Genomic DNA, 56,973 nt, shown 5'->3' with positions numbered 1-56,973 from the left:
GCGCTTGACGCCGGCGCGGTACTTGACCGCGTCGAACGCCAGGTCGGGCCGCGCCGCCAGCCAGTCGCGCATGATGGCGCGGGTGCGGCGGTTGTTGACGCCCGCCCGCCGCAGGTCGCGGAAGAGCCGGTAGACGCGCTGGGGCGGCAGCAGCACCAGCCGCCGGGCGATCAGGCGGCCCTCGGCGCGCCTGGTCTCGACGTCCACGGCCGCCGCCCCGCGGAGCAGGTTGCGCACGATGAGCGCGGCGTTGTGGTCGTTGATGTCCAGGGCCAGCGCCGCCGCGTACAGCGCCCGGTAGTTCTCCAGCATGTAGGCGTGCAGGAAGCCGAGCGAGAGCCGCTGCTCCCCCTCGTCGTGCCGGAACTCCCGCTGCCCGGTGGACGTGGTCGCCGCGTTCACGAACATCAGCACGTCCTCGCAGGCGATCAGGTCCGCGAACGTCTCGGTCATGGCCTTCCACGGTCCGGGCGGGTGGTGCGGGTGCCGGCCGGGGAATGAGGGCACGAGCTGCGAATGATCGCTTTACAGGCGGTTTCCGGAAGTCGCACCGGAGTCCCGCGGCCGGCGCCACGACGCTAACACCGCGGGCCCCGACTTTCGCCCCGATTTCCGCCGATGGCGATCATGGCCGGTAGGTGCCGAAGTACCAGTCGTTGCCCTCCAGGTCGCGGGCCGCGTAGTCGCGGGAGCCGTAGGGTTTGTCGGCGAGGCCCGCGGTGATCTCGGCCCCGGCCGCCGCGGCCCGGTCGTGATGGGCGTCCGGGTCGTCCACGGCGACGTAGAGCCCGGCGCCGCCGGGCGGCGCCTCCGAGATCATGAAGATGTCGGTGCCGGCGCGCATCTCGATGTGCACGATCCTGCCGTCGTCGTCCTTGGAGATCTGGTGCGGGACGAAGCCGAAGGCGCGTTCCAGCCACGCGATGGCCTTGACGGGGTCGGCGTAGCTGACCAGCGGGTAGACGGTCTGGCGGTGTGTTCCTGTGGTTTCGCTCATGCCCGCATCGTCGCCCCGCGGCGGTCAGGGCGTCTTGGACGAATGTGACCTCGCGGCGTCCCGCTCGTCGGCGAGCCGGCGGGTCTCCTGCGACACCGGCGCGGCCAGGACCGCGGCGACGACGTCGATCAGGTAGCTGGTGAAGAGCCGGTCGTCGGTGTGCGGGCCGGAGCGCGCCCGGCGGGCCAGCTCGATGGAGGCGTACACGATCGCGGTGTAGCGCCGGTGCAGCCGCGCCGCGTCGGCCTCCAGCAGGGGCTCCACGAGCGTGCGCCACCGGCACAGGCTGTCGGCGGGGTCGTCCACCGTCGCCGCCGAGGCGACCGCGCCGGGCCGGTTCATCACGTCCGCCCAGACCTGGAGGAACTCGCGGCCCGGCTGGTCGGCGAGCCGGGCGGCGAGCGGCCTGACGAGCGCCGCCGCCAGGTCGCGGACGCCGCCGCCGGACGCCTCGTGGACGTCGAGCAGCGCGTGCCGCCGCGCGTCCACCTCGGGCACGTGCCGGGCGAAGATCGCCTTGATGATCCCGGCGCGGTCGGCGAAGTGGTACTGCACGGCGGTGGCGTTGCGGGCGCCGGCGGCCTGGTTGATCTCCCGCAGGCTCACCGCGTCGAGGCCGCGCTCGGCGTACAGGCGGAGCGCGGCCTCGACGAGCCTGTCCTTGGTGTCGCTCACTCGTTCCCTAGGGCGTCTTCGAGGGCCTCGGCGTACCGTTCGCGGGCGGCCTCGCGGAGCGTGGGGAGATGGCCGCTGGGCCACAGGCCCTTGACCGGCTCGTAGCCGCGCAGCACCTGCCGGGCCACGGTGATCTTGTGGACCTCGGTCGGGCCGTCGGCGATGGCGAGGGCCTGGGCGCCGAGCATCATGCCCGCGAACGGCATCTCGTTGGAGACGCCGAGCGCGCCGTGCAGGTGCATGGCGCGCTGGACGACGTCGTGGAAGACCTTGGGCATGGCCGCCTTGACCGCGGCGATGTCCTTGCGCACCTTGCGGTAGTCCTGGTGCTTGTCGATCAGCCAGGCGGTGCGCAGCACCAGCAGCCGGAACTGCTCCATCTCGACCCAGCTGTCGGCGATCTTCTCCCGGGTCATCTGCAGCTTGGAGAGCGGGCCCCACCGCGTCTCCCGCGACACCGCCCGCTCGCACATCATGTCGAAGGCCTTGCGCACCTGCGCGATCGTACGCATCGCGTGGTGGATGCGCCCGCCGCCGAGCCGGGTCTGGGCGATGACGAACGCGCCGCCCTCCGCGCCGAGGAGGTTGCCCGCGGGCACCCGGACGTCCTCGTACCGCAGGTAGCCGTGCGAGCCCTCGCGTTCGCCGCCGCCCACGCCGACGTTGCGGACGATGGTCAGGCCGGGCGTCCCGGCGGGGACGATGAACATCGACATGCCCTCGTAGGCGCTCACGTCGGGGTCGGTCACCGCCATGACGATGATGAACGTGGCGTGCCGCGCGTTGGAGGAGAACCACTTCTCGCCGTTGATGACCCAGTCGTCGCCGTCGCGCACCGCGCGGGTGGTGAACAGGGTCGGGTCGGCGCCGCCGTGCGGCTCGGTCATCGAGTACGAGGAGGAGATCTCGCCGTCGAGCAGCGGCCGCAGGTAGCGCTCCTTCTGCTCGGGGGTGCCGAAGTGGGCGAGGATCTCGGCGTTGCCCGAGTCGGGCGCCTGGCAGCCGAAGACCGACGGGGCCCAGCGCGAACGTCCCAGGATCTCGTTGAGCAGGGCGAGCTTGACCTGACCGAATCCCGCGCCGCCGAGCTCGGGACCGAGGTGGCAGGCCCACAGGCCGCGCTCCTTCACCCGCTGCTGGAGGGGCCGCACCAGCTCCCGGTAGCGCGGGTCGTTCTTGTCGTAGGGGTCGCCGAGCACCAGGTCGAGCGGCTCGACCTCGTCGCGGACGAACGCGTCCGCCCAGTCCAGCAGCTCCTGGTACTCGGGATCGGTCTCGAAGTCCCACGCCATCGCCGGCCTCCTCCGCCTCGGGATCGGTGAGGCCGATAATCCATCCCCATTAGGAGTTAATGCAAGTGCTCTAGACCTGCGATCCATCGGCAAAGTGCCACCCGAATACGTACAGTGATGGGGATGCTACGTTGAGCAAGTCCTCCTGCTCCCCCGACCCCCTCAGGAACCAAGGACATGATCACTTATCTGGTGGCCGCCGCCTGCGCGGTCGGCATCGTGTTCCTCGCGGCTCTCATGACCCGCAAGGCCAAGGGCGTCACCGACGACCCCGCCCCCGACGGCCCGACCACCGGTTTCACCGGCGCGATGTTGTCGGCGCTCTTCCTGCTGGCGTTCGCGATCGCCATCGTCGTGCCGTGGACGACCAACGACGCCGCCCGGCTCAACACCTACACCGAGAGCCAGGCGGTCGCCGAGGCCGCCTGGGCGGCCACCGACCTGCCCGACGCCGAGGCCGCCCAGGTCCAGGAGGGGCTGCGCGGCTACGTCGAGTTCGTCCGCGGCACCGAGTGGCGGCTGATGGCCGACGGCAGGCTGAGCCAGGAGGGCTGGACGCGCCTGGAGCAGATCCGGCGCGACGTCTCCGCCTGGCCGGCCAAGACCACCGACGACAAGGACACCCAGGCGGGCGTGCTCGACGAGATCGGCGAGATCACCTCGGCCCGGCGCCAGCGCGCCATGGACGCCCAGGCCGTCCCGCCGTCCGGGCTGCTGGTCGTCACCGGCGTCAGCGGGCTGATCGTGCTGCTCTTCCCGTTCCTCGCCGGGGCACGGCCGCGCGCCATGACCCTGGTCCCGCTGGGCCTCATGGCCGCGCTCCTGGGCATCGGCATGTACCTCACCCTCGACATCTCGCACGCCTTCGCCGGGTCGCTGGCGGTCAGACCCGACGCCTTCACCGGAGTCCTCGAGGAACTCCAGCGCGTCTCCGGGAGCGGCTGAGGTGCGCCCGATCCTGCTGCTCCCCGCGGCGCTGACCGCGGTGGCGCTCGCCGGGCTGGGCGGTTCGGCGGCCGTGGCCGACCCCGACCCCGACTCCGGCGACGAGGTCGCGGTCTGCGTGGGCGGCCAGGTCAGCGTGCACATCGACGACGAGGTCTGCGTGAGCGTCGCCGGGCCGGGCTGTGGCTGCCGCCCCGAGCCCGCGCCTCCGCCTCCTCCGCCGCCCGAGCCCGAGCCCGAGCCGACCAGCGCACCACCCACCCCGGCCCCGCCTCCTCCTCCGCCGCCACCCCCTCCCCCGGCGCCCAAGCCGCGCCCGACCAAGGCGAAGGTGAGGCCGCGGCCGGCACCGCCGCCTCCACCGCCCGCACCGGCCCCGGTACGGGCCGAGCCGAAGCCCCCTCCTCCCAAGGCCAGGGCCAAGCCCAAGCCGCCCCCGCCGGAGCGCCGGAAACGTCCCGAGGCGGCACCACCGGAGCGGCGGCGCAACCCGCTGGCGTCACCGATGATCGTGGTCGTCCTGGTCGTCGCCGTGAGCGCGGGCACCGCCATCGCCTTCGCCCGTTGATCCCGGCGCGGGAGCGCACTGTTACCCTCCGGTAGGACCATTTCACCTCCGGTGGAGCAGCATCGAGGGAGAGTGCCGACCGTGCAGCAGCAGATCGACCCTGCGCTCGTGGACTTCGACGTCCTCGCCGGCTGGATGGACGGTCAGGGCCTGCCCGCAGGTCCCTTCGAGGATGTGACGGCGCTCAGCGGCGGCACCCAGAACACGCTGATCCGCTTCCGCCGGGGCGGCGCGGACTACGTGCTGCGCCGCGGGCCCCGGCACCTGCGGGCCCGCACCAACGACGTGCTCCGGCGGGAGGCCCGGGTGCTGGCCGCGCTGGACGGCACCGGCGTCCCCGCCCCGCGCGTCCTCGCGGCCTGCCCGGACGAGACGGTCATGAACGGCGCGGTCTTCTACCTCATGACCCCGGTCGAGGGGTTCAACGCCTCGGTGTCGCTGCCGGAGCCGCACGCGTCCACGCCCGCGATCCGGCGGGAGATGGGGCTCAACGCCGCCCGCGCGCTCTCCTCCCTCGGCGCCGTCGACCACGTCGCGGCCGGGCTCGGCGACTTCGGCAAGCCCGAGGGCTTCCTGGAGCGCCAGGTCGGCCGCTGGACGTCGGAGCTCGAGTCGTACGGCGACCTGGACGGCTACCCCGGCCCCGACATCCCCGGCCTCGACAAGGTCGCGGGCTGGCTGGACGACAACCGCCCCGCCACGTGGCGGCCGGGCGTCATGCACGGCGACTACCACCTGGCCAACCTCATGTACTCCTTCGACGGGCCGGAGGTGGCGGCGATCGTCGACTGGGAGATGTGCACGATCGGCGACCCGCTGCTCGACCTCGGCTGGCTGCTGGCGACCTGGCCGGGCGAGGACGACGAGAGCACCTCGCTCGCCGGTCCCCTCGGCGCCGCGGGCGCCCTGCCGGCCGGCGCGGAGCTGGTGGCGGCCTACGCCGAGCGGGACGCCGCCACCGCGGGGCGCGACCTGTCGTCCATCACCTGGTACGCCGTGCTGGCCTGCTTCAAGCTCGGCATCGTGCTGGAGGGCACGCACGCCCGCGCGTTCGCCGGCAAGGCGCCCAAGGAGACCGGCGACCTGCTGCACTCGATCACCCTGGGCCTCTTCCGCCGTGCGCAGGGCTTCATCGCCGGCTGACCAGCTCCGCGGCCAGCACGTGCTTGCAGGGGCCGCGCCCGCCGCGGTGCTTGCCCCACCAGGGGCACGTGCAGCGCGTCCCGCCGCCGGTCCGCGTCACGTGATGCTCGGTGCCGCCGCTCGCGACCCGTGCGCCGGTGGGCGTGACGGTGACCGCGCCGGACTCGGCGAGCGCGCGGGCGTCCCGCAGCCGCGGGTGCATGGCCGCGAGCGCGGCCGGATCGTAGGGCAGCTCGCGGTGGAAGTAGCCGCCCTCGGCCAGGTCGTAGCCGACCCGTCCGGCCGCTCCCAGCCGGCCGAGCGCCCGCGTCACCCGCGCGGCGGGCAGGGCCGACTCACATGCGAGCCGGTCCGGATCGACGCGGGGCTCCCAGGCGAGCAGCGCGGCGACGAGGTCCGCGTCCTCCTCGCCCTGGTCGGCGGCCAGGTCACCGAGCACCGCGCCCTCGCCGGAGAAGCCCCGGGCCACCTCCGGGCTCAGCACGACCACGAAGCGCGTGTCGCGGCACACCAGCTCCCAGGCGCTGGCCACCGGCAGCCCGCCGGGGTCGGCCGCCCCGTACACGCGCAGCCCGGTGGCGAAGCGCGCGAGCGGCTCCAGCACCCTGAGCCGGTCGGGACCGGACGCACAGGCCGCTCCCCTCCCCGGGCGCGGCGAGATCCGGAGCGTCCGCCCCGACGGCACGGCCCAGCCCGGGCCGCGCCAGCTCTTGGGCAGCCCCCGCAGGAACGCCTTGGCGGCCGGGCCGCCCAGCTCGGCCAGCGGAGCCATCCCCGCGCACGCCTGCTGCACCTCGGCGAAGCCCTTGAGCCAGCGTTCGGGCAGCGGCACCTTCTTCTCGACGACCGTCCCCTCCATCGTGGAGACGGTCACGTCGTCCAGGCCGACGCTCACGTGCAGCGGATCGAGCCCGCCGACGCGCGCCAGCGCCTCCCGCATCGGCGGGTTGAAGTCGACGTTGGTGGTGCCCGAGCCCATGACGGCGCCGTCGAGCCCGGCGGGCAGCACGTCCAGCCGTGCGTAGACGCCGCAGCACGCCGAGAACGACTCGAACCGCAGCCGGTCGCCGTTGCTCGTCACCACCGGGTCGGCCGCCCGCAGCACCGCCGCCAGCATGCCCGGCGGCACGTAGAACCGCGTCCGGGCCACCCGGCCGCACATCCGGAGGGCGATGGCGATCTGCTCGGCGTTGCCGAGGAAGCCGTCGAAGAAGCGCGGCGCCGCCAGCGCCCCGCCCGGCCCGAGGCCGCCCGAGGTCGCCAGCAGGGCCACCGGGCCGCCCGGCCCGCCGTGCCGGATCTCCGACGCCCTGGAGTAGTGGTAGGTGTGCTCGACCGCCGTCGCCATGCGGGCGACTTTAAGGGATCAGCCCGACATAACGTCGTCGCCGTCTGGCACGCTGGCCCGCGTGGACAGACATCCCCCGTTCGAGCAGGTCGCGGACGTCCCGCGCGCCGCGCTGGTCCAGGCCCTGCACGCGGCCGGCGCCTCCGGTGAGCCGCTGCCCAAGGCTCAGTGGGAGCGCGACGTCAAGGTATGGCGCGCGATCGGCGCCGCCCTGACCGCCGCCGCCGCGCGCCATCGCGTGGCCGAGCCCGCCCCTCCCCGCGCGACCGGCTCTTCCGGTGAGGCGGGCGTGGGTGTTCCGGGGTGGCTCGGGGGGCTGGTGCGGCGGCAGGTCGCGCTGCTGGCCGGGCGCTGGACCATGTACGGCGGTTTCAGCGAGATCCGCACCCTGGAGCGGCTGGGCCTCGTCAACCTGGAGGCCGACGACGACTACGTACTCGCCATGGTGTCCGGCCTGGGCGACCGCTGGGCCGAGTTCTCGCGGGCGTCGGAGATCCGCCGAGATCCCGAGCTCGTCGACCGGGCCCTCTGGCGGATCTTCGAGGTCGAGGGCGGCGGCGAGGTCAGCCTGACCAACATCGACAAGTTCGGGTCCAAGAACACCTGGCGGGACGCGCTCCTGGAGCTGGTGGCCGACGGGACGCTGGCGCGCGGCCGGGTCCTCGACGCCTGCCTGGCCGCGCTGCGGCGGGACTTCTCCTCGTACCGGACCATCTGGTTCCGCGCCATGTACGACGCGCTGTCCCCCACGATCGCCGAGCAGCGGGAACGCCAGGACGTCCACCTCGCGCTGCTCGCCTCCGACATCACCGCGACCGTCACGTTCGCCGCCAGGGCGCTCACCGACCTCGACAAGGCCGGCCTGCTGGACGACGGCGCCTTCCTCGACCGGTGCGGGCCCGCGCTGCCGGGCCGTCCGAAGGCGACCGTGATCCCCCTGCTGACGATCCTCGGCCGCGTCGCCGGCCGGGCGCCGGACCGCGGCGAGGACGTGGCCCGGCATGCGGCGTCGGCGCTCGAGAACGACCATCAGCAGGTCCAGCAGGAGGCGCTGGGGCTGCTTCAGCGGCTGGAGGCCCGCGAACCTGCGCGGGAGCGTCTCGGCCAGCTGCGGCCCTCCGTGCGGCAGACCGCCGCCGCCTGGCTGGGCGTGCCGGAGGACGTCCGGGACGCGCCGCCGGACCTCGCCCCGGCCGCGCCGTCGCCGTTCGACCCGGCCGTGCCTCCGCCCGTCGGCGACGACGCCGACCTAACAAGCCGCCTCGCGGCCGTGCTCGAAGACCCCCGCGACCCGTTCGAGCTGGAGCTCGTGCTGGCCGCGCTCGCCGTCCACGGCGACAAGCCGGCCGTCCTGGCTCCGCTGGTCAAGCGGGCCCGCCGGATCCGGGCCCGCGAGGAGGCGCCCTGGACCGGCTCGCTGCGCCTGTACCTGGCCTGCCTGATCCTGTGCCTCGGGGGCGGCGAGGGCGAGACGATGCCCGCGCCGCACCGCTTCTACGTCCTGCTGTCGGAACGCCTGGCGGAGCTCGCGGCGCGTCCGGACGGCGAGCCGCTGGCCACGCCGACCGGCCCCGGCGGCTGGATCGACCCCAAGACGCTGGTCGAACGGGCGAGGGCGCTGACCGGCGAGCCCCGGCCGCACGACGCCGTCGCCGCCCTCCTGCGCCTGGCCCCGGACGGGCGCGAGCCGGCCGGCGACCTCCCCGGGGAGTTCGGCGCGGCGCTGGGTTACGCGCTCGGCGGCGAGCCCCCGCGCGGGACGGTGTCACCCGCGCTCCTGGTCGCGGCGGCCTGCGCCCGTTCCCCGTTCGCCGACGACGATCCGCACCTGGCGGCGGCCGGGCTGCGGCGGCCGTCGCCCCTCGACCCGCGGTTCGGCGACCTGACGTTCGACGGCGAGATCTGGTGGCGGGCGGACTTCCGCGCGCCCGACATCCTCAACCTCACCGGCCCGCACTCCCCAGCCTCGCCCGACCTGGTCGCGGCGCCGGTGGACGGCTGGACCGGCTGGGCCGCGACGACCTGGCCGCACGACGCCGACCCGTTCTTCGCGCACGGGCTCACCTGCGTGCTGAGCACGGTCTTCATCGACATCCCGTACCGCGAGGCGGGCGTGCTGTTCGACGCCCTCCTCACCCATCCCGGCCGGTTCGGCAAGGTCGCCGCGCTCACGCTCGCGCTGGGCCTGAACGCCCGCGCCCCCGAGCAGGCGGCGACCGCGGCGGAGGCCTTCGCCGTGCTGGTGCCCGCCGGGCGCGTCCCGCCGGAGGCGCTCGCGGACGCGCTCGGCCGCACCGCGCCGCGCGCCACCGCCACCCGGTGGGCGCGCTCGCTCGGCACGGCGGCGGACGCGGGCGCGGGCGCGGCGGACGCGGTCGTCGACACGCTCGTCCACCTCCTGCCCCTGCTTCCGGTGGACCTGCGCGGCCGGCACGCCCTGCTCGGTCTTCTCCACGACCAGGCCGTCCGGACCCGCAGGCCGATCACCGACCCACGGCTGCGCGCCTGGCTGGGCGAGCTGACCGGGTCGTCCGCCGCCGCGCGCACCGCGCGGGCCCTGCTCGCCCACGCCCCGGACGGGAACGCGCCGTGACCTCGGCCCCCGGACGGGCCCGGTATCGCGCTCACCGCCGCGCTCGCCGCGACCACCACCAGCGCGGGCAACGCCGTGCGCCTGCTGGAGGAGCACCGGGTCTGGCCACCGGTCTCGCCGTTCGGTTCGGGCCGCCCGGCGGCCTGCCCGAGCCGACGGCACGGCCCGGCCGGGCGCGGCTGGTCACCGAGGCGCGGCGTCTCCGGGACGCGGCTCGTCCGGCGTGAGGCGCCAGTAGCCGAAGGGGTTGGCGAAGAGGTCGTCCTCGTACCGGTCGCACGGGTGATGGCGCAGGATCCAGCGAGGCGCGTCCTCGGCGAGGCGGAACCCCTCGCCCTCCTCGACCTCGGCGCCGCGCTCCTCGGTGAGCAGGTAGAGCGCCAGGGCGTCGATCAGGCCGGCGACCTCGTCCGGCTCCGGCTCGGACCCGTCCGGCCACTCGACCTCGACGTCGGGCAGGCCGAGCAGGTGCATGCCGCAGCTGTAGTAGAGCTCGCCATCGAAGATCGTTCGCTTCACGAAGGCGTGGTAGAGGTGGACGGCCCTCTCGTCCTCGTCGTCGGCGCCAGCGGCGGCGTCGGCCAGCTCCAGCCACCGGTCCCGGCCGTGCGTGAGCCCGTTGCTCTCGTCCTTGGCCGCGGTGGCGCCGGCGCGCAGCAGCCGCGCCGTCAGCTCCAGGACGAGCCCGGAGACCAGCGGCCCCGTGCCGGGGAGGGTCGGGCGGGCCAGCACGTAGGCGACCGTGTCGTGCGACTCGACGGCGTCCCAGTCGGCCTCGGTGAAGGACGCCTCGGCCGCCGAGGCCCTGAAGGCGCGGGGCATCCGCGGGTCGGCCCCGGTCTCGGAGTACTCGTGGTCGAGCTCGAATCCGGTGTTCTTGGCGGCGCGCTCGACCTCGTCGAGGTCGAGGCCGGTGCCGAGCACGCAGAGGATGTGGCGGGGGGTGATCATCCGGCGACCCTAGCCGAGCCCGGAGGGGGTGATCACTCGATACGAAAATCTAGGTCTTGTAGTACTACACACTGTCGTACTACGTTCGGTCGTATCGGCGACGACTCACCCGGGGGTGAGGGGCATGTCAGCGACCGGACGCGCCGCGGAGGCGCTCGACGAACGACTCGGCGGCGCGGCCTTCGCCCGGCGCGGGATGCGCAAGGCCTTCCCCGACCACTGGTCGTTCATGCTGGGCGAGATCGCGCTCTACTCGTTCGTCGTCCTGCTCCTGTCAGGGGTGTTCCTGACGTTCTTCTTCAAGCCGTCCATGGCCGAGGTCGTCTACGACGGCTCGTACGCGCCGCTGCGGGGCACGACGATGAGCGAGGCGTACGCGTCGACGCTGCACATCAGCCTGGACGTGCGCGGCGGGCTGCTGATGCGGCAGGTCCACCACTGGTCCGCGATCCTCTTCGTCGCCGCGATCGTCGCCCACATGTTGCGGGTGTTCTTCACCGGGGCGTTCCGCAAGCCGCGCGAGCTCAACTGGCTGTTCGGCTTCACGCTCTTCACGCTGGCCATGGTGAACGGCTTCACCGGCTACTCGCTGCCCGACGACCTGCTGTCGGGGACCGGGCTGCGGCTGATCATCGGCTCGGTCCAGTCGATCCCGGTCGTCGGCGTCTATCTGAGCTTCTTCATCCTGGGCGGCGAGTTCCCCGGCACCGACATGATCCCGCGCTTCTACATCCTGCACGTGCTGCTCGTGCCCGGGCTGATGCTGGCGCTGGTGCCGGTGCACGCGATCATCCTGCCGTGGGTGCAGAAGCACACCGACTTCCGGCGCGGGCGGAGCACCGAGAAGGCCGTCGAGGGCAAGCCGTTCTACCCGGTCTTCATGGCCAAGACCGGAGCGTTCTTCCTGTTCACCGCCGGGGTGACCGTCCTGATGGCGACGTTCTTCCAGGTCAACCCGGTCTGGCAGTACGGCGCGTACTCCCCCACCGCCATCAGCGCCGGCACCCAGCCCGACTGGTACCTGGCGTTCGGCGACGGCGCGCTGCGCCTGATGCCCGGGTGGGACGTGACCGTGGCGGGGCACACCATCGCGCTGGGCGTCCTGGTGCCGCTCCTGGTCATCACGGTGTTCTTCACCGGGCTGGCCCTCTACCCGTTCCTGGAGGCCCGGTTCACCGGCGACCGCGCGATGCACCACGTCCTCGACCGGCCGCGCGACGCCGCGACGCGGACCGGCATCGGCGCGGGCGGCATCGTCTTCTACGCCGTCCTGTGGGCCGCCGCGGGCAACGACATCATCGCCGAGACGTTCCATCTCTCGCTGTTCGCGACCACCTGGCTGTTCCGTGCGCTGCTGTTCACCGGGCCGGTCATCGCGTTCGTGGTCACCCGCCGGTTGTGCCTCGGACTCCAGCGGCGCGACATGCTGCTGCTCAAGCACGGCATCGAGACCGGGATCATCGTCCGCGAGATGTCCGGCCGCTACGTCGAGCGCACGCGCCCGCTCCCGGAGGAGGCTCAGGTGGAGCTGTCGGCCACGCCGTCGTCCAAGTCCCTCACGTCCGGCTAGCTCAGCCGGCCGCGACGCGGGCGTCCGGCCCCGGGCGGTCGACGCGCACCTTCTGGAGGTTGCGGCGCGATCGGATGCCGAGGGCGGCCAGCCTGCGGTGCACGTCCCGCATCAGCTCGCGGGTCTCGGGCTTGAACGCGCGTCCGCGGATCTCGGCGGGCACGGCCAGGACGGCGAACCGGTTGAGCTTCAGGCCCAGAGTGACCAGGGGCTGGACGCCGGGGATCTCGGGCAGGGACCCGTACAGGTCCCGCGCCCACTTCGGCAGCGTGTAGTAGGCCATCGCGCCGATCGGGAACCACACGAAGGTGAACGGCGCGAGGAAGCGGAGCTTGCGCGGCATCTTCGGCCAGAGCAGGAACCGCACGGTCGCGCGGGACTCGGGGATGACGCGCAGCTCCGTGCGGAACGCCTCGAAGTAGGCGGCCATCGCGGCGGCGTCGCCCGGCACGTCCTCGGCGTGCAGGCCCACGTACGTCGCGGTGTGCCGCTGCTCGTCGTAGTAGCGGTCGATCTCCTCGGGGGTCAGCCTGAGCCCCCGCCTGGTGATGACCTCCAGGTACGAGGCGACCTCGGCGCAGTGCACCCAGCGCAGCAGTTCGGGGTCGTCGACGTGGTGCGTGCGGCCGGTGTCGGGATCCTTGATGCGCAGCCTCTTGTGCACGGCGCGCACCCGGGCGCCGAGCTCGTCCGCCTGCTCGGGCGTGCCGACGGTGGTGACGGCCACGAAGTTGGCGGTGTTGAAGAGGCGGTCGAGCGGCTCCTCCAGGAAATTGGAGTTCTGCCACACGCCCCGCATCGTCGTCGGGTGCAGGGCCTGCAGCATGAGGGCCCGCACCCCGGCGACCACCATCAGGGGGTCCAGCACGACCCGCCACGACACGGTCTCGGGCCCATGAACGATCAGCTCTCGCGTGCTCACCATAGTAAGTACATGGTTACCGCAGAGCGGGCCGCCCGGAGAAGTCCCCGCGCCGAACGTGACGTCGCTTTCCTGCCAGCCCCGGGGCCCGTCGCGGACGCAGACTGCGGGTATGAGCAGCACTGAGCAGCGACTTTTCCGTTTCGGCGTGGTGGGCGAGTCGATCCGCACGGTGGACGGGCTGACCGCGACGGCACGCTCCGCCGAGTCGCTCGGATACTCCACCCTGACCTTGCGCGACCACTTCGTGGCGGAGCCCTTCGGCGACCAGCTCGCCCCCATGGTGGCGCTCACCGCCGCCGCGTCCGCCACGACGACGCTCCGGCTCGGCACGCTCGTCCTCGCCAACGACTACCGCCACCCGGTCCTGCTGGCCAAGGAGGCGGCGACGCTGGACCACGTGTCCGGCGGGCGGTTCGAGCTGGGCGTGGGAGCGGGCTGGTTGCGCGACGAGTACGAGCGGGCGGGCCTGGCGTTCGACGCGGCGGGCGTCAGGGTGGACCGGCTGGAGGAGTCTCTGCGGATCCTGGCCGGGCTGCTGGGCGGCGAGAAGACCACGGTGGCGGGCGAGCACTACCGGGTGCGCGACCTGACGGTGTTCCCGCGGCCCGAGCGGCGGCCGCCGCTGCTGGTGGGCGCGGGCAGCAGGCGCATGCTGGGCGTCGCCGGCCGGTACGCCGACATCGCGGGGATCCTGCCTCGCGCGCTGCCGAACGGGACGATCTCCGACGAGATGTCCGAACGTCTGCCGGACACGATCGCCCGGAAGGTCGGCTGGGTCCGGGAGACCGCCGCGGGGCGGGACGTGGAGCTCAGCATGCTCGTGTCGCCCACGTTCGGCGCCGACCCGCGGGCCGCGGCGGCGCGGGTGGCGGTGCTGCGCGGCTGGGGAGCCTCGTCCACCGACCTGGTGCTGGAGATGCCGAGCCAGTTCGTCGGGCCGCCCGAGCACATCGCCGAGCAGATGATCGCGCGGCGCGAGCGGTACGGCTTCTCCTACTACCTGGTCGGGGACGGTCCGGCGATGGAGGAGTTCGCACCGGTCGTCGACCTGCTCGCAGGACGCTGATCGCCCGGGGCGGACGCGCCGGGGCGCGCGGGCCAGGCGCCTGCCACGGGGGGTCAGGCGTCGTCGAGCCGGCCCGCGAGCGAACGTTCGGCGGCGGCCTGGCCGGCGTCCAGGCCCAGGTGGCCGTCGCCCAGGTCCTGCCGGGCCTGCTCGTCGATCCAGCGGTTGTGGGTCTCCCAGGCGGTCTGCTTGCTGGTGCCGAGAGCCAGGCCGATCTGCGACCAGGAGGCGCCCGCCTTGCGGGCCGAACGTACTCCGAGCTGGCGGCCGTAGCGGGCCTTGCGCGCGATGACCTCGCCCAGCGCCAGTAGTTCGAGCGCCTCGGCCCGGGTGAGCGCGGTGGTCTCGGGGTCTCCCTCGGCGAAGGAGTCGCGGGTCCGGAGCTCGTCGTAGCGCGCGACGGCGCCCCGCAAGGTCAGGGTCGTGTCGAGTTCGTCCGGATTCGATGTCATGCCCTCAGCATCGCGTCAGGCCGTCCTGACGTCAAGATGATCTGACGAAAATGGGCCTGCCGGTTCGCCGGGACAGATGTCAGCATGGAAGGGTCCGGCGGGGACAGGGCAGACAGTAACGCCCCTACCTGGAGATATGAGCCAGGAACCGCGCCGTCGCCCTGCCCCACCGGGCGATTCCCCGGCGCCGTGCCCGGCGAGCGATGAATCGCGGCCCTCCACCGGATCTGTATTCGGTGACGGCGTCACGCCGTCCTCGGATCCGGACCGCAGGAGGCGCACACCGCATGGAACCCCTTTCCGACACTCCGCCCGCGCGGTCATCGCCGGTGGCGCGCGCCGACCGGGGCGAATCGCTCAGCGAGGACTTCGTCAGCCTGACGAGCCCCTACCGGCGGGAGCTGCTGGCGCACTGCTACCGGATCCTCGGCTCGGCCCGCGACGCGGAGGACCTCGTCCAGGAGACCTATGTGAACGCCTGGCGGGCGTTCGACCGGTTCGAGGGACGGTCCTCGGTCCGCACCTGGCTGTACCGGATCGCGACGCGGGCTTGCCTGAAGGCGCTCGAACGCGGCGACCGGCGCTCGCTGCCGTCCGGGCTGGGCGCCGCGAGCCACGACCCCGAGGGGCCGCTCACCGCCCGGATCCCGGAGCCGAGCTGGCTGGAGCCGTTGCCGGACGCGCTGTTCATGGACCGCCCGGCCGACCCGGCGGAGATCATCGAGGCACGCCAGAGCACCCGGCTGGCGCTCGTCGCGGCGTTGCAGCTGCTGCCGCCGCGCCAGCGGGCGGTGCTGATCCTGCGGGACGTCCTGCAGTGGCGGGCGAACGAGGTGGCCGAGCTGCTCGGGACCACACGGCCCGCGGTCAACAGCGCGCTGCAGCGGGCCAGGGCCGTCCTGGAGCGTGCCGCCCCGGCCGAGGACGATCTCGATCTGGTGGAGCCGGGCGATCCCGCCCTGCGGCGACTGCTGGACCGCTACGTCGCCGCGTTCGAGAACACCGACGTGGACGGGCTGACGAAGGTGCTGACCGAGGACGCCCGCTTCGAGATGCCGCCGATCCCCGCCTGGTTCGAGGGGCGGGAGGCGATCGGCCGGCTGCTCGCGGCCCGTTTCAGGATCCACGGCGGCTTCCGGCTCGTTCCGGCGAGCGCCAACGCCCAGCCCGCGTTCGCGCTCTACCTGGACGAGGACGGCGCCACCCGGGCGCACGCCCTCCAGGTCCTGACGGTCACCGGCACGGGGATCTCCCACATCGTCCAGTTCACCGGCACCGGCGCGTTCGCCGGGCTCGGCCTGCCCGAAGTCCTCCCTCCGGGGCGGTAGGGACGGCGCATGCGAAAAGGGATGTCCCGGCGGCCCTGACGGCCACCGGGACATCCCCGGACGCGGATCGGAGAACGCCGAACGCGTCGTCGCGACGTTGCCGGCGCGGTTTATCCGAACGGCTGCGGAGCGCCCTTCTTGCCCGGGCCGTCGCCCCACTCGATCACCTCGTACTTGAGGCCCTTGATGTGCCCCTCGCCGGTGCCGGAGTTGTACTTGCTGGCGGGCTTCTTGCCGTCGAGCAGGTAGCGGAAGGTGTAGGTGTCGAGGTCGAGCATGATGCCGTTGTGCGACGGAATGCCCGGGCCCCGGTCGCCGACGAAGCCGGTGACGCTGCGGCCGTTGTAGGAGACCTTCACCTTGGTGTGCAGCGGCCAGCTCGGGCTGGCGAACAGGCCCTTCTGCATCGGCTTTCCACCGGCGGGGGCGCCGGTGTCGCCGTTGATGCCGGAACCGTCGTCCCAGAAGTAGGACGCGGTGGTCTTGCCGGTGTAGAGCGCCTTCGGCGCCGCCTTCTTCTTGGCCGCGGCCTTCTTCTTGGCCTCGGCCGCCTTCGCCTGCTCCGCCTTCTTCGCGGCGGCCTTCTGGTCGGCCTGCTCCTGCTGGGCCACCATGGACAGCTCGGTGGGGGTCTTCTGCTGCTTGGGAGCGCTGTCGTCGCCGGCCATGGCCACACCGGCCACCAGGATGCCGGCGAGGGTGGTGCCGGTCACCGCGGTCAGCACGACGTTCGTCGCTCGCTTCTGCATGAGAATCCTTTGTTTCGGCGTACAGGACTGCCGTTTCACGCCGGAACAAAGCCCGGACGGACAGGGGAAACGGCGCCGGGGCATGGGCACCCGGCGTAGGCCGTCGCGTGAGAGAAACCCGTGCGGGAGGGGTCTGAATGGCAGGGGACCCCGGTCCGCGCGCACCACAGGGCAGGCCGCATGGCGGCACGGTTAATGCGGTGACGCGGACTCTTTGAGACGGGAGAATGCCGATCGGGGGCGCTGCGGCCCTGGGCTCCATCTGGCCCGGCACAAACGACCGTTGCATGGACGGCCGCTGATCGGCGGAGGGAGATCCCGCCTGGCAGGCGGGACACGACGGCTATGCGATTGTCAGGGTCAACGGTTCTTTGACCTTGACCTGGGATGGAGCATATACGGCATTACCATGCTTGTGCCAAATCCCGGGCGACTTTACCTTTTGAAAGGTAGATCTTTTTCTCGGCCGTTGATCGAAATTGTGGGCGGCGAGCGCGCGAAAGGCTTATGGCAGAGGGGATTCAGACGGGTTCGGCCCGTCTGGCACGATGGCGTGCATGGACCAAGGATTCGACGGCAAAGTCAAAGCAACCCCATGAGCCGGGCACTGGTTCTGGGCGGTGGCGGCCTCACCGGCATCAGCTGGGAGTGGGGCATCCTGTCCGGCCTCGCCGCGGCGGGCGTCGACCTCAGCGACGCCGATCTGGTGGTGGGCACCTCGGCCGGGTCGATGGTCGGCGCGCAGGTGGCCTCCGGGCTGGACTTCCAGGAACGGTTCCGGGCCCAGTTCGTGCCGCTGCCCCCCGGCCCACCGACGCGGCTGGCCCGCCGGGACCTGGCCAGATCGGCCTGGGCGGTGCTCAGCTCGCGGGCCTCCGACGGGGTGGGGGCGCGGCTGGGGCGGATCGCGCTCGGCGCCGAGACCCCGTCCGAGGACGAGCACGCGCGGCTCATCAGGTCCCGGCTGCCAGTGCGGGAGTGGCCGGACCGCCCGCTCATGATCACTGCGGTGGACGCCGGGACGGGAACGTTCACCGTCTTCGACCGGTCGAGCGGCGCCACGCTGCTGGAGGCGGTCGGCGCGAGCTGCGCGGTGCCGGGCGTCTACCCCCCGGTGACCATCGGCGGCCGCCGCTACATCGACGGCGGGGCGCGGTCGTCCACCAACGCCGACCTGGCGGCCGGGTACCGCTCCGTCGTCGTGATCGCCCCCAACACCCAGGGCTTCCGGGCCATCGAGAGCGTGGCCGGGCACGTGCGGGCGCTGCGCCGGGCCGGGTCAGAGGTGGCGCTGATCTCCCCGGACGCGCGTTCCCGCCGGGTCTTCGGCCGCGACTCCCTCGACTCCGCGCGGCGCCCGCCCGCCGCCGGCGCGGGCCGCCGCCAGGCCGCCTCGATCGCCGATACGGTGGCCGCCGTATGGGAGGCCCGATGATTCCGCAGAAGCTCGCCGAGGTCCCGCACGCCGAGTGGCTCACCGACCACGACGGCGTCTGGTCACCGGACGGCGACCACGACACCGTCCTCTTCCAGGGCCTCGACCTGTCCGGCGTCCAGGCCGGCGGCTCGCGCTTCATGGAATGCGCGTTCACCGGCGTCTCGCTGGAGGGAGGCGGCCTGCGCGCGGCACGTTTCCTGGACGTCTGGGCGCACGAGCTGCGGTTCGTCGGCACCGACCTGACCGAGACCGAATGGCAGGACGCCGCCCTCATCGGCTCGATCCTCGCCGGCACCCGCGCGCCGGGGGCCCGGCTGGCCCGCGTCGTCTTCCAGGGGTGCAAGCTCGACTCGGTCAACTTCCGCGACGCCACCCTGACCGACGTGACGTTCCGCGACTGCCTGCTGCGCGACGTCGACTTCGGCGCGGCGAGACTGACCCGGACGTGCTTCCCCGGCTCACGGCTCGACAAGACGGTGCTCGCCGGGGCGACCCTCGACCAGGTCGATCTGCGGGGCGCCGATCACCTGGGCATCACCGTTGATCCCCGCACGATCCGCGGCGCCATCGTGAGCCCCGCACAACTGCTCGACCTGGCCCCTCTCCTCGCCGACGCGCTGGGCATCACGGTCGAGGAGCCGCCCGTGGCCTGATGCGGACACGGTGGCCGGATCCGGCCGCCGTACCGTCCGTCAGGCCCGGAAAGGGGGCTCAGCGCCCCGGAAAGCTCGTGGGCAGCAAGGGTTGCGCCACCTGCGCCATGGGCGCCATCGGGGCTCCGGCCACCGCCGGGGCGGGCGGCGGCACGTGCGAGCCGTCGGCACGCCGTGGCTCCGGCGGCCCCAGATGCGGCTCGCCCCGGCGTTCGCCGAGGAGTGCCATCAGGGCGCGCGCGGTGTCGGCGTCCATTCTCATCAGCACGCTGGGCCTGCCCGATGGATCCACGAAGGGCGATACGGCTGGGGCACCGGCGCCATATTGCGCTAGCGCCAGCCGCATCTCTTCGCGGAGGTCGTGGGCAAGCCGCAGCGCCTGTCGGTCGCTGTCGCTCAAATGTGCGGTCATCGCGATCTCCGGGGAGTTCACGTGCGGGGGTCCGGGGGCAATCCTGCTAGGAAATAGCGTGCAGGTGCAAGGGCCGATGCACGTGCAGATCGAGAAAGATCGTGCGTAACCGAAGGGCCCCCCGATCGTTGTTCATGGCCCCGGAGCACTGCGCCGCAGGTAGGGGCCGTGCAGCCCGGTTCCGGGCCCGTTCACGCCGGATCGGCCCTCAGTCCATGCCGCGTTTGCCCGGCGCCCAGAACGGCTTCACGAGGACCGACCGCCGCGGCCAGCCCCGTTCGCCGACCAGAATTGCGATATATCTCGTTTCGGATCGCAGGCACGCCATATCGCGGATCGTCGCGAGGGGACCCCGGCGACCCGGTAAAGAAGAGGCGGTGGGCGGGGCTGTGGGGGGCGGGGGTACGGTCGGGGCGCAGAACGTGGTTCGGGTCTTGGGGGGTCGATGATCGAGGGGACGTGCGACTCCCGGTTCGCGGCGGTCCGGGAGGCGTTCGCGGCGAACTTCGCGGAGCGGGGCGAACGCGGCGCCGCGGTGACCGTCGTCGTGGACGGCCGCACGGTCGCCGACCTGTGGGGCGGCGAGGCCGCCGCCGGGCGGCCGTGGTCGTCGCCGGACACGCTGGTGAACGTGTTCTCGGTCGGCAAGGGCCTGACCGGGCTGCTGGCCGCCCGGCTCGCTGGCCAGGGCAGGCTGGACGTGGACGCTCCGGTCGTCCGGTACTGGCCCGAGTTCGGCGCGGGCGGCAAGGAGGAGGTGACCGTCCGGCACCTGCTCTCCCATCAGGCGGGGCTTCCCTCGCTGCGGCGCCGGCTGCCGCCCGGGGCGATGCTGGACTGGCCCGCCATGACCTCCGCGCTGGCCGGGCAGGAGCCGTGGTGGCGGCCCGGCAAGGGGCACGGCTACCACGTCAACACGTTCGGCTTCCTGGTGGGCGAGGTGATGCGCCGGGTCACCGGCCGCACGGTCGGCGAGCTGCTGCGGGACGAGATCGCCGGACCGCTCGGCGCGGACGTCCACATCGGGCTGCCCGCCGCCGAGCACCACCGCGTGGCCGACTTCGCCTGGCAGGAGCCGCCGTCCGAGGAGGACAGGGCGGGCGACCTGCCGGACGACCGGCTCATGGAGTACAACGCCTATTTCAACCCGGCCGGGATGTCGGGCATGGGCGTCATCAACTCCGCCGCGTGGCGTACCGCGGAGATCCCGTCCACGAACGCGCACGGCACCGCCCGCGGCGTCGCCCGCGTCTACGGCGCGCTCGCGGCGGGCGGGGCGGCCGACGGCGTGCGGCTCGTGGACGCGGACGCGCTCGCGGCGGCGGTGACCGAGCAGGCCTCCGGCGAGGACCTCGTGCTGCGGCGGCGGACGCGGTTCGGGCTGGGCTTCCAGCTGACCCAGCCGGAACGCCCTCTCGGGCCCAACCCGCGCGCGTTCGGGCACTTCGGGGCGGGCGGCTCGCTCGGCTTCTGCGACCCCGACACCGGCCTGGCGTTCGGGTACGTGATGAACGAGATGGGCCCGCGCTGGCAGAACCCGCGCAACAAGGCGCTGGTGGAGGCCGTCTACGCGAGCCTGTGACCTCGCGGTCACCCATGGTGATCGGTCGGTGACCGTCGTCGTACGATGCTCGCATGACCGAGCGGCAGGCCGTCACCGCCCAGCCCTGGCTCCGGCGCATGGGCCCGCGCGACCCCGCGGAGTCGCACCGGGCCGCCACCCCGCTGGAGCTGTTCTACGACCTGTGCTTCGTGGTCGCGGTCGGCGCGAACTCCAAGAGCCTGGAGCACGCGCTGGCCGAAGGGCACTACGCGAGCGGCGTGCTGAGCTTCCTGCTGGTGTTCTTCGCGATCTGGTGGGCCTGGATGAACTACTCCTGGTTCGCCTCCGCGTACGACCCCGACGACGCCCCGTACCGCGTCGCGACCATGGTGATCATGGCCGGGGTGCTCATCCTCGCGGCGGGTGTGCCGAGCGCGTTCGACGACCGCGCGTTCGGGCTGGTCTTCCTCGGCTACCTGGTGATGAGGGTCGGGCTGGAGTCGCAGCGGCTGCGCGCCGCCCGTTCCGACCCGGCGCGCCGTGCCACCCTGCTGCGGTACGCGGCGGGCGAGACGTTCTGCATGGTCCTGTGGGCACTGGCGATCTTCGTGGTGCCGCGCGCCTGGATGGTGCCGGTCTGGCTGCTGGCCGCGGCGTGCGAGCTGATGGTGCCGCCGTGGGCCGAACGCCTCGTGTCCATCCCGTGGCATCCGCACCACATCGCCGAACGGTACGGGCTGTTCACCATCATCGTGCTGGGCGAGTCGATCCTGTCGGCCGCCAACACCATCCGGGACGGCATCGGCGACGCCCACGTCACCGACCTGGCGCTGGTGGCCGCGGGCGGGCTCGTGACGGTGTTCGGCATGTGGTGGGTCTACTTCTCCCTGTCGTCGGCGGGCCTGCTCGAAGGCAGGCGCATGGCGGTGTTGTGGGGGTACGGGCACTACGTGATCTTCGCGTCCGGCGCCGCGGTCGGCGCCGGCATCGCGGTGAACGCCGCCAAGGCCACCGGGCACGCCCACGTGTCCACCATGGCCGCGGGGTTCGCGGTCGCCGTGCCGGTGTTCCTCTACCTGCTGGTCGTCTGGTGGCTCGTCGTCCGCCCGCACGGCCCGAACGCCCCGTTCGCGTGGGCCATGCCGCTGATCGGCCTGCTCGCGCTCGCCGCCTGCTTCACCGGCGCGCCCCTTCCGGTCATCGGCCTGCTGATGGCCGCGCAGGTCGGGCTGAGCATCCTCGCCCACGGCACCAAGGGCGCGCGGGCCGCCGCGGACTACGATCTCGAGCCATGACCGGCACGCTCTCCCTCCGCGCCCTCAACCGGGCCACCCTCGCCCGGCAGATGTTGCTCGCGCGCGAGGAGGTGCCCGTGGCCGAGGCCGTGGAGCGGCTGGCCGGCATGCAGGCGCAGGAGCCGAAGCCGCCGTTCCTGGGTCTCTGGACGCGCGTCGCCGGATTCGAGGCCTCGCACCTGCACGAGGCGCTGCGGGACCGTTCGGTCGTACGGGCGACGATGATGCGCGGCACCCTGCACCTGATGTCAGGGCGCGACTACCTGGCCCTGCGCACCTCGATGCAGCCGATGCTGGACGCGGGGATGCGCGTCCTGGGGGCACGGGCCAAGGGCCTGGATCTGGACGAGGTGCTCCCCGCCGCCCGCCTCCTCCTGAGCGAGCGGCCGCGCACCTTCAACGAGGTGCGCGCGGCGTTGCAGGAGGAGTTCCCCGACGTCAACGACCGCGCGCTGGGATACGCCGTGCGAATGTGCCTGCCGCTGACGATGGTGCCGACCGAGGACCGGTGGGCGTTCCCCCGTACGTCGGAGTTCACGCTGGCCGAGACCTGGCTCGGCGGCGCTCCCGCCGGCGACGCCTCGCCCGACGGGCTGGTGCTGCGCCACCTCGCCGCGTTCGGCCCGGCGACCGCGGCGGACGCGCAGGAGTGGTCGGGGCTGGGGAGGCTGGGCGAGGTGTTCGAACGCCTGCGGCCTGAGCTGCGCACGTTCACCGACGAGAAGGGGCGGGAGCTGTTCGACCTGCCGGACGCGCCGCGGCCGGGCGAGGACGCCCCCGCCGAGCCCAGGTTCCTGCCGGAGTTCGACAACCTCGTCCTCGCGCACGCCGACCGCACGCGGGTGATCGCCGACGCGCACCGGCCGTCGCTGACCACCAAGAACCTCCGCGTGCGGGCCACGTTCCTGTGGGACGGCTTCGCCGCCGGGCTCTGGGAGACCGAGCGCAGGCGCAAGGTGGCCACCCTGCGCCTGCGCCCGTTCGGCACCCTGCCCAGGAAGGCGCTGAACGCGCTCACCGCCGAGGGCGAACGGCTCCTCGCGTTCACCGAGCCCGACGCCACCGACCACCAGGTGACCCTCGCCGAAGCCTGACCCGGGGCCGAGCGGGGCCGAGCGGGGCCGAGCGGGGTCAGCCGATGGTGCGGCCGAGGCCTTGCCAGTACGGGGCGCGCAGGTCCTTCTTGAGGATCTTTCCGCTGGGGTTGCGCGGCAGGGCGTCCACGAAGTCGACCGAGCGGGGACGCTTGAAGCCCGCCAGGCGCTCCTTGGCGTACCCGAGGACGTCGTCGGCGGAGAGCGCGGCGCCCGGGCGGGGCACCACGACCGCCTTGACGGTCTCGCCCCAGCGTTCGTCGGGGACGCCGATGACCGCCACGTCGGCGATGTCGGGATGGCCCGCCAGGACCTCCTCGACCTCGATCGGGTAGACGTTCTCCGCCCCGGTCACGATCATGTCCTTGATCCGGTCGGTGAGGAACAGGTAGCCCTCGGCGTCGACGTACCCGGCGTCGCCGGTGCGCAGCCAGCCGCCGTCCGCCAGCAGCCGGGCGGTCTCCTCGGGGCGCTTCCAGTAGCCGGGGGTGTTCTGGGACGAGCGGATCCACACCTCGCCGACCTCGCCGGGCGCGCGCTCGGCGTCCGTGGCGGGGTCGACGACCCTGATCTCGACCCAGTCGTACGGGCGGCCGACCGAGCGCATGAGGTGGGCGCGCGGGCCGCCGGGATCGTGGTCGTCCGGTTCGAGCTGGACGATCGCGCCGGTCGTCTCGGTCATCCCGTACAGCTGGAACAGCGGCGCGCGGAACGTCTCCAGGGACCGGCGCAGCACCTCGGAGGTGATCGGCGAGGCGCCGTAGGTGATGGCCCGCAGCGCCGAGAAGTCGCGGTCGGCCGCGCCCGGCACCTGGCACATGAACTGCAGCACGGCCGGGACGATGAACGCGTTGGTGATCCGCTCGCGTTCGAAGGTGTCGACCAGCGCGACCGGGTCGATGTCGCGGACGAGCACCAGGCGGCATCCCGCGTACAGCCCCGCCAGCGCCCAGCCCGAGCCGCCGATGTGGAACAGCGGCATCGGCACCGCGGTCACCGACGTCTCGTCCAGCCGCCAGCGGTGCGCCATGCGCTCGCCGACCGCGAAGTTGACGTTGCTGAGCTGGACGCCCTTGGGGAGCCCGGTCGTCCCGGAGGTGTAGAGCTGCACGACGATGTCGCCGGGCTCGCCGGTGAAGCCGGGGTCGTCGGCGGGCCGGGCCGCCACCCACTGCTCGTAGTCGGCGCCGGTCACGACCACCTGGCCGGGCAACTCGGCGGCGACGTCCGCGAACTCGGCGTCGACGACGGTCACGGCTGCCTCGGCGTCGGCCACGATCGCGGCGATCTCCGGGCCGGTCAGCCGCCAGTTGACCGGCGCGACCACCGCGCCGATCTTGGTGGCGCCGAAGAGGACCTCGAAGAACTCCGGCGCGTTCTTGCCCACGTAGCCGACGCGCGAGCCGGCCGCCAGCCCGGCGCCGAGCAGCGCCTGGGCGATCCGGCTCGACCGTTCGTCGAGTTCGGCGTAGGTGAGCGTCCGCCCGTCGCCGGTGATGGCGGGCTCGCCGCCGCGCGCACGAGCGTGGTCACGGACGATCGACACGACCCGGTAGTCCACCCACAACCTCCCGAATATGGTTCGGTATCTGATCCCGCGACCTTACCGAGCACTTCCCCGGCGGGAAAGGGTGGCCGTCATGACCCTTCGCGAGTGCTCGGCTTCGAATGGTGATCAATCCGATATCCATATTGATTGAATCTTTCACCGATTCGGCGCAAGCTATCCCCCGTACCCCGGAAGCCCCGCGAACACCCAGGAACCACCCCACCCCGCCGACAGGACGCGACGACGATGTTCGAGATCTGGGAGACGAGCGAGCCTGCCAGGCTCATCAGTGACGCCGGCAGCCTCAAGGTCGCACTGGAGAAGGTCGACACCATGTGCAGGCTGCGCCACGACCAGGCCCTGGCACACGTCGGCTCGACGGGCGAGGGATATCACTTCGAGATCCGCGACGACGACGGCAAGGCGCTGGCCCGCCTGACCTACGTCCCCGACACCACCCGCGCCTACAAGAGCGTGGTGGTGGACGAGCTCCGCGGCGACAACGAGCACCCCGCCGGCTGACCGGCAAGCTGTCCGACCCTGGCCATCCAGCCCCCGGCGGCCACCAGCGCCCTTCGGCATCGCCGCAGGCCGTGGACTTTCCACCGGGCGTTCGTCCTGTTCGTAACTTGTTGACCCCTCGCTCCTCCACACCTAGTTTGACAAGCGTGCGCAGCGCGCGGTCAACGAGGAGTCGCGCCCCGCACCGCAACGTGACGCCGGAAGCACACGTATCCCCTTGAGGCGCGGAACGCGAAGGGAAACGGACATGCCCCGAGCACAGGTCATCGACATCGAAGAGGCCCGGAACCGCGACGCCGAGGACGCTCAGTACGAGAAGACCCTGAGACGCCTCTCGAAGGCCTCGGTGGACAAACACTGGGAGCCGTACACCGACATCCCCTGGGACGACCCCGAGTTCGAGATCGACCCCGACGACCCGCGCTGGATCCTGCCCGAGCTGGACCCGCTCGGCGCCCACCCCTGGTACCTGGCCCAGCCCGAGCACGTCCAGGCGAGGATCGGGCTGTGGCGGCAGGCGCAGGTCTGCAAGGTCGGCATGCAGTTCGAGAACGTGCTGAAGCGCGGGCTGCTCACCTACGCGTTCCGGCTCCCCAACGACTCGGCCGAGTTCCGGTACGTCTACCACGAGACGATCGAAGAGGGACATCACGGGATGATGTTCCAGGAGTTCGTCAACCGCAGTGACTCCCCGGTCGACGGGATGCCCCGGGCCGTGCGCGTGATGGCCGAGATCGTGCCGCCGCTCAGCCTCGTCGCGCCCTCGCTCTTCTTCTTCTGGGTGCTCGCCGGCGAGGAGCCCATCGACTACGTCCAGCGCCGCATGCTGCGCGACGGCTCCGCCCGGCACCCCCTCCTCAACAAGATCATCTCGATCCACGTGGCTGAGGAGGCCCGGCACATCTCGTTCGCCCGCCAGTTCCTGCGCCACCGCGTGCCGCGCATGCCCGGCCCGCAGCGGTTCGTCCTCAGCCTGCTGGTGCCGCCGTCGATGAAGCTCGGCGTGCTGCTCATCCTCACCCCGCCGATCGCCATGGCGCGCCAGTTCGAGATCCCCGAGCACGTCATGCGCGAGACCTACTGGGGCACCGAGCACTCGCAGAACCTCATCTCCAAGACCGTCGCCAACGTCCGCGGGCTGTGCTCGGACATCGGCCTGATCAACCCGGTCAGCAAGCAGGTCTGGCGCCTCCTCAACATCTGGGAGGACGACGGATCCTGACCCCGAGTCGTCCGCCGGGCCGCTGCAGCCGGCAGGACGCGGAAACGGGGCCTGCCGGCGTTCCTGCCGGCCTGGGACGAGCCGGGGTCTCGTCCAGAGCCCCCACGGCCGCCTGACCGTGCGAACGCCGTGTCCGCGACGCCAAAGGCCGGTGCCCGGCGGACCCCACCGCCTCACCCGTCCCCATCCCACTTCCGGGGACGGGTGAGGCGCGCACCGCGTGGACGGTGTGGAGCGAGGAACTGCGCAACACGACGGCGCAGGTCTGCGAAGCCAAATGGCCATACGGCTGAGCCGAAGGCGCGGGTGCGCCGCTGAGGTACTGCAGAGCGGGGTGAGGGGCGGATGGACCGGCGCGGTGGCAACGACGAGACCTGGGGGTGTCGGTGAGTTGCCATGGTGGCGTTCGGTGGCGTGGGAGGATGCGAGGCGTTGTGAGCGGCGAGCCTGGAGGGATCTGTGAGAGCGGCGTGGCGACGGCCTGGTCAGGCCCGGTCGGCCCCGGACGGCACCTCCGCTCCCCCGCGTACGAGAGACGAGGCCGAAGGGCTGGTCCGGCTGGCGGTCCAGGGCCTCCAGCGCGGTGACCAGGAAGTTCTGCGGCGGACCGCGGTGGAGCTGAGCGGCGAGGCGGACGACGAGCCGTGGCGGACGCTGGTCGACCGGGTCATGCTGGCCCGGCTGGAAGAGGCGGTGACCACGGCCTGGCAACGGGGCTGGCAGCCCGCCGACCTGGCCCGGTTCACCGGACGGCGCCTGGGGCGCCGCCACCAGCGGATGGCGGTCGACGCCATCGCGGCCGAGATGCGGGCCTACTCGGGCACGACCGTGGACGAGGAGTGGCGCGCGCAGCTGTCCGCGCTCGGCGCCGAGGTGTGGTGGCGCGGCGACGCCACGTTCTTCCAGGCCCGATGCGGCCGGGAGGACACCGACCGGCTGACCGTGCTGACGTCCGCGCTGGAGGTGCTGCGGCTGCTCGGGACACTCCCCCGCCTGGCGCGGATCGGCCCGCCCCCGGGCGCCGCGCCGAACGGGCGGGCGGAGACGACCCAGCGGGCCAGGGAGATCGACCAGCGCATGCTGGGCAAGGTCCGGGCGCTCCTGGCGAAGGCGGAGTCGACCGAGTTCCCGGAGGAGGCCGAGGCGCTGAGCGCCCGGGCCCAGGAGCTCATGGCACGTCACAGCATCGACCACGCGCTGCTCGCGGCCGAATCGGGCACGGGCGGCGAACCCGCCGGACGCCGCGTACCGGTCGACAACCCGTACGACTCACCGAAGGCCGTGCTGCTGACCGTCGTGGCCGAGGCGAACCGCTGCCGCGCCGTGTGGCATCGCGAGCTGGGCTTCTCCACGGTGCTCGGCTTCCCCGCCGACCTGGCCGCGGTCGAGATGTTGTTCACGTCTTTGCTGGTGCAGGCGACGACGGCGATGCTGCACACGGGGTCGCAGAAGGACGCGCTCGGCAGATCCCGGACGCGTTCGTTCCGTCATGCGTTCCTGAACGCCTACGCCGCCCGTATCGGAGAGCGGCTTCGCGGGGCGGCCGGTGAGGCGGCGACCAGGGCGGCCGCGGAGGCAGACGGGAAGGATCTTCTTCCCGTGCTCGCCGCACGCGACCGGGCCGTCGAGGAGGCGGTCGACACGATGTTCCCGAATCTCACCAGGGGCCGCGCCCGGGCGGTGTCCAACCACGAGGGCTGGGTCGCGGGGCGGGCGGCCGCCGATCTGGCCAGCCTGAACGGACGCTCCGAGGTCACCGGAGAATAGCGCCGCCGGCTGGACACCTGGTTTTTCGCCGGGGTCCCCCCGGTGGAGCAAGGGGGACGGCCGGGTCAGTCCTTCTTGCGGCGCGTGTTGCCACCACGGCCGCGCAACGGGACCCCCGCCTCCTTCAGCACGTTGTAGATGAAGCCGTACGAACGGCCGGTCTCGGCGGCCAGGTCACGGATGCTCTCCCCCGCCGCGTAGCGGGGCGCGAGCTCCGCCGCCAGCTTGGTGCGCTCGGCACCCGTCACGCGGGTGCCCCTCGCCATTGTCCGGGTCACGTGTACCTCCAGGATCGGACGTGCACTACGGGCCATTCCCGCAGCTCACAGCCTCATGATCTATCCAACGTACACATTCCCGTCAAAATGCCACCACATGCCACGCGATCGTCATCGGATCGGCCACTGGTGGACTTTTCCGTGGCACACGGCGTGTCGCTACTGGACGAACGGTCTCCACAGGGTCAGTCACCCGTCAAGAATCCCTTGCCCAACCACGAATCGAACACAAATCGAACGCCGAAGAACCACGCCTCACACTCCCATCGAACCACCGTCGAACCAACCCCGAACAACCGCCCCAACAACAACCCGCAACAGCCCGGCCCCCGCAGCACACAGCAAGGCGCAACACCGAGTGCCCCAGTGTGGGAAGACCCAGCAGAGCGCAGGCCCAGCCCGGCAGGACACCGGCTCAGCCCGCACAGCGCAGGGCCCGGCCGACAGAGTGCAGCCCCCAGCCCACGGAGCGCGGGTTCAGGCCGGGGCGAGACCGGCCAACGGGGGGCCGGGGCATCGATCAGGGTCAGGGTCAGGGGTGAGTCTCGCGCAGTCGGAGCGCGCGCTGGAGGTCGTCCAGCTGGTCTGCGAGGGTGCGGCGCAGCGCCACCGCCAGGTCGTCACGTTCAAGACACCGCGCGGCGCGGCCTGCGATGTCCTGGGTGGCGGCGTGGACCGGGAAGAGCTCGCGCCCGAGCGTCATGGCGACCACCTGGCTGCGCCTGCTCGCCGCCGGCACCTCCTCGAAGTAGCGAGCCAGGTAGGGAGCCGTGGTCTCCGGCCGGGCGGGCTGCCAGAACCCCTGGGCGACGGCCGCCAGAAGATGAGGTGACGGACCGTCCTCAGCGAACAGCAGCGTCCACGCCCGTTCCTTGCTGGCAGGGTCGGGCAGAGCAGCCCTGCAGCGCGCCGCGCCCTCCTTCCCGATCCAGCCGGGGTCACGGGCGAGCTCGGCCGCGATCTCGGACTCGCCGCCCTCGCCGAGCGCGGCGAGCTGGTGCAGGATCTGCCAGCGCAACTCCACATCAAGTTCAGGCCCGCCGGGGACCAGACCGCGACGGAGCCACTCCCTCAGGTCGTCCAGTTCGTCAGCGGCATGGGCGCTCGGGATGAGCGTCCGCACGGCGGCCAGCCGCAGGTCGGCAGAGGCATCGGGCCGTCGCAGCAGCGCCCGGCACACGTCCGTGAGAACCCCGAGCGCCTGCGCTCGGTAACCCGGCGGGACGAAGCGGTCCGCGACATGGCGCCGCGCGAACGTGAGTACGCCCTCGGCGATCGCCACCTCGTCCTCTCCCGGCAGCTGGGCCCCCACCAGCGCCAGGTAGTCGACGGCCGGCAAGTCACCGTCTCGCACCATGTCGCGGGCGGTGTTCCAGAGCACGGCCCGGGTCAGCGAGTCCTCAATCGAGGAGAGGCCTCTGGTGACGGCCCGCCAAGACTCCTCGTCCAGCCGCACCTTCGCGTAGGTCAGATCACCGTCGTTCGGCAACAGCAAGGCAGGCCGCCGCTCCACCCCGGTCAGCAAGGTCGCCCCCGAACCCACGCCCGGCGCGAGGTCCACCCCACGCCGTTCGCGCAGAACGAGCCCACGGCCGGGCACCTCGTCGTACAGTCCCACCAGAATCCGATGCGGACGTTCAGCAGCCCCATGCGCCACCGCGACGGCCGCAGTACCCCGCACACCCTCAGCATCACCCGCCGACGTCGCCGTGGCCCCACCCACGACACCCGCAGGACCACCCACCCCGGCCTTGGTCTCACCCGCAGCGGCCGTAGCCTCACAGGCGGCGACGGTGGCGTCGCCCGCGACAACCGTGGCATCTCCCAAGGCGGCCGTACCGTCCCCCGCGACGCCCCTGGCACCGGCAGCAGCGACCGCGGTGTCACCCGTAACGGCCGCCGCGCCACCCGGGGCGTCCACAGCGTCACTCGGCACAACCGCCCCATCACCCGGGGCGGCCGCCGCATCACCCTGAACGGCTGCGGTGTCTCCTATGACGCCGGTGAGCGTGTCCACACCCGTCGTGCGTAGCCAGCGGCGTGCCCACTCGCGGACGTCGCGCCCGGGGGCGGCCTTGCCGATGGCGTCGAGGAGGTCGCCGAGATCGGCGTTGGCGAAGCGATGCTCGGCGAAGTAGTCGTTCACGCCGCGGAAGAACGCGTCCTCGCCGACCCACGCGACGAGCTGCCGCAGCGCAGACGCGCCCTTGGCGTACGCGATCCCGTCGAAGTTCATCAGGGCCGCGGCCACATCGCCCAGGCTCTCGGTCGACACCGGGTGCGTGGTGGGACGCTGATCGGCGTCGTGCCCCCAGGACTTGCGGGCCACCGCGAACGCCGTCCACGGGCTGGTGAAGCGGCTGGCCACCGCGGCGACCTCGTATCCCAGGTACTCGGCGAACGACTCGCTGAGCCACAGGTCGTCCCACCACCGCATCGTCACCAGGTTGCCGAACCACATGTGCGCCATCTCGTGCGCGATGACCATCGCCCGGACCTCGCGCTGCGTGTCTGTGACGGCCGACTGGAACACGAACCGCTCGTTGAACAGCACGCATCCGGGCTTCTCGACCGCGCCCCAGTTCATCTCGGGCACGAACACCTGGTCGTACTTGCCGAACGCGTACCGCTGCTCGAACACCTCGTGATACCGGTCGAACGCGCGCCGCGTGATGCCGAAGACCTCGCCCGCATCAGCCTCCATATAGCGCGCCAGGGAACGACGGCAGTGCAGGCCCAGCCGTATGCCGTCATGCTCATCCCCGATGGAGTGGAACGCCCCTCCGGCAATGGTGACGAGCGACGTGCTGATGCGGGCGGTGGGCTCGAACTCCCAGCGCCCCTCCCCCGAGGCACGCAACGCGCCGTTGCTCAGCACCGTCCAGTGCTCCGGGGCCCGCACGGTCACCTCGAACGCGCCCTTGAGGTCGGGCTGGTCGAAGCAAGGGAACACCGCCGGCGCGTGGTCGGGCCCGCAGTTGGCGTAGACGTACACCTCTCCGTCCACCGGATCGACGAACCGGTGCACACCCTCACCCGTCCGCCCGTACGGCATGTCGGCCTCGACGAGCAGTTCGTTGTCGGCGCCCAAGCCCGTGAGCGCGAGACGCCCGCCGCGGACGACGCCCGCCGCGGACGACGTCCGCCGGGTCGAACGCCCGTCCGTTCAGCTCCACCCGCCGCACGAGGCCCGGGCGGATCTCGGCGAACGAAGCGTCCGCCACGGCGCCGAACCGGAGGACGGTACGGCAGCCGAAGACCTCCTCCCCGCGGGTGAGGTCGAGCTCGATCGAGTACGACCGGACGTCCAGCGAACGGGCCCGTTCACGAGCCTCGGCACGGGTGAGAGCGGAGGTCATGTAGAAGCCCAACGATCACGAAGGGCCCGGGGGTTCCGAGGCGAGGAGGTCCATGAGCAGCCCGTCGCGCCACTCCCCGGTGACCGGGTCGCGTTCGTACTGGCGCATGACCCCGACCGGCCTGAATCCGACCTTCTCGTAACAGCGGATCGCGGCGGCGTTGGCCGCGGAGGGGTCGATGGTCAGCCGGTGATGCCCGCGTTCCTCGATGAGCCAGCGCGCCAGGGTACGGACGGCGTCAGTGCCGAGCCCGCGCCCCTGATGGCGGGCGCTGAGGAAGACGTCGATCGACGCGTGCCGGTAGTCCGGGTCGTTCTCCTCGTCGTACTGGACGGCCCCGGCGATCTCGCCGTCCACAACGATGGCCAGCATCCCGTCGAAGTTCTCCGGGGCCGACCACCATCGCGCCACCTCGGGCTCGCGGACGATCTCACCGAGCGCCTTCACGTCCGCGTCGGCCACCGGACGCAGGACGACCGACGCCCCTCTCAGCTGGTTATCCACAGAATTCCGTTCGGCTTCCGGCGGACTTTCGGATCCTCCATTCTGGCGTGCATCGACGCAGAAAGGAGGAGCCATCCATGCGCTCCACGATCACCTTCCCCGTCCCGTCCACGACCACGTCCCGCTTCGTCGTGGCCGCCGACCAGATGCCGGCCGACGTCCGCCCGCTGGCGTACGGCCACACCTACGAGGCCCATGTCAACGGGCGCCTCGGCACACCGCAGCTGTCCATCGAACGTGCCGGACGGCTGCGCTGGGATCCCAGCCAGATCACGTCCCCTGATCCCCATCTCCGCGAGGCGGAGACCAGGCTCCGCGACGCCGAGCACCTGGCGGTCGTCACCGCCGTCGGCCCCGTCACCGACCAGCCCCGCAGCGTCCAGGTCGCCCGCGCGGCCGCGTTCGCCATCGCCCACGCCACCGGCGGCGTCGCCGCCGACCTCGTCACCGGCCACATCCTGGAGCCTCGCGCCGACGAACGCCCGCGCTTCGTCCTCGCCGACGCCTGGCTCGGCGACGTCCTCCCGCCCCAACGCGCCAACGGCCGCTGCACAGCCCCCGAGCCCGACCACGACCCCGAGGGCGTCAACGGATGCGCCTGCGTCCGCCTGATGACCCGCGGTCTGCGCCGCTTCGGCCTGCCCGAGCTCCAGATCTCCGACATCGCCTGCCCGCACGACCACACCGCGCTCAACGTCCTGCGCGCCACCGCCCGCCGCCTGCTCACCGACCACTGGTCCTGGCTGACCACCGGCCCCGCCGACCGCGCCCGCACGATCGACGCCGACCTCCCCCTCAGCACCGGCGACTACCACGACTTCTGGGGCGACTCCCCCGCCACCACCCCCGAGACCGCCTTCCACGTCCACCTCACTCCCGTCACCCCTCGCCTCATCGCGGTGGGCCCGCCCGAAGACTTCCCCGGCACGTCCAACGACTGGCTCTGGAGCGAAGCCCTCCCCACCGCCCTCCACACCCCCACAACCATCCCCACAGCCGCCTGACGCAAGGCAGACCGCAGCCGCCAAGGTCTGGCCTCCCACCACCTGCCCCACGCCGTCGGGCGGCGTGCGCGCCAGCGGCGTCCTGGACCGGATCTTCGCGCCCGGCCCGGGATCACCCTGCTGCCGGTGCCGTTCCTCCACACCACCGGATGTCACTCGGTCCCGATCACCCAGCTCTGCAGGGCGGCACCGCCGTCCTTGCCTGCGCTCGCTCAGAGGCATCATCACCCGCCGCACCCCATATGCCCCCGTCCCCCACCGGCACATGCCCCCATCGCCGTGTGCCCTCCTCCGCCACCCGTCGTGCCGGTCGCCCATCCGGCCGCAGAGCCTTCAGGAACGTGTCGAGGCGCTCACGGGAGTCGAATCCGAGCACGATCGGCAGCACGTAGGCGTCCCGGCCGTTTCTCGGCCGCCATAAGGTGGTGGAAGAAGACGCCCTCCTGGACCAGGCCAGCGGGTACACGTCCGCGATGTTGGCGGCGCGCCCTCGACGGCGCCAGCCGACCGCTCGATCTCGGCTGCTCCCTCCACTACGACGAGAGCCATGCATCCAGCCTCGGAGAGCCACCTCACCACCCGTCCGCGCCGAGCCCCTAACCACGTATCCGACCGCCCAGACCTTCAACTCCGCCAGACAAGCACTCATCCCCGACCGCGCCCCACCCCACCCAAAGGCCTGCGCACGCCTGCGCTTGCCCGACCACAGAAACGCGACCCACGACCTGTTCGCGCGGCCTCCCGCGACGGAGTTCGTGTCCTCAACGTCAACACGATAGGACCCAATGCGCCCGGAGGCCGTCGGCGCCGAAGCGGCGGCTGGGCGCCCACCAGACCAACCGGTACCCGAGGTGATGATCCCGCTCGGGGTTCGAGCTGTGGGAGCGGCTGGCCAGATCGGAGGCCTGCTGCGAGGCCCGCAACCACACCACATGTCAAACACGGATCGTCGCCTCACGGGAGTCGCCCACGAAACGACCGGTCCCCCTCGCCCGCTCTCCAACCCAGCCTCAGGCCCCGGCAAGGGCCGGACGTTTCACCCGCCATATCAACGCATAAAGCGTCAGCCCGAGAGCGAGGCCGGCGACAGCGCCCTCAACTCCGCTGGCCAGGGTCATGTGCAGGGTGCGTGGAACGTCCGGCTGGTTGATGAGGGTGGCCGCGCCCAGCAGCCCTCCCGCGACACCGAACGCGAACAAAGCACTGACCACGGTCAACGCGAGCCGGGTCGGCAACCGGCCAGGCATCTCCACCACTTCGGCGGCGCGCAACCACCTGACCGTCCACCACAGGACGATCACCGCCCCACCCACCCCGCTGAGGTATTGAAGCCACCGAAACAGCTCCAAACCGGCCCACGAGGTCGTGACCAACCACGGCAGCACGCCCGCGAAGCTGTGATGGCGATGTGTGAACGCGTCCCACAGCACATGAGTACCCGCCCCGATCGCGATCGCCAGCGGCGCCCACATGACCATCGCGCGGGTGAGCCCGCCGGCGGGCGCGGCCAAGCGCCGATGCAGCCACTCCGGGGCGAGTACCAGCACCGGCCGCTTCCAGACCAGGTGAAATACCGCGAATGAGAGGAGTCCCAGCACCACATCGATGGTGACGATCCCGAGCGGCACATGCGTCGCCTCGCGAAGCTCACCCTGCAAGCCGACGAAGTACGGCAGGTCAGGCACCATCGAACCGACCACCAGCGCAGACGGCGCGAGCCGCCCGCGCGCAAGCGGGATGACCGCGGCCGGATGGCTGAACGTGAACGGCATCCGCCATGCCTACGGCATACGAGAGGGAACGATCAAGAGCCCGTCAGCGATCGTCCCTCAGCACCGGCTTCACATCCACGACCGGCGTCCCGTTCACCGCCTCGATGGCCGACACCCGCACCCGCAATCCATCGACCGCGGTGATCGTCACCCGGTGCAGTCCCACCGGGTTCGGCCGGTCCGCCGATCGTGTGCTGAACACCCCCCTGACCGGCCTGCTCACGTCGTCCCGAGGATGAACGGCCAGCACGTCCCGCCGTGCCCGATCGAGCCAGGTGAGCACCAGCACCTCCGAACCCACTTCCAGGTCCGCCAGCCCCGCCGCGACCTCTTCCTCGAACACCAGCCAAGCCTCAGGCGCCCCCTCATCCCCTTGCTTCGGCGCCGCCTCCAGCTCAACCAACCCAGACTCCACCCGCCCAATGGGCCGGATCTCGAACACCTCACCCACCTCCCTCAGATCAACGTTCCTCCGCCACCCACACCACCCAACCCCACCGCCTCTCAACCCCAATCACCCCTCAACTCGCCGCCCCACACCACGCCCGCCCCCACCTCAACAGCACCTTCACCACGCAGCGGCGACCAACTCGCCCGCCCACGCCCCGGCCACGCGCATCGGCGCACCAGAATGCGCCCTTCGGAGAGTGGTCCACCAGCCGGGTAAGGTCCCAGCAGCGCAACGGAAGGCCCGCATCAACGTCCCCCGCGCCGGAGACCCGCACCTCGGCGTAGACATCGCCGACGCTCGAGGCCACACCCCCCAAGCTCACCGGCACCTGCTCGCCCACCGCCCGCCAGCACGTCACCCGAGGCGCGTCACCACAGGCACGGCACCCCGGCGCACAGCCCCGGCGCACGGGGCACGGGGCTCAGGCACGGCGCACGGGCAGGGGGCACGGGCACGGCACACGGGCACGGCACACGGGGCCGGGCACAGCGCACGGGCAGGGGCCGGGCACAGCGCACGGGCAGGGGCCGGGCACGGCGCACGCGGCACGGACGGCGCACGGGGCACGGGGCACGGCGCACGGCGCACGGCGCACGGCGCACGGCGCACGGCGCACGGCGCACGGGGCACGGGGTTCAGGCACGGCGCACGGGCACGGCGCACGGGCAGGGGCCGGGCACGGCGCACGCGGCACGGACGGCGCACGGCGCACGGCGCACGGCGCACGGCGCACGGGGCACGGGGTTCAGGCACGGCGCACGGGCACGGCGCACGGGCCCGGGCACGGGGCACGGGGGCACGGCGCACAGGGGCACGGCGCACAGGGGCACGGCGGACGGGCCACCAGCGCATGGGCTCGTCACCGATTCGCAGGCGCTCGCCCTTCCCATTCGCCTCGGCGGCCACGCCTGAAGCAACCTCGCCTCCTGGGCGGCCACGCCGGGGCAACGGCGATTCGCCGGGTCGGCCCGACCTCACCGTGCTCCGCCCACTCCCTCACGTTCGTCTCGCGATGGGGTTTTGGGCGAGTGTTGCCCGGGGCGAGAGGGGGCTCGTACGGTCGGGTGGGGCGCGCGGGTACGGCGAGAAGGAGTCGCGGCGATGGACACGTTGGACGTGGCGCGGGTCACGAGCAGGAGGGCCCGGCGAACCGCGGCGTTCATGCATCGGAGGCTGCGGCCGCGGATGACCGGCGGCGAGATCACTCCGCAGGCGCTGCGGCGGCTGGCGAACCTGGAGCGGATGGCGGCTCTCGCGCCGGTGCCTCGTGGTGTAAGGCTGCGCCGGGTGCAGTTCGACGGGTTCCGTGGCGAGTGGGTCACCGCGCCGGGCGTGTCGTCGGGCAACCGCGCGGTGCTCTACTTCCATGGCGGCGGCTTCGTGTGCTGCGGGCTCGCCACGCACCGGCGCATGATCGCGCAGATCTCGGCGGCCACCGGCATGCCGGTGTTGTCGATCGCGTACCGGCAGCTGCCCGAGGTGCCGGTCGCGGGATCGGTCGCCGACTGCGTCACCGCGTACCGCCAGCTCCTGGCCCACGGGTACGCACCGGAGAACGTGGTGATCGCGGGCGACTCGGCGGGCGGGTTCCTCGCGTTCGCCGCGACGCTCCGCGCCGTCGAGCAAACCGGCGGGGGTCGTCGGCCTGTCCCCCTGGCTGGACCTGGACTGCACCGCAAAGATCGCCCACGCGAACGCGGCGCTCGACCCGTTCATCGTGGCGGACCAGATGGCGAAGCTCGCCGAGTTGCTCGTCGAGGGCGTCATCCCACCCGATCCGGCGATCTCGCCGCTGACGTGCGACCTGTCGATGTTGCCTCCGGCCCTCGTCCAGTGCGGGTCGATCGAGGTCCTGCGGTGCGACGCCGAGCTCATGGCCGAGGCCATGGAACGGGCGGGCGTGGACTGCCGCCTCCAGATCTGGGAGGGGCAGATCCACGTCTTCCAGGCGTTCTCCGCGTTCATCCCGGAGGCCCGGCCGGCGATCGGGCAGATCGGTGAATTCGTCCGGGAGAGAACCGCGCAGAGAGCGCGGCACGCGGCCTGATCCACCATGAGCGGCACAGTGATTACCCAACGTGGCCATATTCGAGTCACCCTGATTGACCCCCACCCCTGACACCCCGGCGCCCTGAGGTGGAGGAATGACGAAAGAGCCCGCTGGGGTCGGGGGTGCGCGGCGGCTTGCACGGCTGTAATTCCACAGATCTACTGTGACCGTTCTGCAACGCTGCGTAGCCGAGGCGACTACGATCGGCGTCTTGACGGTGACCACCGCGACTCCCCCGGGGCGAAGATGAACCGCTTCCTCGCAGATCCAAGACTCGCCGATGCTCTCCGCTGCGCGTGCGGGTTGCTGGGCTGCGCGACGGTGGCCAGTGTGGTGACCTTCGGCGTCCCTTCGCCGGCGCGTGCCGACGGCGAACGGACGGAACGCAGATGGTCGGCACCGACCTCGTCGCGACCGCTCACGCCTCCCATTCCGACCGTCTGCCGCCAAGCCGAACAGTGGGACTGGTACACGGCGCAGGTCTGCAAAGAAGCGTGGACCGCGATGTACGGGGCGCAGCGCCGCGAGCGCCCCGGCCGGGCGGACGCCCGGCGCATGAACAACGGCGGCACCCCCGCGCCACCGTCCCCGCCTTCCTCGCCGCGACCGCCCAGCAAGCCCAGCCCACGTCCCGTCGTCCCGAACGTGCCGACCGGTCTGCCGACCCAGTCGTCGGTCGGAGGCGCACCCGCGTCCCCTCCCGTCAAGAAGCAGGCGGGCGGCGAGATGCCGCAGACGTCCTCGATGCAGCCGTTCCTGCTGCTCGGGCTGCTGTTGCCGGCGCTCCTCGCGGTGGGGTATCCGTTCCGGCGCAGGATCTACGCGGTGGCAGGTGCGGCGTTGTTCGCTCCGGCGATTTCGGGTGAGGCCGAGAACGAACACACTGTGCATTTCACTTACCGGCCGGCGATCGACCCGTTCGCCGCTCCCGCCATCGGGCTGGCCGGCCCGGGAGCCGCCGACACCGCGCGCGTGCTCGCCCTGGCCGCCCTTGAGGAGTGCCAGGACGCGCTGCTGGTGATCCCCCGTCCCGACGCCATCGCCCTCTTCGGCCTCTCCGAGGACGAACTCCTCGACGAGAACACCGACGGGATCTTCATCCCGGGCAACCTCGACGCGGCCCTGGCCTACCTCGAAACCGAACTCGCCGTCCGCCAGGGATCCGGCAACACCCGGGCACGCCGCCTGCTCATCGTCGCGGACTGCGAGAAGGAGTCCGCGCGAATCGCAGACCTCCTCAACCGGCCGGGCGAAGTCTCGGCCGTATTGCTGGGCGAATGGCCCGGTGACCAGGTCACCGTGAACGAGAACGGCTTGGTCGCGGCGCCGCCGAACCTGACCGGCAGCCTCCCCCAGCGCCTTCCCGCAATGTCCCGAAGCGAGGCCCGCGACCGCCTCCACGCCGCTCTCGCCCACCAACACCGCAAGCCCACCCGCCGCTCCTCCCACCACCGCTGACCACCCACCCCAGGCAGCCCACCCAACAGTTCGTCCTGCACTAACAGCCGTACCGGCGGCACAGCGGAACCTTGAGGCAGGCGGTCAGGTCTCCCTTCGATCCGCGGACAACCTGCGCACCGCGGAGCAATACGTGCTGGCCGCCCGGCTGTTCAACGAGCCGGTCGGGGCCGTAGACGAACTGGTGCTGGGCAAGAGACCATCGCCCGCTACGGTCGTTACGGCCTTCTCTGTATCGATGAACTGGGCCATCTCTAGCTCGACAAACGCGGCGCCGACGTCCTCTGCCAGGTTCTGACCGACGGCGAGGAAACCGCAAGTGTCGCCATCGCCCCCAACGGTTGGCTTTGGAGGCTGAATCAAGACGTTCACCGATCCTCGCCTCTGCGGCGCCATCGTGGACCGACTCATCTTCAAAGTCACCATCATCGAGACCGGCACCGACTCCGAGCGGCTCGCCCAACTCGAGCACATCAGACGTCTACGACGTCACAACGACGATCAACCTCGATACGGGACCACAACACCGCGTCGCGCAAGCTGGACAACGCCAGGGAAAGGCACACCTCGGCACTCGCACCATCAGCTCGAATCCCGTGACGCAACGGTCCGCCATTGGCTGCGAAGGTCCACGCGGGTCGCCCCTCTGCCAGCCTCTCGGGATCCACCCTGATCATGGTGTTCACCCTGTGCTCTGCCAACCACTCCAAGATGAGCAGCACCGCATTCGATGCCGCTATCCCGGTCAATCTCCGGCCACCGGCCCTTGCGCCCCGTCACGGGCAGGACCCTACAGAACCGACCACACAGCCAAGTGGGACCGAAAACTCACCCCGAAGGTAGGGCCACTAATCATCCTTGAAACTTGTGCAGCGACACCTCGGTGATATCTAGCTTGTGCTTGGAGATCAGCCCGAGGAGCAGGTCGAACGGGCCCTCGAAGTCGTCCAGGTGGACCTGGAAACCGCCGGACTGCTCGGAGCCCGGCTCCGCCGACGTCCTACCCACGTCGCTCACGCTAGCGGGGGCCACCCTCGCCCTACCTCGTTCCGGCCGTGTGATCTGTTGGTGAACGCCCAGGTCACGCGCGACTCAGACGCCGTCGCGAAGGCGAAAACCGCGCAGCCCCGCGCGGATCGTCCCGCAGCGTGGTGCGCCACGGGTGCGGTGCTGAGCCTCAACACCTCCACCACACCGGAGGTCTTCGCCGTCCACCAGACACCCACAGGTGTCAACAACGTCCATGGTCAGTACACCTAGGTGGTTGCTAGGTCGGTCAGGCGGGTGCGCTGGTCTTCGGTGAGGTGGAGATCGGCTGCGGCGACGTTCTCCTCCAGGTGGGCGAGGGTGCTGGTGCCGGGGATCGGGAGCATGACGGGAGAACGGTCGAGGAGCCAGGCGAGGCCCACCTGAGCCTCGGTGGCGTTCAGTTCGGCGGCGACGGCGGCGATCTCCTTTGCCGTGGCCGAGGCCACGGGGAGGACGGGACGCCAGGGGAGGAAGGCGATCCCCGCGGCGGTGCAGGCGTCGAGGACGGCCTCGTGCTCGCGGTCGAGCATGTTGTAGCGGTTCTGCACGCTGGCGATGTCGACGATCCTCCGGGCCTGCTCGAGCTCGGCGACGGTGACCTCGGAGAGGCCGATGTGGCCGATCTTGCCCTCGTCCTGGAGGTCGCGGAGGGTGCCGAGCTGGTCGGCGAGCGGGGTCTCCGGGTCGATGCGGTGGAGCTGGAGCAGGTCGAGGCGTTCGACCCGCAGCCGGCGCAGACCCTGCTCGACCTGGTCGCGGAGGAACTCCGGCCGCCCGTTGAGGGTCGCTTCGTTCGGCGGAACGGGCGGCGCCACGCCGACCTTGGTCGCGATGAGCAGGTCGTCGGGGTAGGGGTACAGCGCCTCGGCGAGCAGCTCCTCGTTCGCGCCCCATCCGTACATGTGCGCCGTGTCGATCAGGGTGACGCCGAGCTCGACCGCGCGCCGGGCGACGGCGATCGAGGCATCGCGGGCGTCCCCGGGCCGGGTCGGGAGTTGCATCGCGCCGAAGCCGAGCCTGCCGACGCCGATCTCGCCGCCGATCCGGAACGTGCTTGTCATCGTGTGTTTCCGTCCTTTCGTCGTGAACGACCGTAGCCGGATGCGGATCGCTGATCGTGGCCCTGGGAGGGCCAGCCTCAGGGCCAGAGGCCGCGCGGCGCGAGGTCGGCCGCGCGGCCGGGAAGCGCGGCCAGGTCAGGCGGGACGGGCAATGAGGTCCCGGGCGGCCTCCAGCGAACGGAGGGCCCGGCCGGGGGCGGCGGAGTCGGGCGGGTCGTCCAGGGCGCGGTCGAGGTAGGCCGTACATCGCAGGAGCCAGCCGCGCAGGATGTCCTCGGAACGGCTCTCGGCCTTGCGGGCCCGTTCGAGGGCGAGGCGCTGCTGTTCTTCGCGTCCCCGTTCGGCGAGACTCTCGTCCGCCGCGATCGCGCGAACGTCGGCGAGGGCGTAGCGGCCCAGCTGGTCGCTGGGCAGGTCGCGTTCGGCGGCGACGCGGTTGAACAGGGCGAGGGGCCAGTCGAGGATCGTGGCGGCGCCGCGGGCGTCGACGGTGTCGGCCAGCGGGCCCTTGCGGGCGTTCACGACGTCGGCGACGGTCTGCGGGTGGAGGGCGTCGAGGTCGCGGAGCAGGTAGATCGGGTGCTCCTGGAAGCGGCCGATCACGGTGAGGTCACCGCGTGCCACCAGGATCTCGATGTCGGCGCGCTCGACGTCGAGCGCCACGCGCACGGCGAGGCGGAGGGCGGCCTTGAGCCCGCCGACCGGTGGTTCGTCGCCGAACGCGGCGCGGATGCGTTCGGTGCGGCCGTCGCTCTCGGCGGCGAGGGCGGCGGACCAGCGGCGGCCGGCGATGTCGGGCTCGGGGAGCAGGCCGTGTTCGCGGGCGAGCCGCACCTGCCAGGTGCTGAGGCCGAGCTTGGTGGCCATCTGGCGGAGGCCGTACTCGTTCTGGCCGGTGATGAGGGTGACGGGCATGTGATGCCTCCTTCGTGTGGGGTCCGCGAGCAGGATCGTTCACCGTCCGTAGCCGATCCAGTGGAATCCCGTTCTGTGGATAACCCGGTCGTGGCAGGCTGGGATCATGAACGTCGACAGGCTGGCGCTGGGGCTGGCCGCCGTGGGCCGCCCCGCGTACATCAATCTGGGACGCGCGGCGGAGTTGCCCGCCGAGCGGTCCGTGGACGCGATGCGAGCGGCGACGTGGCGCCTGCTGGACGCGGGCTACGCGGCCGGGATCCGCTGGGTGGACGCGGCGCGGTCGTACGGCCGGGCGGAGGAGTTCCTCGGGAGCTGGCTGGCCGGGCGCGGGCACTCGGACGTGGCGGTCTCCAGCAAGTGGGGCTACGCGTACGTCGGGGACTGGCGCATGGACGCCGACGTGCACGAGGTCAAGGAGCACAGCCTGGCAAGGTTCCGCGAGCAGTACGAGGAGACGCGGCGGCTGCTCGGGCAGCACCTTGGCCTGTACCAGGTGCATTCGCTGACGGCCGACAGTCCGTTGTTCGGGGACGCGGCGTTGCAGGCGTCCCTTGCCGGGCTCGCCGCGGAGGGCGTTCGGGTGGGCTTCTCCACGTCCGGGCCACGGCAGGCGGAGACGGTGCTGAAGGGGTTCGAGCTGGAGGTGGACGGGCAGGCGGTGTTCAGCGCGGTCCAGTCCACGTGGAATCTCCTGGAGCCATCGGTGGCTCGGGCCCTCGTCCAGGTGCCGGAGGGGTCGCTGATCCTCGTGAAGGAGGCGCTGGCCAACGGGAGGCTGGCCGTACGGCCTCCGGAGGCGCTCGCGGCCGTCGCCGACGTTCACGGAGTCGGCCCGGACGCGGTCGCGCTGGCGGCGGCCCTGAGGCAAGGCTGGGCGGACCGGGTGCTCGTGGGGGCGGTCAGTGAGGCCCAGCTGGAGTCGAACCTCGCCGCGCTCACGCTCGACCTGACCGAGGGTGAGGTGGCCGACCTCGCCGAGTTGGCCCTACCGGCGGAGCAGTACTGGGCTGAACGTTCCGCCCTCGCCTGGGCCTAGAGGCCTTCGGCCAGGGCGTTCCAGAAGGCGGTCTCGTAGGCGTGGAGCATCCGGGCCGCCAGGGCCGCGTCCTCGGGGCGTTCCCCGGCCGCCAGGCCCGCGGCGACCACGTCGGCGGCCTGGTCGGCGAATCCGGGCGGCGCCTCGGCGAAGAAGGCGAAGAACCCCACCGCGCGCTCGTCCATGCCGTACCGGCCGCGCAGGGCCTCGGCCACGCGTCCGCAGTAGGCGCCCCACTCCTCCAGGTTGGCAAGCATGGCCAGGGCGACTTCCGAGGACGCCCCGAAGGCGGCGCGCTGCGCGAGGTAGGCCGGATAGGTCTGCGCCAGCGGTTTCGGCTCATACGCGATGAGATCTTTGTCACTCAGCCCGAGGGCCGCGGCGAAATCCTGGAGGAGCACGAACGCCTCGTTCTCGCCTTGTGCAAGGCCCAGGAAAAAGGCACCGGCGGGCGCCTCCGGAAAACGCGAGGCGAGCAGGGCGAAGCTGCGCCGGTCACTGCCGACGATGCGGAATTCCTCGCCGGCCAGCCAGGCCAGCCGTTCAGGCGGAACTTCTCCGGCCTCCAGCAGCTCCAGGAAGCGGTTCGGGCCGACCGAGGCGGCGATGTCGGCACGGGAGCGTGCGACGAGCTCGGCGGCGAGGTCATCGGCCATACCTCCAGGTGAGCATCCCGCAGACGCAGGGTCAACCGACCGTCCGGCGGCGACCGCCGCCGGACGGGAGCGGCGCGGGAGACCGGCTTCGCCTGACCACTTGTTGATCACCCCGCGCGTGAATGCCGAATGACGGTGACGCGGTTTAGCGAAGGGAACGATTTCACCGCCATTGACCATGGGCTTTGACAAACAGTTCATGGGTAACAGGCCGCGGTCGCGGGTAGTGGTCGCGCTGAGCCCAAGTCGAGAGTTGATCTTGGACGAGGCGGATCCGCGTCGATTCCGGAGCGCGACGGCACCCCAGGGCAGGGCGGATCAAACTCATATGATCACCTGGATACGATGAAGGGCGGAATGTCTACGCAGGTGTGGACGGAGTTGGGAGCGAGCGAGCACATGTCGGATTTCGAGCTCAACCATCAGGGCGGGCGCCTGCCCCTCGAGGTGACGGAGGCCACGGAGGGGCCGTCCGGTCTGGGAATCAGCGCACTGCTGAAAGAGACCGGTCACGTCACTCTTGACCCCGGCTTCACCAACACCGCGTCCACCACGTCGGCGATCACTTACATCGACGGCGACGCGGGGATCCTGCGCTACCGCGGCTACCCGATCGACGAGCTGGCCGAGAAGTCGTCCTTCCTCGAGGTCGCCTACCTGCTCATCCACGGTGAGCTCCCCACCTCCGCGCAGCTGGAGGACTTCACCGACAACATCCGCCGCCACACGCTCCTGGACGAGAAGTTCCGCGCGTTCTTCTCGGCGTTCCCGCGGCGCGCCCACCCGATGGCGGTGCTGTCGTCCGCGGTCAGCGCCCTGTCGACGTTCTACCAGGACAGCCTCGACCCGTTCGACGAGGAGCAGGTAGAGCGCTCCAGCATCCGGCTCATCGCCAAACTGCCGACGATCGCGGCGTACGCGTACAAGACCTCGATCGGCCAGCCGCTGCTCTACCCCGACAACTCCCACGGGTACGTCGAGAACTTCCTGCGCATGACATTCGGCCTGCCGACCGAGCAGTACGAGGTCGACCCGAACATCGTGAAGATCCTCGACATGCTCTTCATCCTGCACGCCGACCACGAGCAGAACTGCTCGACGTCCACCGTGCGGCTCGTCGGGTCCAGCCACGCCAACCTGTTCTCGTCCATCTCCGCCGGTGTGGACGCGCTGTTCGGCCCGCTGCACGGCGGCGCCAACCAGGCCGTCCTGGAGATGCTGGAGAACATCCACAACGAGGGCGGCGACGTCGAGTCGTTCGTCCGCCGGGTCAAGAACAAGGAGCCCGGCGTCAAGCTGATGGGCTTCGGCCACCGGGTCTACAAGAACTACGACCCGCGCGCAGCCGTGGTCAAGAAGGCCACCCGCCAGGCCCTCGACCTGCTGGGCAAGCCCGACCCGCTGCTCGACCTGGCGATGCGCCTCGAGGAGGTCGCGCTCAACGACGACTACTTCGTCGAGCGCAAGCTCTACCCGAACGTCGACTTCTACACCGGCGTGATCTACAAGGCCATGGGCTTCCCGACCAACGCGTTCACCGTGCTGTTCGCGCTCGGCCGGCTGCCCGGGTGGATCGCCCAGTGGCGCGAGATGATGAGCGACCCGTCCACCAAGATCGGCCGCCCGCGGCAGGTGTACGTGGGCGAGACCGAGCGCCACTACGGCGACATCGCCTCCCGCTGAACAACGGGCTCGGCCGGTGAACGCCACGGGCTGAGCCCACCGCCGCCCAGCCGCGCCGTACCGCGGCGGGGCCGCCAGCGACACGAGCGGACGCACTGCCTCCGTCAGCACACCAGATGTGTGCGAACGGGGGGCGGTGCGTCCGTTCGAGCTTTCAGGGCAGATCACCTCGGCGCGGGGCCGGGTTAGCCTGAAAGCTGCGGCTGCCCTCGGCGAAAGGCTTCGGACGATGCCCTCCCTGGTCGAACCGGACCTCGCGAACCTCGACTTCTGGGCCAGGCCGCAGTCCGAACGCGACGCGCTGTTCGCCTCCCTCCGTACGGCGGACGGTCCCGTCTACTGCCCGCTGCCGACCGGGCCCGGCTTCTACGCGCTGACACGGTACGACCAGGTGGCGGAGGCGAGCCGCAGACCCGACGTGTTCAGCTCCGAGCCGACCTCGGTCAGCCTGGTGGACCCGGCACCAACCGTACGCGAGTACTCCGGCTCGATGATCAGCCTGGACGACCCGCGGCACGCCCGGCTCCGGCGCATCGTCTCCCGCTCGTTCACCCCGCGCATGATCCAGAAGTTCGCGGACGACGTGACGGCGCTCGCCGTGCGGATCGTGGACGACCTTGCCGAACGGGGTCCGTGCGACTTCGTGGAGAACGTCGCGATGCCGATGCCGCTGCGGATCATCTGCGACCTGATGGGCATCCCCGGCTCCGCGTACGGCGACGTCATCGACGCGACGACCGCCATCCTCGCCGTCGGCGACCCCGACTACGTCGCGCCGGACGGCACCAGCCGCGAAGGCGTCCTCGGCGAGAAGTTCGGCATCCTGCACGAGCTCATGGGCGAACTCGGCCGCCAGCGCCGGGAACGGCCCGCCGACGACCTGGTCACCGCGCTGCTCCACGCCAACGTCGACGGCGAGGCGCTCAGCGACATCGAGCTCAAGCGCTTCTTCAGCCTGCTGGTGGTCGCGGGCAACGAGACGACGCGCAACGCGCTGTCCCACGCGCTGGCGCTCTTCACGTCCAACCCCGAGCAGCGCGCCCGGCTCCTGGCCGACCTGGACGAGCACCTGCCCGGCGCGGTCGAGGAGGCCGTACGGTACGCGACGCCGGTGACCTGGATGCGCCGCACGCTCACCCGGGACCACACGTTGAACGGCCACACCTACGCGGAGGGCGATCGTGTCGTCCTCTACTACAACTCGGCGAACCGCGACGACGGCGTCTTCAAGGACCCGTACTCGTTCGACATCACGCGCTCCCCCAACCCGCACTTCGGCTTCGGCGCTCCGGGCCCGCATTTCTGCCTGGGCGCCCACCTGGCCCGCCGCGAGGTGGCCGTCCTGTTGCGCGAGTTGTTCACGCGCCTGCCCGACGTCCACGCCACGGCCGAGCCTGTACGGCAGCGGACCAGCTTCATCAACGGCGTGAAGTCCCTGCCCTGCGCCTTCTGATGCACGGCCTCAGGCTCGACGTCTCGCGCGCCGCGAACACCTGAACGGGGTTATCCCCAGAATCGCGTTCTACTTCCGTGGCGCGCCGTTCGGCCGGAGGGTGGTCGGTGCCACGCCAGCCACACCGCCGAGGAGGCTCAGGTCATGCCCGCCACGATCACCTTTACCGTGCCCGCCAAGACCACCACGTGTTTCGTCGTCGCCACCGAGAACGAACCGGACGACACCCGCCTCTCGATCCGCCGCCGTCTCTCTCCGCCCTTCGCGGACGCCGCCTTCGAGAGGCTCGGCGGCTCACGGCTCGCCATCACCAACTACCAGGTCCTGGACTCCCCCTGGGACCTCGCCGACACCGCCTCCGCCGAAGACCCGGAGGTCGAGGCGCGCGTCCGCAAGGCGACCTACCACATCGGCGTCACCGCCCTGCTCCCGGTCGCCGACCAGCCGTTCGGCAGCCGGCTGGCCCGCGCCGTGGCCCGGGCGATCGCCGGCGCCGTGCACGGTTCCGTCGTCGACCTCAACACCGACCGGATCCTGCTCAACCACCCGCAGGTCCCCGAAGGCTCCAAGGAACGCAGCCGCTTCATCATGGCCGACGACTGGCTCGGTGCATGGCTGCCGTCCGAGGAGGAGCACTGCGCGGCGGCCAACAGCTCGGTCGACAGCTGCGACTGCGTCGAGCTCACCACACGGGGGCTGCGCCGCTTCGGCCTGCCCGAGCTGCAGATCTCCGGGGTCTCGTGCCCGCACGACCTGGCCGCGCTCAACGTCCTGCGCGCGACCGCACAACGGTTACTGCCGCTCGGCCGGATCCCCGGCACCCACTCCCTGTCCCCCGACCTGCCCCTCGAAAGCGACGACTTCGCCACCTACTGGGGCGTCACCGATCCCCTCTGGACCGACGGCCCGCTCCCCGTTCGCCTCACGCCACGAAGCCTGCGCACCCTCTCCGTCGGGCCGCCCCACTCCTTCGAGGGCTCCCTGAACGAATGGCTCTGGGACGAACTCCCGCCGGTCATGTACGACCTCCTGGGCTGCACCCCCGACCCCCTCCCCACCTGAAGCCCCGCCAACACCAACCCCTGAATGCCACCCGCCCCATCCCCCATGCGCACCCTGCTCTCCAAGTCGCCCCTGAGGGACCAATCCACCCCGGTCAACGTGTCGCAGAAACCCACGACTCCTTGACCGGGATGGCCGGCCAGGGGCGTACCTCAAAGTCGGCGTCCGTGGCGAGCGGCGTCCAGGTGCGTGCCTCGTGGGGGCGGGGGAGGGAGGCAGCCCGGTGTTGGCTGGTGACCGACGACAACTCCGCGAGATGCGTGCCTGGACGTCTCGGAATAGGGCAGGCGACTTTGAGAGACGTCCTAGGTGTACTGCCAGAGAGGTCGGGGGCGCGGCTGGCTGGGGGAGGCCGCCGAGTGCGGTGTGGCCGCGGTGATGGTTGTAGATGTGCAGCCAGGGGTCAAGGGCGGCGTGGCGTTCGGTTCCTGTCTGGGAGGGGCGTGGGTAGGCCCACCACAGCAACCTTCGACGCCCCCGTGCCCTGCACGCGGCAGTGGCCGACAACGCACCGCGCAGCAGCGCCCGCAACGCGGCAACAGCACGCAGCACAGAAGCGGCACGCAGCGCGCAGCAAAGAAGCGGCCCGCAGCGCGACAGCGGCGTGCAATGGCGGCATGCAATGCGACTTCGGCGCGGCCTCGGTGCACGGTGTGGCGGCGGTCGGGGGATTGCCGGGCCGTGGAGGCGGGTGCAGTTGAGGAGGTCGTGCCACGACTGCCGGGCGCCGATGCGGACCAGCGCGATCACGCCGGGTGCGCGCTGCCAGGCTCAAAGCAGGTGCCGACGGTCCGGTCGTGCGGCCGTGTCCAGGCGCTGAACGCGGCGACCGGGCCGGCTGACCCCGGCGTAGCAGGCGACCAGCCACACCGCCGCGACCACTTCGAAGACGATCGCGGTCACCAGCGCGGCGTTCATGGGCGAGAGCCGGAACTCCAGGCCGAGCGCCTGGTAGGCGTTCTCGCCCAGGGAGGCGAAGTCGACGAGCACCACGATCACCGGGACCGCGAAGTAGAGGACGAGGACGGCGACGAACGACCACCCGGGCAAAGGTCAGGAGGTTGGGATCAATTCGAGGATCGAGCGCGAGCCGGCCGGGGTGACCGAGCCGATCTCAAGGCCGATGGGCTTGGCCAGTTCGCCGAGTTGGGCGAGGGTGCGTTCCCTGCCGCTGACGTAGCAGAGCATGCGCAGGTCGCCCTCGGTATTCGGGTCGCCGTCCTCGGTCTCGGCGATGTGGTCCACGACGAGCACCTTCCCCGTCGTGGAGGCCGCCTCGGCGCACCGTTGCAGGATGCGGGCGGCATGTTCATCGTCCCAGTCGTGGAGGACACCTGAGAGCACGTAGCCACCTGCTCCGGCGGGAAGAGCGTCGAAGAAGCTGCCGGCCTGCGCGTCGGCTCGATCAGCCAGGTCCGCCGAGGCGATGGCCCGTTCGGCGCGGGCCGCCGGCCCGGCAAGGTCGAGCACCGTCCCCCGCAGGCCGTGGTGACCGCGAAGGATGGCGATCAGCAAGGTGGCGTTGCCGCCGCCCACGTCGACGACATGACCGAGTGCGCCCCACGGATAGGACGCGGCCACAGCGGGCGCGTCCTCCACCAGCCGTCCTCCCATCAGGGCGTCGAACGACTCCGCGAGCGCGGGGGCAGCTGACAGGTCATCCCAGTACGCCTTGCCGAACTGACGCGGGAACGCGGGCTCGCCGGTACGCACCGTGTGCAACAACTGAACAAAGCAGAGATCAGCGCGCCCGATCGCGCCCTCCAGATCGAGCCACGCCCGAAGCCCTTCCGGATCATCGTCACGGAGCTGCTCCCCCAGGCCGGTCAGCCCGTACGACTCGGTGCCCGTCCGTACCAGCACACCGGCGACGACCAGGTGATTCATCACCCGCCCCAGCGCGTCCTGGTCGACGTCCGCCGCCGCGGCCAGCGCCTCGGTCGTCTGTGCGCCCGCGGCGATGTGATCGGCCAGCCGCAACGTCGCCGCCACCCGGATGGCCATCGGGGTCACCAGGTCGGCGGCTTTCCACAGGGCCCCACCCCAACCGGTCGCTTCCTCGGTCATGGCGCCTCCCTGGTCTACGGCCGTCTGCTCCGCCCGTCGCACGACGTCACCCATAAAACGCTATCTCTGCAGCCTGGACGCCCCAAGCCAGGACAAGGCCGCAACCTGCCAAGCCGAGGCAATGCCCGTGATGGCGGCGAAGCGCTCCGCGGTGTCGGCCACCAGCGACAGAGGTCACGGACCGGGGAGATGAGTTAGGGCTGCGGGGCTACTCCCCGGCGGCGTCGGTCATGAGTCCCGGAGTTGATTGTCACTGGCGGCCGGTTCCTCGCGCGCTTGTCACCGAGGTCGGCAGTCTGGACAGGCGCAAAGCCGGTCGATGGCGGCGTGGCGGTCGCAACGGACGCCCACCGACCTTCGGCCTCACTTCCTGCAACTCCGCAACTTCGTCGAACGTCGCATCAACCGGTCGAGACCGGCGCGGCGCCGGCACCTGTACGGCAGATTCGCCCCTCTGCGAGGGAGACGTCGTCCTGGTGAGCGTCCCCACGGCTCAACGCAGGATCTACCGGACGCGACTACGCGGGGACGGTGCCGGGCCGGGAGCGGAGGTCTTTCAGCCGTTCGGCGGTCAGGTCGTAGCGCGTGGTCAGGTAGATGGCGACGCCCATGAAGACGGCGGGGACGAGGACGCCACCGTAGAGGACGGCGTTGATGGCGCTTTCGGGTTGGGCCACCGGCTCGTCGGGTTCGGAGGAGACGAAGCCCGCGGCGGCGAGCACCCAGCCGAGCAGAAGCGCACCGAAGGCCATCATGACGGTTTCGGTCGCCGTCCAGAGGCCGGTGAACGTGCCTGAACGGCGCCGCCCACATTTCAGCTCGTCGTACACGAGGGTGTCGGCGAGCATCGAGAACTGCATCAACTGCAAACCCGCGAAACCGACGCCGATGACGACCACGCACAGGTGCGCGTACACCAAGCCGAAGGCGGGGGTGAACGCCTGGGCCACGCCGCCGAGCAGGAACAGTGTGCTCGACACCAGCATGCTGCCGCGCTTGTCGTACCTGCGCGAGAACCGTACCCACGCGGGCATGGTGATCAGCATCGGCCCGATGAAGAGCAGGAACAACGTGGTGATCGCGCCGGTGTCCTCGAGGATGTACGACGCGAAGTAGGGCGCGCCGGCGAGCATCACGCCGACGGCGAGCATCTGGGCCGCGCTCAGGCCGAGGAGCAGCATGAACGGGGTGTTCGCGCGGGCCGCCCTTAGTTGTTCGCGTGCGGAGGTGTGCTCGGCTTCGGCACGGACGATGCGCGGCGCGCGGGCGGTACCGAGGTACGTGGCGATCATCGAGAGGAGGAGCACCCCGCCGATGACGAAGCCCATCAGCCGGTAGCCGCCGATCGAGGCCTCGCCGTCCTCGGAGTTCGCCAGGATCGGCGCGAGGCCGCCCGAGATGAGGATCGCCATGCCGAGGAAGATCATCCGCCAGGTGAGCAGGCCGCTCTGCTCGTGGTAGTCGTCCGTCATCTCCGCCGGCATCGCCTTGTAGGGCACCTCGAACAGCGCGAACGCGGAGGCCGCGAGGAAGAAGCAGCCGCCCACGTACAGCGCGGCGGGGAGGCCTGTCAGCGACGTTCCGGCGAAGGTGAGCACGAAGGTCGGTGGCAGCACCACCGCGCCCGCCAGCAGCCAGGGACGCCTGGACGATGAACGGTCGGAGAGCCGCCCCACGTACGGGTTGATCAGCAGGTCCCAGGCCTTCGGCAGGAAGATGGCCAGGCCCGCCGCGGCGGCGGGGACGTCCAGGACGTTGGTCATGTAGTAGAGCAGGAGCAACCCGGGAACGGTGTTGAACGTCCCGGCGCAGAAGGAGCCGAGGCCGTAGCCGACGCGCAGCGAGCGGGGCAGGGGCATGCGCCATTAGATACCGGTTTGCCCGCCGGGTGGAAGGTGAGGATTTTCGATCCGGGCGGGACTGCCGGTTCACTACGGGCATGAGCTCTCTCGAGGTGGTGCTGGCCGATGTCGCCGCGGAACGTCGGGCGCAGGAACGGATCTGGGGCGTCCAGGAATTTCCCGACGGCACCGGGCCCGAGTACGAGGCGCGGGCGGACGAGGCCAAGGCCGAGGTCGGGGCGTCTTCGAAGCGCGGCCGGCTGACCTGGCGCCACATCCTCACCGAGGAGTTCTACGAAGCCCTCGCCGAGTCCGATCCCGTTCGTCTCCGCACGGAACTCGTGCAGACGGCCGCGGTGGCCGTCCAGTGGATCCAGTCGCTCGACCGGCGCCACGGCGGTTCACCCCACGCCACCACGGCGAACACCGCCGACGGTCGGGAGAAGCTCGTCCGCGATCGCATTCCGGAGATCATCGAGCGGGCCGGCCGAACGCCCGAGGCGCGGGTGGCGGAGGACGGCGAGTTCGAGACGTTCCTGCGCGCCAAGCTCTATGAGGAAGCGGGAGAGTACGTCTCCAGCGGCGATCCGGCCGAGCTCGCCGACATCCTCGAGGTCGTCCACGCCCTGGCCGCCGTGCACGGTCTCGATCAGGCCGAGCTCGAACACCTGCGCGCCGCGAAAGCGGCAGAACGCGGCGGCTTCACCGCCCGCCTCGTCCTGCGAACACGCCCCACCGCCGACTGACCCCATCTCCTACCGACGCTTGGAGCTGACTCCGCCGATATCGCCGTGCGAGCCCGCGAGCACGCCGTCAAGGTCGGCTTCTACGCCGAACGTCCCTAGGCCGGCCGACAGCGACGTCACGCTCGGCGGCCCCACCGGCGCCCAGGCCCTGGCGGACGCTCGCGCAGTGGAGACAGGGCTGACGCGAAGGCCCGACTGGAACAACTCGGACCAGACGCCCTCAGCAGACACCACCAGCCCGACACCTCGGCAGGCGTCTCGGACCGCACCTCGGACATACACGAACGCCGGGCTGACGCGAGGCTGGGCTGACGCGAGGCCTGGTCGAACGCGAGGCCTGGTCGAACGCGAGGCCTGGTCGAACGCGAGGCCTGGTCGAACGCGAGGCCTGGTCGAACGCGAGGCCTGGTCGGATGCAGGGTTGGTCGGATGCGGCGGCTGGGCGGGCCAGATGGTTGGGCAGCGTGGGTCAGACGGCTCCGATCCGCTGAGCGATGGCGGCGGGTAGTGGGTAGACGCGTTCTTTGGGGAGGAACGTCTTCGCCTTGGTGGCCTGGCCGTCCTGGAGGAGCCGGTGGATCTTCCGGACCTGCGGGGTGAGGTCGTCGATGGAGACGGTCCACTCGTCCGCGTACCGGTCGATGACGTGGCGGCTGAGGCCTACCTGGATGCTGCGGGCGTCGAGGGTGGCGCCGCGCAGGGTGCGTTCGGGATCCCACTGGACGTGCACCTGCGAGTCAGCGAAGCGGGCGCGCCATTCATCGCTGCTGCGGAAGATCCGCCGGTCGGGATGGGTGGGGACGGCCATGGAGAGGGCCTCTTCCCAGCCCGAACGGGCGATCCGGACGGCGAGGATCATCTCCTGGCCTGGCTTGCGGGCCCAGTTGCTCCGCGCCATCAGCCAGAGGAACGACGGCTTGATCCACGTCATCCGGCCGCGCGAGAACGGGGGCACGAACCGGCCGTTTTCGACGGCGGGAACGGCGATCTCGGGGCGGTACGCCTGGTAGACCGTGATTGTTTCACGGTCGTAGGTGGCGCGGATCTCGTGCGTCTTCATCGTGTCCAACCGTGCCGGTGGGATCCGGCGTGCGGCAACGGGTTTTCTAGCGCGGCCTGACCAGGCCGGTCTCATAGGCGATGATGACGAGCTGCGCGCGGTCGCGGGCCTGGAGCTTGGCCAGGAGGTGCCCGATGTGGGTCTTCACGGTGGCGAGGCCCAGCCGCAGGTGTTCGGCGATCTCGGTGTTGGAGAGGCCGCGGGCGATGAGCGTGAGGACCTCGCGTTCACGTTCGGTCACCCCGTCGAGTTCGCGCGCGAACGGCTGGGACGGCTCGGGGCGGCGGGCGAACTCGGCGATGAGGCGCCGGGTGACGGTCGGCGCGAGCAGCCCCTCTCCGGCGGCGACCACACGGATGGCGGTGAGCAGGTCGGCGGGCGGGGTGTCCTTGAGCAGGAAGCCGCTGGCCCCCGCCCGGAGCGCGGAGTAGACGTAGGCGTCCAGGTCGAACGTGGTGACGATCAGCACCCGGACGTCGGGAATCTCGGGCGAGGAGCAGATGCGGCGGGTCGCCTCGATACCGTCCATCTCGGGCATCCGGACGTCCATGAGCACCACGTCCGGACGTTCCTTGAGGGCGAGTTCGCAGGCCTCGACGCCGTCGCCTGCCTCACCGACGACCTGCAGCCCGGGCGCGGCCTCCACGAGCACCCGAAAACTTCCCCTGAGCAGTGCCTGGTCGTCGGCGACCAGGACGCGTACGTCCACCTTCACCTCTCCGCGGAGTCGTAGGGCCAGCGGGCTGATACGGCGAAGCCGCCTTCGGGGCGGGGGCCCGCGCTGAGTTCTCCGCCGTACATCATCACGCGTTCGCGCATGCCGATCAGCCCGTGCCCTTGCCCCGGCACAGGGCCGCCGGGCAGAACCCGCGTGCCGGGCCCGTCGTCGGTGACCGAGAGCCGTAGCTCTTGCCCGTCCGCGACGACGGAGACCCTGCACCGTGCGGGCGCGGCGTGCTTGACCACGTTCGTCACCGCCTCCTGAACGATCCGGTAGACCGACAAGGCCACACCTTCCGGAAGCTCTGGTGCCTGGACGTCGAGGTCGACCCGCACACCGGCCATGGCCGCACGATCCGTGACCCCGGCCAACGCGGCGAGCCCAGGCGCCGGCATCAGCGGCGCACCCTCCCCCACCCCCGTTACCAAGAACGCGTCCGGTACATGTGAACCACCACCGGACGTATCCAGCACGCGCACGCCAACGTCAGACGAACCCGGCGTGCGCCAGCCGCCACCAGACACGTCCGGCACGCGTGAACCACCGCCGGACGTATCTCCCATATTTAGACCACCGCTGGTCCCATCCCCGACGGGCGGGTCTTCGTCCTCAGCGTCGAGCGGATGGTGGCCCTCGCCGGACGCCTCTGGTACGAACGGGCCAAGACCCTCGGTGTCCGGCCCATGCGGGCCGCTGCCCTTTGTATCGGGCCCGCGCCGGCCGCCGCCAGATGCCTCGGGCGCGTGCGGCTCGAAACCCTCGGTGTCCGACACGTGCGGATCGCCGCCTTCAGCGTCAGGCGCGTGCTGGCCGCCACTGAACGTGTCAGGCACCTGCACGCCGACACCGTCCACATCAGACACGAGCGACCCCACACCCTCAGTGTCTGGCACGTGCGCGCCGCCTACGCCTTTAGCGCCTGGCTGACGCGGGCCGGCACCCTCAGTGTCTGGCACGTGCGGGCCGGCACCCTCAGTGTCTGGCACGTGCGGATCAGCGCCGGATGTGCCTGTCGCTTGCAGACCGACGCCGGTCGCGTCCGCCACGCGCGGGTTACCGCCGTTCGCATCCGGCGCTTGCGGGCCGATGCCTGGCGTGGCTGCTGCGTGATCGCCGGGGTGAGGAGCGGCTGGGAGACGCGGCTGGATGCCCGGCACGTCCGAGGGGTGCCGGCCACCGCGAGAGGCTTCCGGCGTTCGGTGGGTGTTGGAGGGGGCGCTGGGGGCGGGAGCTGGGGCGATGCGGGGGGATGTGGGCGGGGCGGAGAAGTGGTTGCTGGAGGGGGTGGCGGTGGGGGTGTGGTCGGGGGTGGTGCGGAGGACGCCGAGGAGCTGACGCATTTCGATCAGGGCGGCGCGGCCGGTGGCTTCGATGATCTGGAGGGCCTCGCGGGCCTCTTCGGGGCGGGACTCGGCGACGTGGTTGGCCACTCCGGCCTTGACCACGATGAGGCTCATGTTGTGCGCGACGACGTCGTGCATTTCGCGGGCGATGCGGAGGCGTTCGTCGGTGACGGCGCGTTCGGCCAGCTGGGCGGTGGTGCGTTCGGCGTGCGCGCGGCGTTCGCGGAGGGCGCGGCCGAGCGTCCAGGAGCCTCCCACGAGGGACAGTCCGAGGGCGACGGTGCCGATGATCGCGGCGTTGCGGCTGCTCGGACCCACGACAGCGGTGAGGACGAGGAGCAGGATGCTCGTCACGCCGATGGCGGACGTGGGGATCCAGCGGCGGCGCGGCTGGGTGAGGGCGACCGGGTAGAGGGCGAAGGCCGCCGCCACGAACATGTCGTTCGGCATGCCCAGCGCGAGCGACGTGAGGGTGAGTGCGAGTGCCAGGGTGAAGACGGGCAGCGGCCACAGGCGGCGGGCGGCCAGGGGCAGGCCGGTGGCGGCGGTCAGGAGCATCGCCGGAACGTCATGGGCGGTGAAGCCCATCATCATGAACGTGTACGCGACGGCGGCCAGGGCGTCGAGCGCGATGAGGCGGCGCCGGTCGAGTCGGCGGACGACGAAGGGGCGCAGCTCGGGTTCGTCCATGGACACGACGGTATCCGGCCTGTTCCCGGGCCCACGTCCGGCCAGGGGACGTCATACCTGGGTCTGAGATCGGGGCGGCGGGGCGGGCTAGTTCCGGCCCTGGGCTGACGGGCAGGGCGAGACCCTGCTCCGATGTGCGCGGCGTGGCCCATGCGGAACGGTGAATCCTGTGATCGAGGTATCTGAACTCACCAAACGTTACGGCCGGACGGTCGCGGTCGACGGGTTGTCCTTCGAGGTGAAGCCGGGGCGGGTGACCGGCTTCCTGGGGCCGAACGGGGCGGGCAAGTCCACGACGATGCGGGTGCTGCTCGGACTGGACGCGGCGTCGTCCGGCACGGCGCTGATCGGCGGGCGGCGGTACGCCGGGCTGCGGCGTCCGCTGCACGAGGTCGGAGCGCTCCTGGACGCGAACGCGGTGCACGGCGGCCGGTCGGCGTTCGTTCACCTCAAATGCCTGGCGCGGACCAACGGCATCGGTGTGCGCCGGGTGACCGAGGTGCTGGAGCTGGTGGGGCTGGCGGGCGCGGCCCGCAGGCATGTCGGAGGCTTCTCGCTCGGGATGAGGCAACGTCTCGGGATCGCGGCGGCGCTGCTGGGCGATCCGGGTGTGCTGATGTTCGACGAGCCGGTG

The 56,973-nt window shown here is 71.4% G+C and carries 49 protein-coding genes and 2 pseudogenes (2 of these 51 running past the window's edge); 25 read left to right on the top strand and 26 right to left on the bottom strand.

The window, feature by feature from the left end:
- The 4 genes from ABZ810_RS38445 to ABZ810_RS38430 all read right to left on the bottom strand — a co-directional run.
- Positions 1-453, bottom strand: partial view of a hypothetical protein gene (locus ABZ810_RS38445; protein ID WP_358411806.1) — the beginning only. 1,062 nt of this gene lie to the left of the window's left edge; 453 of the gene's 1,515 nt are visible here — the first part of the coding sequence; the start codon lies at positions 451-453; its stop codon lies beyond the left edge, outside the window.
- 172 nt (positions 454-625) lie between these two features.
- On the bottom strand, positions 626-997 hold the full coding sequence (locus tag ABZ810_RS38440; RefSeq protein WP_358411804.1) for a VOC family protein: 372 nt from the start codon (positions 995-997) through the stop codon (positions 626-628).
- Positions 998-1,021: 24 nt separating this feature from the next.
- Entirely contained in the window at positions 1,022-1,672 is a 651-nt protein-coding gene (locus ABZ810_RS38435; protein ID WP_358411802.1) for a helix-turn-helix domain-containing protein, read from the bottom strand.
- Complete coding sequence (locus ABZ810_RS38430) at positions 1,669-2,964, bottom strand: acyl-CoA dehydrogenase family protein (RefSeq protein WP_358411801.1); 1,296 nt, start codon at positions 2,962-2,964, stop codon at positions 1,669-1,671. Before ABZ810_RS38430 ends, ABZ810_RS38435 begins: the two co-directional genes overlap by 4 nt.
- A 177-nt stretch (positions 2,965-3,141) precedes the next feature.
- Here ABZ810_RS38430 and ABZ810_RS38425 point away from each other — a divergent pair, with 177 nt between their 5' ends.
- The 3 genes from ABZ810_RS38425 to ABZ810_RS38415 all read left to right on the top strand — a co-directional run bounded on the left by ABZ810_RS38425 (position 3,142) and on the right by ABZ810_RS38415 (position 5,620).
- Positions 3,142-3,909 (top strand): hypothetical protein, encoded by a 768-nt coding sequence (locus tag ABZ810_RS38425; RefSeq protein ID WP_358411799.1) that lies wholly within the window; start codon positions 3,142-3,144, stop codon positions 3,907-3,909.
- Between the two features lies 1 nt (position 3,910).
- The gene (locus ABZ810_RS38420) at positions 3,911-4,477 is read left to right on the top strand and encodes a hypothetical protein (RefSeq protein WP_358411797.1); all 567 of its coding nucleotides are present in this window, start codon (positions 3,911-3,913) and stop codon (positions 4,475-4,477) included.
- 81 nt (positions 4,478-4,558) lie between these two features.
- Positions 4,559-5,620, top strand: a complete 1,062-nt coding sequence (locus tag ABZ810_RS38415) for a phosphotransferase family protein (RefSeq protein WP_358411796.1) — start codon at positions 4,559-4,561, stop codon at positions 5,618-5,620.
- Here the strand turns inward: ABZ810_RS38415 and ABZ810_RS38410 are convergent.
- Positions 5,607-6,968, bottom strand: coding sequence for an SWIM zinc finger family protein (locus tag ABZ810_RS38410; RefSeq protein WP_358411794.1), 1,362 nt, complete (start codon positions 6,966-6,968; stop codon positions 5,607-5,609). The genes ABZ810_RS38415 and ABZ810_RS38410 overlap by 14 nt on opposite strands.
- Before the next feature lie 61 nt (positions 6,969-7,029).
- Between ABZ810_RS38410 and ABZ810_RS38405 the strand changes: the two genes are divergently transcribed.
- Complete coding sequence (locus tag ABZ810_RS38405; protein WP_358411792.1) at positions 7,030-9,561, top strand: DUF6493 family protein; 2,532 nt, start codon at positions 7,030-7,032, stop codon at positions 9,559-9,561.
- A 183-nt stretch (positions 9,562-9,744) separates the two neighbouring features.
- Here the strand turns inward: ABZ810_RS38405 and ABZ810_RS38400 are convergent, their stop codons facing one another.
- Positions 9,745-10,512 (bottom strand): hypothetical protein, encoded by a 768-nt coding sequence (locus tag ABZ810_RS38400; protein ID WP_358411790.1) that lies wholly within the window; start codon positions 10,510-10,512, stop codon positions 9,745-9,747.
- 124 nt (positions 10,513-10,636) lie between these two features.
- Between ABZ810_RS38400 and ABZ810_RS38395 the strand changes: the two genes are divergently transcribed.
- A complete protein-coding gene (locus tag ABZ810_RS38395) occupies positions 10,637-12,082 on the top strand; it encodes a ubiquinol-cytochrome c reductase cytochrome b subunit (protein ID WP_358411789.1) in 1,446 nt (481 codons plus the stop codon).
- 1 nt (position 12,083) lies between these two features.
- Here the strand turns inward: ABZ810_RS38395 and ABZ810_RS38390 are convergent, their stop codons facing one another.
- A complete protein-coding gene (locus tag ABZ810_RS38390; protein WP_358411787.1) occupies positions 12,084-13,004 on the bottom strand; it encodes an oxygenase MpaB family protein in 921 nt (306 codons plus the stop codon).
- Positions 13,005-13,116: 112 nt separating this feature from the next.
- Between ABZ810_RS38390 and ABZ810_RS38385 the strand changes: the two genes are divergently transcribed.
- The gene (locus ABZ810_RS38385) at positions 13,117-14,073 is read left to right on the top strand and encodes a TIGR03621 family F420-dependent LLM class oxidoreductase (protein ID WP_358411785.1); all 957 of its coding nucleotides are present in this window, start codon (positions 13,117-13,119) and stop codon (positions 14,071-14,073) included.
- 53 nt (positions 14,074-14,126) lie between these two features.
- Here the strand turns inward: ABZ810_RS38385 and ABZ810_RS38380 are convergent, their stop codons facing one another.
- Complete coding sequence (locus ABZ810_RS38380) at positions 14,127-14,525, bottom strand: hypothetical protein (RefSeq protein WP_358411784.1); 399 nt, start codon at positions 14,523-14,525, stop codon at positions 14,127-14,129.
- Between the two features lie 287 nt (positions 14,526-14,812).
- Here ABZ810_RS38380 and ABZ810_RS38375 point away from each other — a divergent pair, with 287 nt between their 5' ends.
- Positions 14,813-15,853, top strand: a complete 1,041-nt coding sequence (locus ABZ810_RS38375; protein ID WP_358411782.1) for a sigma-70 family RNA polymerase sigma factor — start codon at positions 14,813-14,815, stop codon at positions 15,851-15,853.
- Between the two features lie 110 nt (positions 15,854-15,963).
- Here ABZ810_RS38375 and ABZ810_RS38370 read toward each other — a convergent pair whose 3' ends face one another.
- Entirely contained in the window at positions 15,964-16,602 is a 639-nt protein-coding gene (locus tag ABZ810_RS38370; protein WP_358411781.1) for a hypothetical protein, read from the bottom strand.
- Between the two features lie 595 nt (positions 16,603-17,197).
- Between ABZ810_RS38370 and ABZ810_RS38365 the strand changes: the two genes are divergently transcribed.
- Positions 17,198-18,037 (top strand): patatin-like phospholipase family protein, encoded by an 840-nt coding sequence (locus ABZ810_RS38365; RefSeq protein ID WP_358411779.1) that lies wholly within the window; start codon positions 17,198-17,200, stop codon positions 18,035-18,037.
- Positions 18,034-18,693 (top strand): pentapeptide repeat-containing protein, encoded by a 660-nt coding sequence (locus tag ABZ810_RS38360; protein WP_358411777.1) that lies wholly within the window; start codon positions 18,034-18,036, stop codon positions 18,691-18,693. Before ABZ810_RS38365 ends, ABZ810_RS38360 begins: the two co-directional genes overlap by 4 nt.
- A 58-nt stretch (positions 18,694-18,751) precedes the next feature.
- On the opposite strand, the gene ABZ810_RS38355 is transcribed toward ABZ810_RS38360, so the two are convergent.
- Positions 18,752-19,126 carry a hypothetical protein gene (locus ABZ810_RS38355; protein ID WP_358411775.1) on the bottom strand — a complete coding sequence of 125 codons (375 nt, stop codon included), beginning with the start codon at positions 19,124-19,126 and terminating at the stop codon, positions 18,752-18,754.
- A gap of 424 nt (positions 19,127-19,550) precedes the next feature.
- On the opposite strand from ABZ810_RS38355, the gene ABZ810_RS38350 reads away from it, so the two are divergent.
- From ABZ810_RS38350 to ABZ810_RS38340, 3 genes are read left to right on the top strand one after another with little or no spacing between them, the layout of a single operon-like run.
- A complete protein-coding gene (locus tag ABZ810_RS38350) occupies positions 19,551-20,687 on the top strand; it encodes a serine hydrolase domain-containing protein (RefSeq protein WP_358411773.1) in 1,137 nt (378 codons plus the stop codon).
- A gap of 53 nt (positions 20,688-20,740) precedes the next feature.
- Positions 20,741-21,943, top strand: a complete 1,203-nt coding sequence (locus ABZ810_RS38345; protein WP_358411772.1) for a low temperature requirement protein A — start codon at positions 20,741-20,743, stop codon at positions 21,941-21,943.
- Positions 21,940-23,037, top strand: coding sequence for a winged helix DNA-binding domain-containing protein (locus ABZ810_RS38340; protein WP_358411770.1), 1,098 nt, complete (start codon positions 21,940-21,942; stop codon positions 23,035-23,037). Before ABZ810_RS38345 ends, ABZ810_RS38340 begins: the two co-directional genes overlap by 4 nt.
- A 37-nt stretch (positions 23,038-23,074) precedes the next feature.
- Here the strand turns inward: ABZ810_RS38340 and ABZ810_RS38335 are convergent, their stop codons facing one another.
- A complete protein-coding gene (locus ABZ810_RS38335) occupies positions 23,075-24,598 on the bottom strand; it encodes a long-chain-fatty-acid--CoA ligase (protein WP_358411768.1) in 1,524 nt (507 codons plus the stop codon).
- 234 nt (positions 24,599-24,832) lie between these two features.
- On the opposite strand from ABZ810_RS38335, the gene ABZ810_RS38330 reads away from it, so the two are divergent.
- From ABZ810_RS38330 to ABZ810_RS38320, 3 genes are all read left to right on the top strand, one after another.
- On the top strand, positions 24,833-25,108 hold the full coding sequence (locus ABZ810_RS38330; protein ID WP_358411766.1) for a hypothetical protein: 276 nt from the start codon (positions 24,833-24,835) through the stop codon (positions 25,106-25,108).
- A gap of 247 nt (positions 25,109-25,355) precedes the next feature.
- Complete coding sequence (locus ABZ810_RS38325; RefSeq protein ID WP_358411765.1) at positions 25,356-26,330, top strand: diiron oxygenase; 975 nt, start codon at positions 25,356-25,358, stop codon at positions 26,328-26,330.
- Between the two features lie 459 nt (positions 26,331-26,789).
- Positions 26,790-28,097, top strand: coding sequence for a DUF2786 domain-containing protein (locus ABZ810_RS38320; protein WP_358411763.1), 1,308 nt, complete (start codon positions 26,790-26,792; stop codon positions 28,095-28,097).
- Between the two features lie 65 nt (positions 28,098-28,162).
- Here ABZ810_RS38320 and ABZ810_RS38315 read toward each other — a convergent pair whose 3' ends face one another.
- The 3 genes from ABZ810_RS38315 to aac(6') all read right to left on the bottom strand — a co-directional run bounded on the left by ABZ810_RS38315 (position 28,163) and on the right by aac(6') (position 32,238).
- Entirely contained in the window at positions 28,163-28,375 is a 213-nt protein-coding gene (locus ABZ810_RS38315; protein WP_358411762.1) for a helix-turn-helix domain-containing protein, read from the bottom strand.
- A 532-nt stretch (positions 28,376-28,907) separates the two neighbouring features.
- Positions 28,908-31,466 carry a M1 family aminopeptidase gene (locus ABZ810_RS38310; protein WP_358411761.1) on the bottom strand — a complete coding sequence of 853 codons (2,559 nt, stop codon included), beginning with the start codon at positions 31,464-31,466 and terminating at the stop codon, positions 28,908-28,910.
- A 283-nt stretch (positions 31,467-31,749) separates the two neighbouring features.
- Complete coding sequence (aac(6'), locus tag ABZ810_RS38305) at positions 31,750-32,238, bottom strand: aminoglycoside 6'-N-acetyltransferase (RefSeq protein ID WP_358411759.1); 489 nt, start codon at positions 32,236-32,238, stop codon at positions 31,750-31,752.
- Between the two features lie 77 nt (positions 32,239-32,315).
- On the opposite strand from aac(6'), the gene ABZ810_RS38300 reads away from it, so the two are divergent.
- Positions 32,316-33,242 (top strand): hypothetical protein, encoded by a 927-nt coding sequence (locus tag ABZ810_RS38300; RefSeq protein WP_358411758.1) that lies wholly within the window; start codon positions 32,316-32,318, stop codon positions 33,240-33,242.
- A gap of 1,010 nt (positions 33,243-34,252) precedes the next feature.
- Here ABZ810_RS38300 and ABZ810_RS38295 read toward each other — a convergent pair.
- Complete coding sequence (locus tag ABZ810_RS38295; RefSeq protein ID WP_358411756.1) at positions 34,253-35,014, bottom strand: DUF4184 family protein; 762 nt, start codon at positions 35,012-35,014, stop codon at positions 34,253-34,255.
- A 43-nt stretch (positions 35,015-35,057) separates the two neighbouring features.
- Positions 35,058-35,456, bottom strand: a complete 399-nt coding sequence (gene tsaA, locus ABZ810_RS38290) for a tRNA (N6-threonylcarbamoyladenosine(37)-N6)-methyltransferase TrmO (protein ID WP_358411754.1) — start codon at positions 35,454-35,456, stop codon at positions 35,058-35,060.
- 1,110 nt (positions 35,457-36,566) lie between these two features.
- Here tsaA and ABZ810_RS38285 point away from each other — a divergent pair.
- Positions 36,567-37,512 (top strand): annotated as a pseudogene (locus ABZ810_RS38285) (alpha/beta hydrolase).
- 729 nt (positions 37,513-38,241) lie between these two features.
- On the top strand, positions 38,242-38,973 hold the full coding sequence (locus ABZ810_RS38280) for a hypothetical protein (RefSeq protein ID WP_358411753.1): 732 nt from the start codon (positions 38,242-38,244) through the stop codon (positions 38,971-38,973).
- An 864-nt stretch (positions 38,974-39,837) separates the two neighbouring features.
- Here the strand turns inward: ABZ810_RS38280 and ABZ810_RS38275 are convergent.
- Positions 39,838-39,981, bottom strand: a pseudogene (locus ABZ810_RS38275) (segregation/condensation protein A); the annotation flags it as partial.
- A gap of 60 nt (positions 39,982-40,041) precedes the next feature.
- Here ABZ810_RS38275 and ABZ810_RS38270 point away from each other — a divergent pair.
- Positions 40,042-40,233, top strand: coding sequence for a hypothetical protein (locus ABZ810_RS38270; protein WP_358411751.1), 192 nt, complete (start codon positions 40,042-40,044; stop codon positions 40,231-40,233).
- Here the strand turns inward: ABZ810_RS38270 and ABZ810_RS38265 are convergent.
- Together ABZ810_RS38265 and ABZ810_RS38260 are read right to left on the bottom strand one after the other, a co-directional pair.
- Positions 40,230-41,063: an aldo/keto reductase gene (locus ABZ810_RS38265; RefSeq protein ID WP_358411749.1), complete on the bottom strand. Its 834-nt coding sequence runs from the start codon at positions 41,061-41,063 to the stop codon at positions 40,230-40,232. The two genes, ABZ810_RS38270 and ABZ810_RS38265, sit on opposite strands and share 4 nt — an antisense overlap.
- A gap of 135 nt (positions 41,064-41,198) precedes the next feature.
- Positions 41,199-41,978 carry a hypothetical protein gene (locus ABZ810_RS38260; protein ID WP_358411747.1) on the bottom strand — a complete coding sequence of 260 codons (780 nt, stop codon included), beginning with the start codon at positions 41,976-41,978 and terminating at the stop codon, positions 41,199-41,201.
- 106 nt (positions 41,979-42,084) lie between these two features.
- Here ABZ810_RS38260 and ABZ810_RS38255 point away from each other — a divergent pair, with 106 nt between their 5' ends.
- Positions 42,085-43,017: an aldo/keto reductase gene (locus tag ABZ810_RS38255; protein WP_358411745.1), complete on the top strand. Its 933-nt coding sequence runs from the start codon at positions 42,085-42,087 to the stop codon at positions 43,015-43,017.
- Here the strand turns inward: ABZ810_RS38255 and ABZ810_RS38250 are convergent.
- A complete protein-coding gene (locus ABZ810_RS38250; RefSeq protein ID WP_358411743.1) occupies positions 43,014-43,673 on the bottom strand; it encodes a hypothetical protein in 660 nt (219 codons plus the stop codon). The genes ABZ810_RS38255 and ABZ810_RS38250 overlap by 4 nt on opposite strands.
- 399 nt (positions 43,674-44,072) lie before the next feature.
- On the opposite strand from ABZ810_RS38250, the gene ABZ810_RS38245 reads away from it, so the two are divergent.
- The 3 genes from ABZ810_RS38245 (at position 44,073) to ABZ810_RS38235 (ending at position 47,871) form a co-directional block, all read left to right on the top strand.
- A complete protein-coding gene (locus tag ABZ810_RS38245) occupies positions 44,073-45,356 on the top strand; it encodes a citrate synthase (RefSeq protein ID WP_358411853.1) in 1,284 nt (427 codons plus the stop codon).
- A gap of 229 nt (positions 45,357-45,585) precedes the next feature.
- Positions 45,586-46,809 carry a cytochrome P450 gene (locus ABZ810_RS38240; protein WP_358411741.1) on the top strand — a complete coding sequence of 408 codons (1,224 nt, stop codon included), beginning with the start codon at positions 45,586-45,588 and terminating at the stop codon, positions 46,807-46,809.
- A gap of 144 nt (positions 46,810-46,953) precedes the next feature.
- Complete coding sequence (locus ABZ810_RS38235) at positions 46,954-47,871, top strand: hypothetical protein (RefSeq protein WP_358411740.1); 918 nt, start codon at positions 46,954-46,956, stop codon at positions 47,869-47,871.
- A 771-nt stretch (positions 47,872-48,642) separates the two neighbouring features.
- On the opposite strand, the gene ABZ810_RS38230 is transcribed toward ABZ810_RS38235, so the two are convergent.
- The 3 genes from ABZ810_RS38230 to ABZ810_RS38220 form a co-directional block, all read right to left on the bottom strand.
- A complete protein-coding gene (locus ABZ810_RS38230; protein ID WP_358411739.1) occupies positions 48,643-48,921 on the bottom strand; it encodes a hypothetical protein in 279 nt (92 codons plus the stop codon).
- Positions 48,922-48,924: 3 nt separating this feature from the next.
- Positions 48,925-49,938 carry a methyltransferase gene (locus tag ABZ810_RS38225; RefSeq protein WP_358411737.1) on the bottom strand — a complete coding sequence of 338 codons (1,014 nt, stop codon included), beginning with the start codon at positions 49,936-49,938 and terminating at the stop codon, positions 48,925-48,927.
- Positions 49,939-50,456: 518 nt separating this feature from the next.
- Complete coding sequence (locus ABZ810_RS38220; RefSeq protein WP_358411735.1) at positions 50,457-51,797, bottom strand: MFS transporter; 1,341 nt, start codon at positions 51,795-51,797, stop codon at positions 50,457-50,459.
- Positions 51,798-51,877: 80 nt separating this feature from the next.
- Between ABZ810_RS38220 and ABZ810_RS38215 the strand changes: the two genes are divergently transcribed.
- Positions 51,878-52,525, top strand: a complete 648-nt coding sequence (locus tag ABZ810_RS38215; RefSeq protein ID WP_358411734.1) for a nucleoside triphosphate pyrophosphohydrolase — start codon at positions 51,878-51,880, stop codon at positions 52,523-52,525.
- A gap of 469 nt (positions 52,526-52,994) precedes the next feature.
- Here the strand turns inward: ABZ810_RS38215 and ABZ810_RS38210 are convergent, their stop codons facing one another.
- Genes ABZ810_RS38210 through ABZ810_RS38200 form a run of 3 tightly spaced genes read right to left on the bottom strand, consistent with a single transcriptional unit; the run spans position 52,995 to position 56,339 of the window.
- On the bottom strand, positions 52,995-53,585 hold the full coding sequence (locus ABZ810_RS38210; protein WP_358411732.1) for a DUF4291 domain-containing protein: 591 nt from the start codon (positions 53,583-53,585) through the stop codon (positions 52,995-52,997).
- Positions 53,586-53,631: 46 nt separating this feature from the next.
- A complete protein-coding gene (locus ABZ810_RS38205) occupies positions 53,632-54,294 on the bottom strand; it encodes a response regulator transcription factor (RefSeq protein WP_358411731.1) in 663 nt (220 codons plus the stop codon).
- Positions 54,295-54,296: 2 nt separating this feature from the next.
- Positions 54,297-56,339: a histidine kinase gene (locus tag ABZ810_RS38200; RefSeq protein WP_358411729.1), complete on the bottom strand. Its 2,043-nt coding sequence runs from the start codon at positions 56,337-56,339 to the stop codon at positions 54,297-54,299.
- 169 nt (positions 56,340-56,508) lie between these two features.
- Between ABZ810_RS38200 and ABZ810_RS38195 the strand changes: the two genes are divergently transcribed.
- Positions 56,509-56,973 carry the 5' portion of an ATP-binding cassette domain-containing protein gene (locus tag ABZ810_RS38195; protein WP_358411727.1) on the top strand. It continues 444 nt past the right edge of the window, so 465 of the gene's 909 nt are visible here — the first part of the coding sequence; it begins with the start codon at positions 56,509-56,511; its stop codon lies off the right edge, out of view.

It is taken from the genome of Spirillospora sp. NPDC047279 (assembly GCF_040643285.1).
In the GTDB taxonomy this organism is placed as follows: Bacteria; Actinomycetota; Actinomycetes; order Streptosporangiales; family Streptosporangiaceae; genus Spirillospora.
This window is presented reverse-complemented; position numbering and strand designations above follow the sequence as displayed.

Excerpts from the sequence above, each read along its gene's own strand:
- ABZ810_RS38225 (WP_358411737.1), bottom strand. The coding sequence starts at position 49,938 with ATGACCGAGGAAGCGACCGGTTGGGGTGGGGCCCTGTGGAAAGCCGCC.
- ABZ810_RS38375 (WP_358411782.1), top strand. The coding sequence starts at position 14,813 with ATGGAACCCCTTTCCGACACTCCGCCCGCGCGGTCATCGCCGGTGGCG.
- ABZ810_RS38400 (WP_358411790.1), bottom strand. The coding sequence starts at position 10,512 with ATGATCACCCCCCGCCACATCCTCTGCGTGCTCGGCACCGGCCTCGAC.
- ABZ810_RS38215 (WP_358411734.1), top strand. The coding sequence starts at position 51,878 with ATGAGCTCTCTCGAGGTGGTGCTGGCCGATGTCGCCGCGGAACGTCGG.
- ABZ810_RS38330 (WP_358411766.1), top strand. The coding sequence starts at position 24,833 with ATGTTCGAGATCTGGGAGACGAGCGAGCCTGCCAGGCTCATCAGTGAC.
- ABZ810_RS38300 (WP_358411758.1), top strand. The coding sequence starts at position 32,316 with ATGCGCTCCACGATCACCTTCCCCGTCCCGTCCACGACCACGTCCCGC.
- ABZ810_RS38245 (WP_358411853.1), top strand. The coding sequence starts at position 44,073 with ATGTCGGATTTCGAGCTCAACCATCAGGGCGGGCGCCTGCCCCTCGAG.
- ABZ810_RS38265 (WP_358411749.1), bottom strand. The coding sequence starts at position 41,063 with ATGACAAGCACGTTCCGGATCGGCGGCGAGATCGGCGTCGGCAGGCTC.
- ABZ810_RS38410 (WP_358411794.1), bottom strand. The coding sequence starts at position 6,968 with ATGGCGACGGCGGTCGAGCACACCTACCACTACTCCAGGGCGTCGGAG.
- ABZ810_RS38430 (WP_358411801.1), bottom strand. The coding sequence starts at position 2,964 with ATGGCGTGGGACTTCGAGACCGATCCCGAGTACCAGGAGCTGCTGGAC.
- ABZ810_RS38365 (WP_358411779.1), top strand. The coding sequence starts at position 17,198 with ATGAGCCGGGCACTGGTTCTGGGCGGTGGCGGCCTCACCGGCATCAGC.
- ABZ810_RS38210 (WP_358411732.1), bottom strand. The coding sequence starts at position 53,585 with ATGAAGACGCACGAGATCCGCGCCACCTACGACCGTGAAACAATCACG.
- ABZ810_RS38380 (WP_358411784.1), bottom strand. The coding sequence starts at position 14,525 with ATGACATCGAATCCGGACGAACTCGACACGACCCTGACCTTGCGGGGC.
- ABZ810_RS38240 (WP_358411741.1), top strand. The coding sequence starts at position 45,586 with ATGCCCTCCCTGGTCGAACCGGACCTCGCGAACCTCGACTTCTGGGCC.
- ABZ810_RS38200 (WP_358411729.1), bottom strand. The coding sequence starts at position 56,339 with ATGGACGAACCCGAGCTGCGCCCCTTCGTCGTCCGCCGACTCGACCGG.
- ABZ810_RS38220 (WP_358411735.1), bottom strand. The coding sequence starts at position 51,797 with ATGCCCCTGCCCCGCTCGCTGCGCGTCGGCTACGGCCTCGGCTCCTTC.
- ABZ810_RS38385 (WP_358411785.1), top strand. The coding sequence starts at position 13,117 with ATGAGCAGCACTGAGCAGCGACTTTTCCGTTTCGGCGTGGTGGGCGAG.
- ABZ810_RS38360 (WP_358411777.1), top strand. The coding sequence starts at position 18,034 with ATGATTCCGCAGAAGCTCGCCGAGGTCCCGCACGCCGAGTGGCTCACC.
- ABZ810_RS38395 (WP_358411789.1), top strand. The coding sequence starts at position 10,637 with ATGTCAGCGACCGGACGCGCCGCGGAGGCGCTCGACGAACGACTCGGC.
- ABZ810_RS38325 (WP_358411765.1), top strand. The coding sequence starts at position 25,356 with ATGCCCCGAGCACAGGTCATCGACATCGAAGAGGCCCGGAACCGCGAC.
- ABZ810_RS38250 (WP_358411743.1), bottom strand. The coding sequence starts at position 43,673 with ATGGCCGATGACCTCGCCGCCGAGCTCGTCGCACGCTCCCGTGCCGAC.
- ABZ810_RS38425 (WP_358411799.1), top strand. The coding sequence starts at position 3,142 with ATGATCACTTATCTGGTGGCCGCCGCCTGCGCGGTCGGCATCGTGTTC.
- ABZ810_RS38260 (WP_358411747.1), bottom strand. The coding sequence starts at position 41,978 with ATGCCCGTCACCCTCATCACCGGCCAGAACGAGTACGGCCTCCGCCAG.
- ABZ810_RS38280 (WP_358411753.1), top strand. The coding sequence starts at position 38,242 with ATGCCGCAGACGTCCTCGATGCAGCCGTTCCTGCTGCTCGGGCTGCTG.
- ABZ810_RS38440 (WP_358411804.1), bottom strand. The coding sequence starts at position 997 with ATGAGCGAAACCACAGGAACACACCGCCAGACCGTCTACCCGCTGGTC.
- ABZ810_RS38295 (WP_358411756.1), bottom strand. The coding sequence starts at position 35,014 with ATGCCGTTCACGTTCAGCCATCCGGCCGCGGTCATCCCGCTTGCGCGC.
- ABZ810_RS38370 (WP_358411781.1), bottom strand. The coding sequence starts at position 16,602 with ATGCAGAAGCGAGCGACGAACGTCGTGCTGACCGCGGTGACCGGCACC.
- ABZ810_RS38340 (WP_358411770.1), top strand. The coding sequence starts at position 21,940 with ATGACCGGCACGCTCTCCCTCCGCGCCCTCAACCGGGCCACCCTCGCC.
- ABZ810_RS38345 (WP_358411772.1), top strand. The coding sequence starts at position 20,741 with ATGACCGAGCGGCAGGCCGTCACCGCCCAGCCCTGGCTCCGGCGCATG.
- ABZ810_RS38235 (WP_358411740.1), top strand. The coding sequence starts at position 46,954 with ATGCCCGCCACGATCACCTTTACCGTGCCCGCCAAGACCACCACGTGT.
- ABZ810_RS38350 (WP_358411773.1), top strand. The coding sequence starts at position 19,551 with ATGATCGAGGGGACGTGCGACTCCCGGTTCGCGGCGGTCCGGGAGGCG.
- ABZ810_RS38255 (WP_358411745.1), top strand. The coding sequence starts at position 42,085 with ATGAACGTCGACAGGCTGGCGCTGGGGCTGGCCGCCGTGGGCCGCCCC.